Here is a 57,359-nt window from a genome sequence, read left to right as displayed (position 1 = left end):
TCGCCGTCCAGATGCACCGTGCTCCAGTGCGCTTTATTCAGCTGCGCGCTGGGGAAAACATCCTCATGCTCGTCGCGCAGCAGTTCCGCCAGCGCCGGGCTGGTTTTCAGCGATACCACCGGGCGACCATCCGCCTCGTGCACCATCGCGAACAGCACATCCGCCACTTTTATCTGCGTCGCATCGAGGCCGCTATGTATATCCTGGCTGGCGCCCGCTTTATTCATGCAGTATTGCAGGATCTCCGAATGGGTCATTTTTCATCTCCTTGTAGCGTGGCGATAATTTTTCGCGCACCGCCATGAATACGGTGTTCCCCCAGCCAGATGCCCTGCCAGGTGCCGAGCTGCAGCCGCCCGTGACTTACCGGCAGCATCAGCGATACCCCCAGCAACGACGATTTGATGTGCGCGGGCATATCGTCCGGGCCTTCATAATCGTGCTCGTACGGGGCATCCTCCGGCACCGCTTTCAGGAAATGGCGTTCCATATCCTGGCGTACCGTCGGGTCGCAGTTTTCATTGAGCGTAAGGGAAGCGGAAGTATGCTGGAGCAGCAGGTGAAGCAGGCCCGTTTTAACGCGTGAAAGATCCGCTAGCTGGTCGAGGATCTCATCGGTAACCAGATGAAAACCGCGTGACCTGGCATTCAGCGTCACGGTCTGTTGAACCCACATAATTCGCTCCTGTGAAAGAATGTCCCGTTAAGTGTGTAGGCTGCGCGCCAAAAGGCAAAATCTTCGCGGTAATTTAATGTAAATAGCGGCAACAACAATAAAAAAGCGAGGCCGGTTTCCCGCCTCGCTTCTGGTGTCAGAAGTAAGCAAGTGCTTACATCACAGCAGCAAATGCCTGCGCGACGCGATGCACATTGTGACTGTTGAGGCCGGCGACGCACATGCGTCCGCTGGCGATCAGGTAAACCCCAAACTCCTCGCGCAGCCGCTCGACCTGAGCGGCACTCAGGCCGGTGTAGCTGAACATGCCGCGCTGGCGCAGCAGATAGCCAAAATCGCGGCCCGGCATGGCGGTTTCCAGCACCTTAACCAGCTCTTCACGCATCGCCAGGATACGCAGGCGCATGGCCTCCACTTCCGCCAGCCAGCTGGCTTTCAGCGTGGCATCGTTCAGCACGGTAGCCACCACCTGCGCACCAAAGTTCGGCGGGCTGGAGTAGATGCGGCGCACCGTCGCTTTCAGCTGGCCCAGCACGCGGCTGGCGGCATCCGCATCATCGCACACCACGGACAGACCGCCGACGCGCTCACCGTAGAGCGAGAAGATTTTTGAGAACGAGTTGCTGACCAGCGCAGGCAATCCGGCGCGGGCGATGGCGCGAATAGCATAAGCGTCCTCTTCCATGCCTGCACCAAAGCCCTGGTAGGCGATATCGAGGAACGGGATCAGCTCGCGCGCTTTCAGCACTTCAGTGACGCGGTCCCACTCATCATTGGTCAGATCCGCACCGGTCGGGTTATGGCAGCACGGATGCAGTAGCACGATACTCTGCGCCGGCAGGGTATTCAGCGTTTCCAGCAGCGCATCGACGCGCACGCCGCCGGTGGCGTCGTCGAACCACGGGTAGGTGTGTACCTCAAAGCCCGCACCAGCAAAGATAGCGACATGGTTTTCCCACGTCGGATCGCTGACCCAGACCTGCGAACCGGGGAAGTAGCGTTTCAGGAAATCGGCACCCACCTTCAGCGCGCCAGAGCCGCCGAGCGTCTGAATAGTGGCAATACGTCCGTCGCGCAGCGCCGGGTGAGCGTCGCCGAACAGCAGCGGCGCGATGGCGTTACGGTAGGAGACCAGGCCTTCCATCGGCAGATAGAGCGACGCACCGTGCGGCTGAGCGTTGAGACGCGCTTCGGCCTGCGCTACGGCATCGAGCTGCGGAATGATGCCCGCTTCGTTGTAGTAGAGGCCGATGCTGAGGTTGACTTTGTCCGGGCTGGGGTCTTCTTTGAAACGCTCCATCAGGGAAAGAATCGGGTCGCCGGCGTAGGCGTCAACATTCTGGAACACGCGTGGTTCTCCTGCTTTACGGTGGGGTAAGCGGACACAATAAACCGGAAAGAGGATGAGATCGAGAGGTTACTGAGGCGTTTAGCCTGTGGCCGGAACCGGCGTTTGCAGCGGGCCTCAGGGCGAGACCCGCCAGACACAGCAGGATTACTCCACGTACTTCATCGCCACCCGCGAAGTCAGGCGCGTAATAAGTTCGTAAGCACTCACTTTTGTGATTTCCGCGATGCGCTCAACCGGCAGCGCGTCGCCCCAGAGCAGCACTTCATCCCCGGCACGCTCCTGCGCCTCAGGGCCAAGATCGACACAAATCATGTCCATCGCCACACGCCCCACAATCGGCACTTCCCGACCGTTAACGATGACTGGCGTGCCCGAGGGCGCACAACGCGGATAGCCGTCGCCGTACCCCATTGCCACCACGCCGAGCCGGGTATCGCGGGCGCTGACCCAGGTTCCGCCATAGCCTACCGGCTCGCCCGCTTTGTGGGAGCGCACGGCAATCAGGCTGGAGGTGAGCGACATCGCCGGCATAAACCCGGCATCGGCGGCGCGCGCCCCGCCTTCCAGCGGCGAGACGCCATAGAGGATGATCCCCGGACGTACCCAGTCAAAATGCGACTGCGGCCACAGCAGAATGCCGGCAGACGCCGCTATCGAGCGCAACCCCGGCTTCCCTTCGCTAAAGGTGGCAAAGATATCCAGCTGGCGCTCGGTTGCGCCACACGCTGGTTCATCGGCGCGGGCGAAGTGGCTGACAACGTTTACCGGCTGGCATACGTTCGGGCAGCGGACCAGACGCTGATAAAACGCCTCTGCCTCTTCCGGCTGCACGCCCAGGCGATGCATCCCGGTATCCAGCTTCATCCACACCGTGACCGGCTTATCAAGCTTCGCCTGTTCCAGCGCGACCAGCTGCTCATCGCTGTGCACCGCCGTATGCAGCCCCAGCGCGGAAATCATCGGCAGATCGTCGGCGTTAAAGAAGCCTTCCAGCAGCAGAATGGGTTGTGTGATACCGCCTTCGCGCAGGCGCAGCGCCTCTTCAAGACGGGCCACGCCGAACGCATCGGCATCGGGAAGTGAACGGGCGGTCTCCAGCAGACCGTGCCCATAGGCGTTTGCTTTCACCACCGCCACCAGCCGACTGGCAGGTGCCAGTTCGCGCAGGCGTTGCAGGTTGTGTCGCAGAGCGCGGCGATTTACGACTACGGTTGCCGCTTGCATTGTCTTTCCTTGCTGTTGTTAAGTCTCTGGTTTTTTTAATCAATAATTTGGCGTTATTGGCGCAGCGAGTTTGGGCGCGGCCAGCGCACAGCCACCGGAGCGTACTGAAGTACGTGAGGATGGCGAGCACTGCCCAAGCCCAAAATCGCAAGTAAAATAGCCAAATTAATTATTCGTCGTCGTACTGCGGGCCAGCATAGTTATCAAACCGCGACCACTGCCCGTTAAACGTCAGGCGCACCGTACCGATTGGGCCGTTACGCTGCTTGCCGAGGATGATCTCAGCAATGCCTTTCATGTCGCTGTTCTCGTGGTACACCTCATCACGGTAGATAAACATGATCAGGTCGGCATCCTGCTCGATGGAGCCGGATTCACGCAGGTCCGAGTTCACCGGGCGTTTGTCGGCGCGCTGCTCCAGTGAGCGGTTAAGCTGCGAGAGCGCCACCACCGGCACCTGCAGCTCTTTCGCCAGTGCTTTAAGCGAGCGCGAGATCTCAGCGATCTCCAGCGTACGGTTATCGGAAAGCGACGGCACGCGCATCAGCTGCAGGTAGTCGACCATGATCAGGCTCAGACCGCCGTGCTCGCGGAAGATGCGGCGGGCGCGGGAGCGAACTTCGGTCGGGGTCAGGCCGGAGGAGTCATCAATGTACATATTGCGCTTCTCCAGCAGAATACCCATGGTGCCGGAGATACGCGCCCAGTCTTCGTCGTCAAGCTGGCCGGTACGGATACGGGTCTGGTCGACGCGGGAAAGCGAGGCGAGCATACGCATCATGATCTGCTCTGCGGGCATCTCCAGACTGAAAATCAGCACCGGTTTGTCCTGCAACATTGCCGCGTTTTCGCACAGGTTCATGGCGAAGGTGGTTTTACCCATCGACGGACGCGCCGCCACGATAATCAGATCCGAGCGCTGCAGGCCGGCGGTCTTTTTGTTGAGATCCTGATAGCCGGTATCCACGCCGGTCACGCCGTCATGCGGCTGCTGGAACAGGGTCTCGATACGCGCAACCGTGGCTTCCAGAATCTGATCGACGCTTTTCGGGCCTTCGTCTTTATTGGCCCGGTTTTCCGCAATCTGGAACACGCGCGATTCCGCCAGGTCGAGCAGCTCATCGCTGTTACGCCCTTGCGGGTCAAACCCGGCATCGGCAATTTCGTTGGCGACGCTGATCATATCGCGCACCACCGCACGTTCGCGCACGATGTCGGCGTAAGCGCTGATGTTCGCCGCACTTGGCGTGTTGCGCGACAGGTCTGCCAGATAGGCAAAGCCGCCCACGCCCTCAAGCTGGCCCTGCTGCTCCAGCGATTCCGAAAGCGTAATCAGGTCGATGGGTTTACCCATCTCCTGCAGGCGCTGCATTTCGGTAAAAATATGACGATGGGGACGGGTATAAAAATCGTTGGGTACTACGCGCTCCGCGACGTCGTCCCAGCGCTCGTTGTCCAGCATCAACCCACCCAACACCGACTGCTCCGCCTCGATAGAGTGTGGCGGCACTTTCAGCCCGGCGACCTGTGGATCGCGCGTTTCAGAAGGTTTGTTGAAGGGTTTATTTCCTGCCATAGTGAATGGAGTTACCGAGTTAGATTAGGGAGACGGGGCATTATATACCCTTGTTGAATCAGGTTACATGCGGCATTGGCCGTGATGCGACCGGGTGACGGGTATCGCCGCCGCACAACGATATGACACCGGAGGAGACATGGCAACACGTATCGAATTTCACAAGCATGGTGGGCCTGAGGTACTTAACGCCGTGGAGTTTACCCCAGCCGACCCCGCTGCCCATGAGATTCAGGTAGAGAATAAAGCGATCGGTATTAACTATATCGATACCTATATCCGCAGCGGGCTTTATCCTCCTCCGGCCCTGCCGGCGGGTCTTGGCACCGAAGCCGCTGGTGTTGTCAGCAAGGTCGGTCGCGACGTAAAGCACCTTAAAGCGGGTGACCGCGTGGTGTACGCGCAGTCCGCGCTGGGCGCGTACAGTTCGGTGCATAACGTGCCGGCTGACAAAGCGGCGCTGCTGCCGGACGCGATCTCCTTCGAACAGGCGGCGGCCTCGTTCCTGAAAGGGCTGACGGTGTTTTATCTGCTGCGTAAAACCTACGAGATCCAGCCGGACGAGCCGTTTCTGTTCCATGCCGCCGCCGGGGGCGTGGGGCTTATCGCCTGCCAGTGGGCAAAAGCGCTGGGTGCGAAGCTTATCGGCACCGTCGGCTCCGCCGAGAAGGCGCAGCGGGCGAAGCAGGCCGGAGCCTGGGAGATCATCAACTATCGGGAAGAGAACGTCGGCGAACGGGTACGCGAACTGACCGGCGGTAAAAAGCTGCGCGTGGTGTATGACTCGGTAGGGGAAGATACCTGGGAGTCGTCCCTCGACTGCCTGCAGCGCCGCGGGCTGATGGTGAGCTTCGGCAACTCTTCCGGCGCGGTCACCGGCGTGAACCTCGGCATTCTCAATCAGAAAGGCTCGCTCTACGTCACCCGCCCTTCGCTTCAGGGCTACATTACCAACCGCGAGGAGCTGGACGAAGCCAGCGCCGAACTGTTCTCGCTGATTGCCAGTGGGGTTATCAAAGTTGAAGTGCCGGAGAGTCAGCGCTTTGCGCTCGCGGATGCGCAGCGCGCCCACGAAACGCTGGAGAGCCGTGCCACTCAGGGATCGAGCCTGCTGATCCCATAAATAATCAGGGCTTCCCGAAGGAAGCCCTTTTCTTTTTGTTCGTCTGTATGTAGGGTACAGAACGATGAATTTGCGTTACAGCCGGTGCATAGTGACAGATTGCCGCCGTAAATCCTATTCTGCACCCGCCAAACTGCACACCAGGTTACAAAGATGTGATCAAGCGCTCAGGAATCAGTAACGCCAGCGACGCTTTTTGTAATAACGCGTTGAATCGGGTCTTTTTATCGCTCGCACGATCCACACCACGATCACCGCCAGCAGCAGCCACGGCAGCATCTGAATAAACAGCGCGAACAGCCCGCCCAGCATCATCACCACGCTTGCCAGAATCAACGCCGCCAGAATGCCGAACAGCGAAACGCCGGTACCCAGCAGCACCAGAAAAAACGCCACCACAAACAGTAGCTCCAGCATGGTTCTTGTCCTCCTGAAAATGATACGGGGTTATTACAAGATCCGTGCCAGAAATAACGTGTTGATTAACAAACAAAACGCCCCGTGCAAAAGCACAGGGCGTGGTCAAATTCACTATCTTTTAGCGTGATTAACGCCGACCTGCAACCTGCTGCAGCGCGTTCTCCAGCACCTGAATATCAGCCCCTGGCTTATGGGCGTTCTCGCTGAGATAACGACGCCACTGGCGTGCGCCGGGAATGCCCTGGAACAGGCCGAGCATATGACGGGTGACGTGCCCGAGGTAAGTTCCCTGGCTTAATTCACGCTCGATATAGGGATACATAGCGCGTACGACGTCGAACGGGTCGCGGTCGCTGCCCGCCACGCCGAAGATCTCACGGTCAACCGTCGCCAGAATACCGGGGTTCTGATAGGCCTCACGCCCGACCATTACGCCATCGAGATGCTCAAGGTGCGATTTCGCATCGGCCAGGGTTTTAATACCGCCGTTAATCGACATCGTCAGATGCGGGAAGTCGCGCTTGAGCTGCCAGACGCGTGGGTAGTCCAGCGGCGGGATCTCGCGGTTCTCTTTCGGGCTTAAGCCGGAGAGCCAAGCCTTGCGGGCGTGGATGATAAACATCTCACACTCGCCGCGCCCGGAGACGGTGTCGATAAAGTCACAGAGAAATTCGTAGCTGTCCTGCTCATCAATGCCGATACGGGTTTTAACGGTAACCGGAATCGACACCACATCACGCATCGCTTTTACGCAGTCGGCCACCAGCTGGGCATCGCCCATCAGGCAGGCACCGAAACGACCATTCTGCACACGGTCAGAAGGGCATCCGACGTTAAGGTTGATCTCATCATAGCCACGCGCTTCGGCCAGCTTTGCGCAGTGCGCCAGCTGCGCCGGATCGCTGCCGCCAAGCTGCAGTGCGACCGGGTGTTCCTCTTCGCTGTACGCCAGGTAATCCCCTTTGCCGTGAATGATGGCCCCGGTGGTGACCATTTCGGTGTACAGCAGCGTATGCTGCGTCAGCAGACGCAGGAAATAGCGGCAGTGGCGATCGGTCCAGTCGAGCATCGGCGCGATGGAAAAGCGGTGTGCGGGAAAAGTCGAAACGGGGTTTTCAGGCAACATAGTGGCTACAGGTTCGGTTTACCGGTCAAAAACAGGGGCGGCACTATAGCATAAAAAAGAACCGGAGGCGTGAGCCTCCGGCATCGCATCAGAAGGTGAGGCTCAGCTGCGCCCCGGCCCCCCAGGTTTCGTCTTCACCCACCATCCCGGCGAGATCGACACGTACTTTTTCGAATGGTGCAAAGCCCACACCGGCGGTGACGACGTCAGCATCGTTATCTTTGACGTCCGCCCGGTAACCGGCACGCAGCGCCAGCCAGCTCAGCGGACGAATTTCGCCACCGACGCCAACGTACTGTGAGTCATCTTCACTCTTGAAGTGTTTGGTTGGCGTCAGATCGCCATCGGCGCTGAGCGTAACCAGATCGTTTTGCCAGGAAACGCCGGCGGTCACCAGCGGACGGATCTGATAGGTATCCTTGAAGCCGTTAACCTCTTTAGTGTCGAGGTCGCGCGACATCAGGTTTTGCCCACTTAACCCGACGCTCCAGTTCTCACTGAGATCGGCCGCGATACCAGCGTCAACGTTGAAGCCGGTGTCATCCTTACGATAGCGGCTGTTACGCAGATCGCTGCTGTCGTAGTTGTAGATGGACGCGGAATAGTTATACAGCCAGGTTTGCTGCAGTTTCGGCGTCACGCCCAGGGAGACCGGCACACCGCCGATATCAAACTTTTTCGCCACCGCCACGCCGTAATCGGTGACGATAGCTGCACGACCAAATGCCGACGAGCGCAGGTTGTCGGTGATGGCATCTCCGCCGTTAATCACCGCGTCGAGGATCTCGCCCCCGGCGAATAGATCGTTATTCTGGATATTACGCAGATAGGTGATGTCGTTCGGATCGACGTCCGAGCTGATGCGCGCGTGGGCATAAGCTTTGGTAACAAATGCCACTGACAAGACATCGTTCGGAATGCTCACCGCCACGCCTGCCGCAGCGCTGGCGCGAGCCGATTTACCATCAAGATATTCAAGCTTGTCTGCCAGCTCGCCCGCTGCGCCCTGGAACTGGCGGAAACGGGTGCCGATATTCAGCAGATCCTCTGGCCCCAGGCTGTCAACGATATCGTCGTAGTAATCAATACGATCGTTAATCTCATCGATTTCATCACGCAGATTATCCGGATCGGTAATTTGCGCCTGAACCGAAGGCAAGATCACCGTAATGTCATCCTCGGGGTTGGCTTTCGCCAGTAACGCCGGGTTGATTAACACACCACTGCCATAGCGGGCTGACGCAACGCCCGTTCCGCCCATCGCATCGTTACGTGCTTCCGCCCAGTTATTTGCTGCATTTGCCTGGTGCGCAAGTACCAATGAAAGTGCGATAGATATCACCGAAGGTTTGATTATTTTTTTCACAGTGTACCGTCTTATTATCAGATGAAGACTTATACCCCCGCCTTTTCAAGCGGCCAGAGGTTGGTGATTGCTGTGTTACCGAATCAAAACGGGTATGACCCAAAAAGTTCCCGACTTCCCTGTACTTTTTTTATGTTACTCAATGTATATAGACGAGGGTTTCATTTTCGTGAAGGTTTGCCGTTATGAGATGTAAAAATCTGGTGGGGAGGGTCAATCCAGCGATCGGGACGCGTGGCGGCATAGTCGGGGTTTAACGGGTAATAAATACGGTTGCTGGATTTATTGGCTTCGCCAATAACTAACAGGCGAACCTCGCTGTCGGTGTTATTGATAAAGGTATGGCAAATCCCTGTTCCGGCAGGAAAAGCGATGCTGTCGCCCGGCTCCAGCGGCCATAACTCGCCGTTGATCCATGCTTCAGGAAACCCTTCCAGCACAAACACGAACTCCTCTTCCGCACTTTCGGCATGAGGATAAGAAGTACGGCGGCCCGGTGGCAGGCGTTCGTGATGGATCCCGAGCCGCGAGAGACCGAGGCTTCGCGCCAGCGGTGCGCCGATGGAGAACAACTCCGGGCTATCCGGATAGGCCGAATCGTCTTTCCCTTCAAGTTCGCGCCAGTGGCGGATAAATTCAGGACGTTTCATCATTAACCTCGCGAATGGTTGAGCGGCACCGAACAGAAGTGCTGTCTCGGAGTTTTATCAGCTTTGTGATAAAGTAACACCCTACTTTTCCCGGAGGTTGCTGATGGATATGACCACATCTCAAAACGTGTTAACGCAGGCTGAAAAGCTCTGTCTGCAGCGTAATGTGCGCCTGACGCCACAGCGCCTTGAAGTGTTGCGTCTGATGACGCTGCAAAAAGGGGCAATCAGCGCTTACGATCTGCTGGATTTATTGCGCGAGAGCGAACCGCAGGCCAAGCCGCCCACCGTTTATCGCGCGCTGGATTTTCTGCTTGAGCAGGGGTTTGTGCATAAGGTGGAATCCACCAACAGCTATGTGCTGTGCCATCTGATCGATCAGCCGACCCATACCTCAGCGATGTACATTTGCGATCGCTGCGGGCAGGTGAAAGAGCAGAGTGCGGATGGGGTAGAAGATATTCTCCAGGCCGTCGCGGCGCGGATGGGCTTTGCCTTGCGCCACAATGTGATTGAAGCACACGGGTTGTGTTCTGGCTGTGTTGAAGTTGAAGCCTGCCGCCATCCGGGTGCATGCGATCATGACCATTCAGTGCAGGGAAAAAAGCGCGGGAAGTAATGAAGGGGTTAAGTGGTACATCCTTGTACCTGGGCTGGGTAGGCCCCGAGGGTCAGCACAATTGAGTTAGCGTGCGTTACCAGCGATAGTTATGACGGGTTTCCCAGTCAGTAACCTGCTTATCAGCCTCGTCTTTGCTGTTGCCGTAGCGCTCCTGGATCTTACCAACCAGCTGATCGCGCTTACCTTCAATGACAGTCATGTCATCGTCGGTTAATTTACCCCATTGTTCTTTCGCTTTACCTTTGAACTGTTTCCAGTTACCGCCGACTTCGTCTTTATTCATGATAATGTCCTCATCGTTCGGTTTATGAGATTGCGTTTATGAACCGTCCTGACATTCATCTCATTTCCTGCTGGACGTGATAATAATTGTAGACGAGCCTGCGGGAACGGGGCGGTGATTCGGAATATTTAACCATTTTCACCCCCTGACGCATGAAAAAAGACCATGAAAGGGCTGCAAAATCAGGAAGCTGGAGGCTGCTTAAAGCCCGGTAAAGGGATGTAACTGACTATGTAAACCAGCGGTCTTGTTGCCAGAAACGCCGCCACATCCAGCCCAGCGTCACACCTCGCAGCGCCAGGAAGACGCACAGCGCCAGCCACAAACCATGATTACCCAGCAGCGGAAGCGACAGCAGCGTCAGGGCAAACCCCAGCGCGGCCAGCGCCATGCTGTTACGCATCTCCCGGCCACGGGTGGCGCCAATAAACATACCGTCCAGCAGATAACACCAGACACCCACCAGCGGCAGCAGGATTTGCCACGGCAGATAGTGCCCGGCAAGCTGCCGCAGGCTGTCGATGGAGGTCAGCATGGCGACAATAGTCGAACCGAAACAGGCATAGACCAGGGCAAATGCCAGCGCGACAATCCCCGCCTGCCGACAGGCAGCGCGCCAGACATCAAGCAGCGAAGAGCGATCGCGCGCGCCAAACGCGTGGCCGGAATGCGCTTCCACCGCATAGGCAAAACCGTCGAGCGCATAGGCCGTGAAAGTGAGGAGCGTCATCAGCACAGCATTCACCGCCACCACCTCAGCCCCCAGCCGCGCCCCGAGGACGGTAATGGAACCGAAGCAGAGCTGGAGCAGCAGCGATCGCAGCATAATGTCGCGGTTAAGCGCCAGCAGCTTACGCATATTCCCGCGCCATGCCGCTTTCAGCATGGTTACGCTGACACCCCGCAGCCGCAGGACTTTCCACGCCATCAGCAGGCCGATAAGAAAGGTGACATATTCGGCGATAACCGTTGAGAGCGCCGCGCCCTGCACATTCATCTGCAGCCCCATTACCAGCCACAGGTCGAGCACGATGTTAAGCAGGTTACCCACCACCAGCAGGATCACCGGTGCACGGGCATACTGCACGCCCAGCAACCAGCCGAGCAGCACCAGATTTGCCAGCGAGGCGGGCGCGCTCAGCCAGCGGATCTCAAGAAAGCGGCGCGCCTGAAGCAGGACGTCGTCGCTACCACCGGTGATATGCAGCGCAAGATTGATAAGCGGAGTACGCAGAAGAAAAATGGCGAAGCCAGCAATAAGCGCCAGCATCAGCGGCTGTACCAGCGCCCGCGCCAGACCGGCGGGGTCTTTCGCACCAAAGGCCTGGGCCGTCAGCCCGGTGGTGCTCATACGCAGGAACAGCAGCAGCATAAACAGGAAGCTGGTGGCCATTGACCCTACCGCCACGCCGCCAAGATAGGCTGCGCTGTCGAGATGACCAATCACCGCCGTATCCACCAGGCCAAGCAGCGGCACGGTGATATTCGAGAAGATCATTGGCAGCGCAAGACGCCACAACGCTTTATCAGTGGAGGAGAAGAACGACATGCTGCCCCGAACTGGTAATGAGGTCAGAAGGCTAACCTCACGGCAACACGCAGCGCCATGAGGTTAAAATCAGAGGGAGGTTACAGCCACTCGCCGTTGCGGATCACACCCACCGCCAGGCCTTCGATTGTGAAGCTCTGTTCGCGCAGGTCAACCACGATAGGATCGAAGTCGCTGTTTTCAGGCAACAGCTGAACGATGTTGCCCTGTTTTTTGAGACGTTTTACGGTCACTTCATCTTCGATACGCGCCACCACAACCTGGCCGTTACGCGCTTCTTCGGTTTTATGCACCGCCAGCAGATCGCCATCCATAATGCCGATGTCTTTCATCGACATACCGCTGACACGCAGCAGAAAGTCTGCGCTCGGCTTGAACAGGGAAGGGTCAACCTGATAGTGACCTTCGATATGCTGGGAGGCCAGCAGCGGTTCACCCGCCGCAACGCGACCAATCAGCGGCAGCCCTTCAGCTTCTTCAATGAGCAGACGAATGCCGCGCGATGCGCCTGAAACGATCTCAATGACGCCTTTACGCGCCAGCGCTTTCAGGTGCTCTTCCGCCGCGTTCGGGGAACGGAACCCCAAACGCGCTGCAATTTCCGCACGAGTAGGCGGCATGCCGGTCTGGCCGATATGATCCCGAATGAGATCGAACACCTCTTGCTGCCTGGTCGTTAACGCTTTCATTCCGCCCCCTGGGTGTATATACAGTTATGCTGTGAGTATATACAGTCAAAGGCGACTTTGGAACCACAAAATGCGCAAAAAACCAGACACACGGCCCGTTCTGGAAAGGTTATCGCAAATGCTGCCAAAGTAGCGTGCCCCAGGTGATAAGAGCGGTGATGATAGACAGCAGTACCGCACCGGACCCCATATCTTTGGCACGCCCGGAAAGCTCGTGGAATTCCGGCCCGATTCGGTCCACTACCGCCTCAATGGCGCTATTAAGGATTTCGACAATCATGACCAGCAAAACGGAACCGATCAGCAAAACGCGCGTGATGGCATCAACATCCAGCCAGCATGCAATCGCAATTGCCACAACTGCCGCGACGGCCTCCTGGCGGAAGGCGGCTTCATTTTTCCATGCTGCGCGATATCCTTTCCAGGAGTAGCCTGCAGCTTTGATAATACGGGTTAACCCGGTGGTGTTATTCGCCATGAAAAGAAACCTTTTTGAATTCTGAGCGTCAATGCTTTTACGTCGCCTTCAGCGCAGCACAGAAATTCCCAACGGATTCTGATATTCTTGCGGCGCGATTGCATTATTAACCAGAGGCTTTACATCGTTTATGTCCGGTTGGCCACGAATTTACTACAAATTACTGAATTTACCATTAAGCGTCCTGGTAAAGACCAAGTCTATTCCGGCAGACCCCTGCGCCGAATTAGGGCTGGATACCTCTCGCCCTATTATGTATGTGCTGCCCTATAACTCTAAGGCAGATTTGCTGGCGCTGCGCGAACAATGCCTGGCGCATGATTTACCCGACCCGCTTGAACCGCTGGAAATCGACGGCGCTATTCTGCCGCGCTACGTGTTCATTCACAGCGGGCCGCGCGTATTCACCTATTACACGCCGAAAGAAGAGTCTATTAAGCTCTTCCACGACTATCTGGATTTACACCGCAGCAACCCGAATCTCGATGTGCAGATGGTGCCGGTTTCGGTGATGTTTGGCCGCTCTCCGGGCCGCGAAAAGGGCGAGGTTAACCCGCCGCTGCGCATGCTGAACGGCATTCAGAAGTTCGTCGCTATCTCCTGGCTGGGGCGCGATAGCTTTGTGCGCTTCTCGCCGCCGGTTTCGCTGCGCCGCATGGCCACCGAACACGGCACCGATAAAATTATCGCGCAAAAGCTGGCGCGCGTGGCGCGTATGCATTTTGCCCGCCAGCGTCTGGCCACCGTTGGCCCACGCCTGCCGGTGCGTCAGGATCTGTTCAATAAGCTGCTGGCGTCAAAAGCGATTGCCCGTGCGGTAGAGGACGAAGCGCGTACCAAAAAGATCTCCCATGAAAAGGCGCAGCAGAATGCCGTCGCGCTGATGGAAGAGATCGCGGCTGACTTCTCCTATGAAGCTATTCGCGTGAGCGATCGCGTGCTGGGCTTTACCTGGAACCGTCTCTATCAGGGCATCAACGTTCATAACGCTGAGCGCGTACGTCAGCTGGCCCACGACGGTCACGAGATCGTCTATGTGCCCTGCCACCGCAGCCATATGGACTATCTGCTGCTCTCTTACGTGCTCTATCACCAGGGGCTGGTACCGCCACACATTGCTGCGGGCATCAACCTGAATTTCTGGCCCGCTGGCCCGATTTTCCGCCGTCTGGGCGCGTTCTTTATCCGTCGTACTTTTAAAGGCAACAAGCTCTATTCCACGGTGTTCCGTGAGTACCTCGGCGAACTGTTCAGCCGCGGCTACTCGGTTGAATATTTCGTGGAAGGCGGACGCTCCCGTACCGGTCGCCTGCTGGATCCGAAAACCGGCACGCTTTCGATGACCATTCAGGCGATGCTGCGCGGCGGCACTCGTCCGATTACGCTGGTGCCGATTTACATCGGCTACGAGCACGTCATGGAAGTGGGCACCTATGCCAAAGAGCTGCGCGGCGCTACGAAAGAGAAAGAGAGCCTGCTGCAGATGGTGCGCGGGCTGAGCAAGCTGCGCAATCTCGGCCAGGGCTATGTCAACTTCGGCGAGCCGATGTCGCTGACCTCATGGCTGAATGATAACGTGCCGGAGTGGCGCGAATCGGTTGACCCGATCGAAGCGATACGTCCGGCGTGGCTGACGCCAACCGTCAACGGCATTGCCGGTGAACTGATGGTGCGCATCAACAACGCCGGTGCGGCTAACGCCATGAACCTCTGCTGCACAGCCCTGCTTGCGTCACGCCAGCGTTCGCTGACCCGCGAACAGCTTACCGAGCAGCTGAACTGCTATCTCAGCCTGCTGCGTAACGTGCCGTATGCCGCGGACGCGACCGTGCCTGCTGCCACCGCCGATGAGCTTATCGATCACGCGCTGCAGATGAACAAGTTCGAAGTTGAGAAAGATACCATCGGCGACATCATCATCCTGCCGCGCGAGCAGGCAGTGCTGATGACGTACTACCGTAATAACATTCTGCACATGCTGGTGCTGCCATCGCTGATTGCCGCGATTGTTACCCAGCACCGCAACATCAGCCGTGAAACGCTGCTGAGCCAGATTGAAGTTATCTATCCGATGCTGAAAACCGAGCTGTTCCTGCGCTGGGATAAATCAGAGCTGGGTGGCGTCATTGATGCCCTGCTGGAAGAGATGCTGCAGCAGGGGTTAATCGTCGCCAACGGCGAGCAGCTTCAGCTTAATCCGGCACGCTCACGCACGCTGCAGCTGCTGGCTGCCGGGGTGCGGGAAACGCTTCAGCGCTACGCCATTACCTTCTGGCTGCTGAGCGCTAACCCGGCGATCAACCGCGGTACGCTGGAAAAAGAGAGCCGTACCGTGGCTCAGCGCCTGTCGGTGCTGCACGGCATCAACGCGCCGGAGTTCTTCGACAAAGCGGTCTTCAGCACGCTGGTGCTGACGCTGCGCGACGAAGGTTACATCAGCGATACCGGAGATGCCGATCCGACCCGCACCATGGCGATTTACCAGCTGCTGGGCGAGCTGGTGACCTCTGACGTGCGTCTGACTATTGAAAGCGCCTCGGCGCAGACCAGCTGACAGCCGAACGTTAGCCAATAAAAAAGGCGGGGTTCTCCCGCCTTTTTCATCTCCGTAGCCCATGCTGGGTGGATTAACGCGTCAGGTAGCTGACCGCAATACCAATAAACAGCGCCATCCCTGCGTAATTATTGTTCAGAAACGCGCGGAAACAGGCCTCGCGCTCGCGTCCGGCGGTGATACGCTGCTGATAGATAAACAGCGCGCCCGCCACTGCCAGCGAAGCGTAGAACACCCAGCCCAGCCCGTTCAGCCAGCCTACCGTCGCCATCAGCGCCAGTACCATAATTTGCAGGATGCCGATAATCATATTGTCGAAACGTCCAAACAGGATTGCCGTGGATTTCACGCCGATTTTCAGGTCGTCGTCACGATCGACCATCGCATACTGGGTGTCATAGGCTACGGTCCAGCAGATGTTGGCGAAGAACATCAGCCAGCAGCTCAGCGGCAGCGTTTCGCTGACGGCGGAAAACGCCATCGGGATCGACCAGCCAAACGCAGCGCCCAGCACCACCTGCGGCAGATGGGTGTAGCGTTTCATGAATGGATACATCCATGCCAGCCCCAACGCAGCCACCGACAGCAGGATGGTCATCAGGTTCAGCGTCAACACCAGCGCAAAGGCGAGCAGCACCAGAATAATGAACAGGTTGCGCGCCTCTTTTTCCGTCACCGCCCCGCTCGGTAGCGGACGATGCGCGGTTCGCTTAACGTGCCCGTCGATTTTACGATCGGCGTAGTCGTTAACCACGCAGCCCGCGGCGCGCATCAGCCAGACGCCGGTGACAAACACCGCCAGGATCCACAGCGGCGGAACGCCGGGTGCAGCGACCCACAGCGCCCACAGCGTCGGCCACAGCAGCAGCAGCGCGCCGATAGGTTTGTCAGTACGCATCAGCCGATGGTAAGCCAGCAGCTTGCTTTGCGTCAGACTCCACTCCATTAGTTTTCCCCTTCATATAGTGGTGATGCTGTCAAAAACAGCTCGGTCAGCAGCAGCGGCTTGCCTGACAGGCGCAGGCGCGAACGTCGCCCCCAGAGCGCATCACGCTGGCCTACCTGAATAAAATCGCGTGTCAGGGTGGATGCGGTAAAAAGGTAGCGCCCGAGCGGCGTGGTACCAAGCTGCTGCAGCGCCAGTTCCGGGCCACTCAGGGTGGACTCGGGGACCAGCGTGCGCCCGGCAAGCCAGGGTTCGCCATCACCGCACAGCAGGATCTCCCGCAGCCAGTAACGCGGTTCTGCGGGCAGCAGCTCAAGGGCATCGCGCGCCATGTCCGGGCCGACAAAACCTTCGTTAACGACAATTACGCTCACCTTTTCGCAGTGCTGTTCGAAGCGTTTGGTCATGGAATCTTCCAGCAACAGCCAGTCGAGCAGTTCGCCGCTCAGGGAGGGGATCTCATCAAAAAAGGACAGTGCGCGAAGCTCCGCCAGCGCAGGGTGGGACATGCGTTTCACTCCGGAAGTCGTCATAACAAGCATTGTAACGCAGAACCGGAACAGGATGGGGAAAGGTGAGGGATAACGCAAGCGTTCGCCACAGGAAAAAGGGTGCGCCGAAGCGCACCAGGTATTGCAAGCATCAGCAATGTGGGGAAACGATCACCCCTTGCCTTTTACACTGCTGATAAAAACAGAACGGGCGGAGGTGGAACCCAGACGCTCGGCTTCATTCAGCAGTTTCAGGGCTTTATCGACATCCCCACTGGCAACGGCCTGCTTGATGGCCTGATTGAAGTAGGCTTCCGTATCGTTCAGTACCGGAGCCGCTTTCGGCGCTGGCGCCTGGGCTGGCACGCTGGCCGGGGCGGGTGCGGCATAAGCCTGGGCCGGTGCCGGGGCGCTGTAAGCCTGCGCGGGCGCAGCGGTATTGCCCACGGTCACCGATGCCTGGCCGGAGGAGCCAAACAGCGGGCCAACCAGAATACTGGAGGCTGAGTTAGTACTTACTTTCAATCTCAGCGTGCCGTCAGCGGTATGACGCGCTACCGGGTCAGCAATGTCAGGCACCGCATTCCCTACGCCCTTCGCATAGGCTTTCGCAGGGTTGGTCATGGTGGTGGTCTGCTGGAGATCCTGCGGTGTGGTAAAGGCCAGCACATAGATCTTCTGCTGCCCTAATGCCGGGGTCAGCTTGATGGTGCCTTCCAGGCGGTCTTCAGACACCACGCCCGGCTCTTTGTATTCGAAGTAGCTCGACGGGAAATAGGCCGCCGGAGAGAGATTCTCATCGAGCACCAGCACGTTCGGTGCGAACACGCTGCGCTGCTTATCGGCCACGCTGGTCAGGGTGATGGTGAGCTCGCCGACATTAGCCGGGACGCTCCAGGCGGCAACTTTCCCGCTGATACCAGGTGCGTTGAGCGACTGACCCGCGCTGGCAAGCACGGCGGTCTGGGTTTGCGACGGCGCAACCGGGGTCCAGACAATCTGTTGCAGCGCCGAGGCCGGGATGGCCGGTGCGGCGGCGGTATTCTGCGGCACGATGTTCACTTCCGCGAAGCCGGTTACGGGCAGCACGGCCAACAGGCTTGCGCTCAGGCAGAGTGCAATGACGCTTTTTTTCATTTTCATTGTGATGACCTCAGATGATGAAGTGAAGCGGTAGCCAGGCAATAGCGCGCTTCACTAAGGCTCTTACTTAATTGAGGGTTAACGAATGAGGGGCAGCGCCCCTCATGTGGTCATGACACAGAATTACCACCAGATTTCCATCTGGGCGCCGAAGGTGACTTCATCGCTGTCGCCACGGCTGGTGGTGCCAAACGGCGTAAAGGTGCCGTTGGTGGCCGCGAAGGAGGTTGCGCTGTCGTTGTCAGCTTTCACGTAGCCCCACTTCTCATCCCACTTGGCATAGGTCGCAAATACACGGATAGCCGGACGAGACCAGATGCTGTTGCCTGCCTGCCACTGCTGCGCGAGGGTGATTTTGTACTGGCTGTTACGCTCGCCCACTTCCTGGGATTTCACGTTGTCGTAGCCCACTTCCATCAGGGTGCTCATGATCGGCGTCCACTTGTACATTGGACGCACGCCGACGGTCCACCAGGTGTTGCCGCGATTGTTGTCACGGTCGGTGTCCTGATACATACCGACGTACATCATGTCCCAGTCATCGCCCAGGCTGATTGAACCGTGGTCGAGGAAGCGAATCATGCTGCCGTCGTTATCGACAGAACCACCGCGCGCCTGGCCTTTACCCTGAGAAATCATAGAGTCGGTAGCGTACTGCACCACGAACTTGTTGAAGCCAGTGCCGATAGTCTGTGTATGTTCAGCGGTGAACATCCAGCCATCTTTGGTCGCGCCCGGCTCAAGGTAGTAGTCGTCAGGAATGTTAGTGTGACCGTAGTCCACGCCCAGCTCTAATGCGCCGTTCGGGTTAGTTTCGATACCAGCTAAACGCACGTCAAAGACATCGTTCGGCACTTCGTTGTTATAGGTTCTGATACCGGTTTCTGGATCAACATCGCCGAATGCGGAAGATCCACCCTGCTCAGATGAACGGGTTGCCGCGAAGGAGAGCTTACCGATACCAACGTCGATGTTTTCCAGACCCGCACCCGGGCCGGAAATATCCCAGTAGTAGAAGTCGATCATGTGCACGTCATGACGCTGGTAGAAACGCTTACCGGCCCAGATATTGGCACCCGGCAGCGCATCGATCAGGTCCTTACCGACGACGTTAAATTCGCGAATGGCTGGGGTATTGCTGTCTTCCCAGTCGTTGATCTGATCGGATTTATAGGCAATGTTCGAGTCGAAGTAGAAGCTCTTATCGCCCTCTTTCCACACTTCCTGGCCCAGCTTAATTTCAGCGTAGGTTTCGCACTCGTTACCAAGACGATACTTGGCATCGGCACCGGTTGCCTGGAAACATTGTTGCGTACCGCCGCCGCCAGTCCAGCCAATACCGGAACGGGCGTAGCCTTTGAAATCAACAGCGGATGCCTGGGCGGCGAAAATGCCGGCCATTACAGCCACTGCCAGAGGGAGTTTGCGCAGAGTAATCATCGTTCTGTCTCCTGAGACCTTGCTTTTCTTTTGTTATGGAATGCTTAAACGCCTGGCTCTTTATGCAGCCGACGGCACGCGGTTCCATCTTCACGGAACAGATGGCAACGCTCTGGCGGCAAACCGATGGCGAATGTGGCACCCTCTTCTACCAGCACCACGTCATTCTGGCGGTAGACCAGGTTCTGACGAATGGCCGGAATTTGGATATGAATCTGCGTTTCGTGGCCGAGCTGTTCGACAACCTGCACCACGCCTTCCAGCGTGACGTCAGCGATATCGCTGGGCAGCAGATGTTCAGGACGAATGCCCAGCGACATGTTGGCACCCACCTGCACGTTTTCACTGTCAACCGGCAGCCAGACCTGCTGACGGTTCGGTAACTCAACCTGCACCTGATCGATAGCGGTGGCTGTCACTTTCACCGGCAGGAAGTTCATCTTCGGCGAGCCGATAAAGCCCGCGACAAAGCGATCTGCCGGATAGTGGTACAGCTCCAGCGGTTTGCCGACCTGCGCCACGCGCCCGGCATCCAGCACCACGATTTTGTCGGCCAGCGTCATCGCTTCGACCTGATCGTGGGTGACGTAAATCATGGTGCGCCCGAGTCGCTTATGCAGACGGGAAATCTCTATGCGCATCTGTACGCGCAGCGCTGCATCCAGGTTCGACAGCGGTTCATCCAGCAGGAACACCCGCGGCTGCGCCACCAGCGTACGGCCAATGGCGACGCGCTGGCGCTGCCCGCCGGAAAGCGCTTTCGGACGGCGATCCAGCAAATGTCCGAGCTGCAGCACGTCAGCGACCTGGGTGACCTGCTGATTAATCAAATCTTTTTTGGCACCGGCCAGCTTCAGGCCGAAAGACATGTTCTCCGCGACGGAAAGATGCGGGTAGAGCGCATAGGACTGGAACACCATGCCGACGCCGCGCTCGGCGGGCGGGACATCGTTCATGCGCGTAGCACCAATGTGCAAATCGCCGCTGGTGATGGTTTCAAGCCCGGCAATCATGCGCAGCAGCGTTGATTTGCCGCAGCCAGATGGCCCGACAAATACCACGAACTCCCCTTCCTGAATGTCGAGGTTGATATCTTTCGATACCACCACGTCACCCCAGGACTTCGTTACATTCCGCAACTGCACGCTCGCCATGCCTTTCTCCCTTCGTTACAACGGTCAGCCAAAAACAACAATGCCGTGACTATGCGAGCTGACCCGGTTCAGGTAATCCTCCACCCCCATGCTTTTTTATGGGGGAGGAGGCGGGAGGATGAGGGCCGGACGTCTGCCACCGGCCAGGCGCGGCGACAGCGATTTTCGTGACGAAGGTTTTAATTTTCCGCGCCTTTTTGTGTGCGCCTGGACACATAACTCCATTTTATGGAGCCGGGATCACACAACCAGACGGTGGGGCGTAGGCCACAGGAGGATGAGAAGCGCTTGCCAGATGCGCAGACTGTGCCCTGTAAAAGCCACCACCTGTATATCCATGTGCACTCAGCAAAAAGGATGGGATCTATGAAAATGAAAACCGGCGTGCGCATCCTCGCTTTGTCCGTTCTGACAACGATGATGTTCCCGGCCTCTGCCCTTGCCAAAATTGAAGAAGGGAAACTGGTTATCTGGATTAACGGCGATAAGGGTTATAACGGCCTGGCCGAGGTTGGTAAGAAATTCGAGAAAGACACCGGTATTAAGGTCAGCGTAGAGCATCCGGACAAACTGGAAGAGAAGTATCCGCAGGTGGCCGCGACCGGCGACGGCCCGGACATTATCTTCTGGGCGCATGACCGTTTCGGCGGCTACGCGCAGTCTGGCCTGCTGGCAGAAATTTCCCCCGATAAAGCGTTCCAGGACAAGCTCTACCCGTTCACCTGGGACGCCGTGCGCTATAACGGCAAGCTGATCGCCTATCCGATCTCCGTCGAAGCGCTGTCGCTCATCTATAACAAAGATCTGGTCGCCAACCCGCCGAAAACCTGGGAAGAGATCCCGGCGCTGGATAAAGAGCTGAAGGCGAAAGGTAAGAGCGCGCTGATGTTCAACCTGCAGGAACCGTACTTCACCTGGCCGCTGATTGCCGCAGACGGTGGCTACGCCTACAAGTTTGAGAACGGCAAATACGATGTGAAAGACGTGGGCGTGGACAGCGCTGGCGCGAAGGCGGGTCTTGGCTTCCTGGTTGAGCTGGTGAAAAACAAACACATCAACGCCGACACCGATTACTCCATCGCTGAAGCCGCCTTTAACAAGGGCGAAACCGCAATGACCATCAATGGTCCGTGGGCGTGGAGCAACATCGATAAGAGCAAGGTTAACTACGGCGTTGCGCTGCTGCCGAGCTTCAAAGGCAAGCCGTCGAAACCGTTCGTTGGGGTACTGAGCGCCGGTATCAACGCCGCCAGCCCGAACAAAGAGCTGGCGAAGGAGTTCCTCGAAAACTACCTGCTGACCGATGACGGCCTCGACATGGTGAACAAAGACAAACCGCTGGGTGCAGTCGCGCTGAAGTCCTTCCAGGAGACGCTGGCGAAAGATCCGCGCATTGCCGCCACCATGGATAACGCGCAGAAAGGCGAAATTATGCCGAACGTGCCGCAGATGTCTGCCTTCTGGTATGCGGTTCGCACCGCGGTGATCAACGCCGTGAGCGGTCGCCAGTCTGTAGATGAAGCGCTGAAAGACGCCCAGGGACGCGTAACGAAGTAAGCAACACGGCGGGTGGCGTTCCGCTCACCCGCCTGGTCCTGCGGCGTGGTCCGTAGGTCAGGTAAGCGCAGCGCACCTGACGTCAGTATTCACAGTTGTAGAGGAAGAACCCCATGGATGTTGTAAGAAAGACCCACTGGTGGCAAAGCGATACGCTCAAATGGTCGGTTATCGCGCTGCTCGGCCTGCTGGTGGGATATCTTGTCGTTCTGATGTACGCCCAGGGGGAGTACCTGTTTGCCATCATGACGCTGCTGCTCAGCGCCACGGGGCTCTATATTTTCGCCAGACGTAAAACCTACGCCTGGCGCTATGTCTATCCTGGCCTTGCCGGCATGGGGCTGTTCGTTCTGTTCCCGCTGGTCTGCACCATTGCCATTGCCTTCACCAACTACAGTAGCACCAACCAGCTCACCCAGGAGCGCGCGCAACAGGTGCTGCTGGATCGTCAGTATCAGGCCGGGAAAAGCTACAGCTTTGGCCTCTATCCGTCGGGCGATGCCTGGCAGCTGGCGCTGACCGATGGCGACAGCGGCAAATACTATCTTTCCGACGCCTTTACATTTGGCGGCGAGCAGACGTTAACCCTGAACGAGGCCGACGCCCTGCCCGCCGGCGAACGCGCTACGCTGCGCGCGATCACCCAGAACCGCCAGGCGCTGAGCCAGATCACCGCCCGGCTTCCGGACGAGAGCGAACTGGTGATGAGCTCCCTGCGTCAGTTCTCCGGTACGCGCCCGCTCTATACTCTGGCCGATAACGGCACGCTGACCAACAACCAGAGCGGCGTGAAGTATCAGCCCAATAATGACATTGGCTTCTACGAGTCGGTGAACGCCGATGGCGGCTGGGCGGGCGACAAGCTCAGTCCGGGTTATACGGTGACTATCGGCTGGGATAACTTCATGCGCGTCTTCGTTGACGAAGGCATCCAGAAACCGTTTATCGCGATCTTCGTCTGGACCGTGGTGTTCTCGCTGTTAACGGTGGTGCTGACCGTGGCGGTGGGGATGGTACTGGCGTGTCTGGTGCAGTGGGAATCCCTGAAGGGCAAAGCCATTTACCGCGTGCTGCTGATCCTGCCCTACGCGGTGCCGTCGTTTATCTCGATCCTAATTTTCAAAGGGTTGTTCAACCAGAGCTTCGGTGAGATCAACATGATGCTGAGCGGCCTGTTCGGCATCAAACCCGCCTGGTTCAGCGACCCGAACACCGCCCGCGCGATGGTGGTAATCGTTAACACCTGGCTTGGCTATCCGTACATGATGATCCTCTGCATGGGGCTGCTGAAAGCGATTCCGGACGATCTCTATGAAGCCTCGGCGATGGACGGCGCGGGTCCGTTCCAGAATTTTTTCAAAATTACGCTACCGCTGCTGATCAAGCCGCTGACGCCGCTGATGATCGCCAGCTTTGCCTTCAACTTTAATAACTTCGTGCTGATCCAGCTGCTGACCAACGGCGGGCCGGATCGCCTCGGCACCACCACGCCGGCGGGCTATACCGATCTGCTGGTGAGCTACACCTACCGTATCGCCTTCGAGGGCGGCGGCGGCCAGGACTTCGGGCTGGCGGCCGCGATCGCCACGCTGATCTTCCTGCTGGTGGGTGCGCTGGCGATTGTGAATCTCAAAGCCACACGCATGAAGTTTGATTGAGGAGAAATACGATGGCTATGGTTCAACCCAAATCTCAAAAGCTGCGCCTGCTGATAACGCATGCCGGACTGCTGCTGTTTATCGCGGCCATTATGTTTCCGCTGCTGATGGTCATTGCCATCTCGCTGCGCGCGGGCAACTTCGCCACGGGCAGCCTGATCCCGGAGCAGATCTCCTGGGAGCACTGGCGGCTGGCGCTGGGATTCAGCGTTGAGCACGCCGATGGCAGGGTCACCCCGCCGCCGTTCCCGGTGCTGCTGTGGCTGTGGAACTCGATTAAGGTCGCGGCGATCACCGCCATTGGCATTGTCGCGCTCTCGACCACCTGCGCCTATGCATTCGCCCGTATGCGTTTCCCCGGTAAAGCGACGCTGCTGAAAGGGATGCTGATTTTCCAGATGTTCCCCGCGGTGCTGTCGCTGGTGGCGCTCTACGCGCTGTTTGACCGTCTCGGCCAGTACATTCCGTTTATCGGGCTAAACACCCACGGCGGCGTGATCTTCGCCTATCTGGGCGGCATCGCGCTGCATGTCTGGACGATTAAGGGCTATTTCGAAACCATTGACGGGTCGCTAGAAGAGGCTGCTGCGCTGGATGGCGCGACGCCGTGGCAGGCGTTCCGTCTGGTGCTGCTGCCGCTGTCGGTGCCGATTCTGGCAGTGGTGTTTATTCTGTCATTTATTGCCGCGATTACCGAAGTGCCGGTTGCTTCGCTGCTGCTGCGTGACGTGAACAGCTACACGCTGGCGGTGGGGATGCAGCAGTATCTCAATCCGCAGAACTACCTGTGGGGCGACTTCGCAGCAGCGGCGGTGCTCTCTGCCATCCCGATTACCGTGGTGTTCCTGCTGGCCCAGCGCTGGCTGGTCAGCGGGCTGACGGCGGGCGGCGTTAAAGGTTGACCTTGTTATCGTTAAGCTGTGCCACTGCGCGTTCTGTTATCCCTTACTATGATGTTTGTTGCGGCCTGCGGGCCGCTTTTTTTTATTCTCGCTTCAGGCGTTTAGAGTTACACAGCCAGAGCGTGATCACCATCAGCAGGATGGCCCCGGAATAGATCAGCACATCCATCGGCGATTTATGGTCGATGATGATCAGCCGGATAATGGCCGTGATGCCGATATAGATGAAATAGCGCAGCGGAAAGTGGAACCCGGACTGGAAGTACTTCACGATCAGCGCGATAAATTCGAAATAGAGGAAATAGACCACCAGCCCTTCCACCAGCTCATACTTGGTGATTTTTTCCCCGTCGCTGAACAGCACGTCAGCGAGGTGCAGCGTCTCTTTACCCAGAAAGATAATCAGGATGATCCCGAGGCATAACAGCGCCAGGTTAAGCACCGTTTGCAGGATGGAAGAGACCCACTCAACGCGCGGGCGTGAAGACGGGAGCATTGAGGACATAGCGCACCTTTATTAACCGAATCGGGAAATCCGTTATACGGTAAAAGTGTGATCCAGATCCACATTATTTGCTTATCTTTAGTGTGCGTTTACCGCAGGAGCGTGGAGGGACAAACGCGGTTATTCGAAAAGAGATGAAAGCAGGTGAAGTTATTGAGATGGCTGACAAAGTAAGACATGAACAGCCCTCTCCGGAGAGAGGGCTGTTCACTGATTAACGGAAGTTAATGCTCTTGTCGCTGGTCATGCTGTAGAGATCGAACTTACGACCCAGCATCTGACCACCGTCACGCGTCAGCGGCGTCCAGCCAATAGCCGCGCGGCTACGGGTTGGCCCGGCGGTGAACAGATCCAGCGGCACAGAGACGTACACCCCTTTGGTGAACTCCCCTTCGCCGTAGGCTTCCGCCGACACGTTGGTGATAGTGGCATACGCCCCCACGACCACGCCGCTGTCGTAATGCTTCGCCACTTCCAGCGTGCCGCCCTTATCGCCTGCCAGATACTGGCCGACGCTGGCCTTGATCAGCACGTCCTGCGCAAACGGCGGCGTCCAGTAGGCGGTCAGGTGACCGGTTTTCACGCTGTAGTCGGTGAATTTCATCATGTCCTGCGCGCTACGCCAGTCACGCTGCTTCACGTAGTTGGCGTTGACGCCCAGCGCCCAGTTGCTGTCCACCGGACGCCACAGCACTTCGGCACCGGCACCGCCGTACATGGTTTCCAGGTAACCGCCGTACACCTGGCCGTAGAAATCATTTCCCAGATACTGGAAGTAGTTGGCCTGAAGGTTGTTGACGTAAACGTTGTTCTTCACGTACTCACGCACCATAGTACGCACGCGCGGCAGCGAGGAGTCGCCCGGCGAGTCGCTGTAGCTGAACTTGTCGTAGTTGTTGGCGATATTGCCAAACAGGCTACCGGTGGTCAGCAGGTGGTCGGTCAGCCACCAGTCAGCGGTGCCCATCAGGCCAACCTGGTACATGTAGAAGCTTTCCGGGCCGCCGAAGGACTGGTTCAGCACCGGGTCAAAGTGAATATCAAAGTCCTTCTTCTCAATGTACCAGCCCTGATCGGTCTGATCCGGCACGATCGGCGTGGTGCGATGCTGCACCAGTTCAGTTTCGTGACCCAGCGGCTCACCTTCCAGATGACGCTTCAGGCTGGCGACATCGGTCTCGGTCGTCACCTGCGGCATATTGAGACGGTTTTCCGTGATGCGGATAGTGCGCACCCCGTCCGGCAGATCGTTCATCACGATGCGGTTGGCACGTTCGATGCCTTCGCGCGAATCACGGTATTTCACCTGTTCGCCGGTGACATACAGCGTGTCGCCTTTCACCTGAATCCGCGGGTTGGTCAGCCCGGCATTGTATTTCAGCTGGGTAAGCTGGTTGGCAACCACCGAGTGCTGAAGGATCGCATCCTGCGGCTGCGGACGATATGCCGGACGCGCGTTGTCGCTATACGACGGACGCAGGTCATTGAAGTTATTGCGCAGCGTCACCCCGAACATCACGGTGTTTCCGCGCTCGTAGCTGACGTTAACGTCGGCCCAGTCGGTGACGCGATAGATGGCCCCGACGTTGAACTTGCGCTTCTGCTCAATCTTGCCAGCGAACTCTTCGCTGTAGTTGTTGCCTTCGTACTCGACCTTCAGGCGCAGCGGCTGCCACGGCGTCTGGTATTCAATCCCGCCGAACAGCGCCGCCGGGCCGTGGAACATGTCGCTGCTGTCTACGGAACCGGCGCGCTGATAGCTGCCGTCGCGATAGCAGAACTTATCGCTGTAGGAGCAGAACGGGTTACGGACGTTGGCATTGGTGCCGAGGTAGCCCCAGCCCATGCCGAGCGTAAAGTCGAATGGCCCCCAGGCCTTGCTGGCAACGAGGTATTCGGCATCAAACAGGCCGGTACCGCCGATATCGCGCGCGCCCACCGCCACCTGCGGCAGCCAGTAGCCCTCTTCCCACAGGCGCAGTTTGAGATCGAAGGCTTTATCTTTATAGGTCTGGTCGCCGGAGAAGGAGTCAACGTTACTGTAATCACGGGTACGCACATCGGTGTAGCGCAGCGTGGTTTCCAGCCACGGGAACAGCTGCACCGAGGCGGAGTAGTAGCGGTACTGATCGTTATCGCGGTAGTTAAGGCTGATTTCACCCTCGCGCGCCATACGCGCGGTGGGCGTCTGCATCAGGCCAACGCCGCCGAAGTCAGACTGCGACGGGCCAACCGGCGGCGGCAAGGTTTCAGCGTGGCAGGCTGCCGAAACGGCGAGCGCCAGCACGCTGTAGAGACAGGTCTTTTTCATCAATCCGGTATCCGATGGGTCAGAGAGCGAAGGATTTGCGCATTGAGGTCTTCCCAGGTGGAGCTAAACAGGGAATCCGCGAAGCCGACAAAAATGATGCTGCCGGGCATCGGCTCGACATGACGTCGGTTCCAGTACGCCACCGGCGTTTTCTCCGTCCGTCCATCCGGATAAATAATCCAGGCATAGCTGCGCTCTGCGCCGCTCAACAGGCTGACATCATCCAGATAGTCCACCACCGAGCGGCCCGCGGAGAAGGTGACGCGGCCAGGCTTATTGATCAGGCCAAACATCGTTACCGTGGAGGGCTGCGCCCCGACCCACAGCTGATACTGCCCCTCTACCGGTACGTTATCCTGCTGGCGCACGCGTACCCGATCGGGGTCGAGATTGACAATCTGCCGCCCGGTCACCTTGATCGCCTCAAGCTGGGCACGCAGGCTGTTGATTGCCGCGCCGTCATCCCCACCCTCTTCGGCGGCCACCTGGCGCAGCGTATTCAGTAGCTGCTTGTGCTGCTGCTCTGCCACGGCCGTCGCCTGGCGTTCGCTAATTACCGCTCCCGGCCACCAGGTGCGCGCCAGCGCCGGCTGGGAAACCACATCCGCCAGCCTTTTGGCACCGCTAATGGTCAGCGGCGCGACGCCCGGTCCCTGCATCACAGTGACCGTGGCATCGGCGAGAACCGCGGTGGAAGAGAGGCAGAAAATGAGCGAAGCGAGTGCTGTGTGTTTCATTCTTTCGCTGCCTTAATCAATGTCATGGTGACAGGAAAATAGTCTGCACCAAGGTACTGTTGCGACTGGCGGATAATGCCCTCGCTATCTATCCAGTAGCGATTGCGCCAGCTTTTATGATCGGTTTCGACCTCTTCAACGAGCACGCGCACCGGCGTCACGCTGCTGCCCACGGTCAGGGTGTCATTGCCATCCCAGCTAAAGGTGGAGCGGGCCGTGGCATAGCGCACGCGCTTGTGTTCGGTCCAGCCGATGGTGCGCGTCCAGCCTGTGCCGTCAATGATTTGATTCGGCTTTGCCAGCGGGTCAGCGGAAAGGTTAGAGACGTCAATCAGGTTGTCGCCGCCGAGCAGGGTTTTTACCAGTCGCCCTTTTTGCGTCACCAGCGTCGCCTGGTCCTGGGTTACCCATTTTTGCTGGCCGTTTTCGGCAAACGCCAGCACGACAAACAGCTGGGGTCCGTTGTTCAGCCGGACATACTGGCTGGCATAAGGCATGTTCTGGATGTCGTCATCCGTGAGCTGTACGCCATCTTCGCCAAGCACGCTATTCCAGAGGGTTGTGCCCAACCCTTTAGTGGTGGATGAGCACGCTTGTAGAAGCAGGCACACTAAAATTATCGCAACTCGCTGCACGATATTTCCCCGAGGTCAAAATAACCACACCGAAGTGTGGTTATGGTTAAAACACCCTGATTACTGGGTGGCGGTACTGGTTGTGGTAGTTGTGGTGGTCCCGGTGTTAGAACCATCGCCACCACCGGTAGCAGCAAGTGCCACACCGACTACCGACCCTACAGTACTGGCGCTGGTCGCAGTAGAACTACCTGCAGACACAGACGTTGCCGCGCTACCTGCTGCTTCACCGACCGCAACCGGATCCGCCCAGGCAGACGAAGCCGCCAGCGAGGATATGGCAAGAATGCCATAAATAATTTTCTTCATAACTATTTCCCTTCATTTAATGAATGGAGAGGTGCCCAAAAAGCTTTTCAGGCGCATTCGAGTATACACAACAACCCCTTCACGTTTACGTGCCGGGGAAATAGCGGAAGAGTTTTAGGACTAGCAGATAATATATATCACAATGACAATATAATTTAATATAAAAACGTTAAATTACAATTAGTTAAAATATAACCACCAGAGTATGAACGTCGGGGTTTTCTGAAAAGGATGGCATGTCATCTGCACAGCTATAGCGACTTTCAGATTAACCTGATCGGTGTGAAGGCAGGGAAATAAGCGACAAGAAGATTAGTCTGAGAATAAGCGCCAGCATTACGCTGGCGCTTTATAAGAAGAAACTATTGCTTAAGCGCGCCACGCTTTGTAGCGGTTGATCAGCCCGTTGGTGGAACTGTCGTGGCTGTTGATTGCCTGCTCATCGCCCAGCTCCGGCAGGATACGGTTCGCCAGCTGTTTACCCAGCTCTACGCCCCACTGGTCGAAGGTGAAGATATTCAGGATAGCGCCCTGGGTGAAGATTTTGTGCTCATACAGCGCAATCAGTGCGCCCAGGCTGAACGGGGTAATTTCACGCAGCAGGATGGAGTTGGTCGGGCGGTTGCCTTCAAACACCTTGAACGGCACCACGTGATCCAGCGTTTTCGGGTCTTTACCCTGATCGGCAAACTCTTTCTCCACCACATCGCGGGACTTACCAAACGCCAGCGCCTCGGTCTGAGCAAAGAAGTTAGACAGCAGCTTGGCGTGGTGATCCGAAAGCGGGTTATGGGTTTTCGCCGGGGCGATAAAGTCGCACGGTACCATTTTGGTGCCCTGATGAATCAGCTGGTAGAACGCGTGCTGGCCGTTCGTACCCGGTTCACCCCAGATGATTGGCCCGGTCTGGTAATCCACCGGATTGCCGTTGCGGTCAACGAACTTGCCGTTGGACTCCATGTTGCCCTGCTGGAAGTAGGCCGCAAAGCGATGCATGTACTGGTCGTAAGGCAGAATGGCTTCGGTTTCCGCGCCAAAGAAGTTGTTGTACCAGATACCGATCAGCGCCAGCAGCACCGGCAGGTTTTTCTCAAACGGGGTGCTGGAGAAGTGCTGGTCCATCGCGTGCGCGCCGGACAGCAGCTCGACGAAGTTGTCGTAGCCCACGGAAAGAATAATCGACAGACCAATCGCTGACCACAGAGAGTAGCGGCCGCCAACCCAGTCCCAGAATTCGAACATGTTGGCGGTATCAATGCCAAACTCGCCGACCGCTTTAGCGTTAGTGGAGAGCGCCGCAAAGTGTTTCGCTACGTGCTGCTGATCGCCCGCCGCCTTCAGGAACCAGTCACGCGCGCTGTGGGCGTTAGTCATGGTTTCCTGGGTGGTGAAGGTTTTGGACGCCACCAGGAACAGGGTGCTTTCCGGATTCACTTTTTTCAGCACTTCGGCGATGTGGGTGCCATCGACGTTAGACACAAAGTGCATATTAAGATGGTTTTTGTACGGGCGCAGCGCTTCGGTCACCATGAACGGACCGAGGTCGGAGCCGCCGATACCGATGTTCACCACGTCGGTAATCGGCTTACCGGTGTAGCCTTTCCAGCTACCGGAGATAATGGATTCAGAGAAGGCTTTCATCTTCTCCAGTACCGCATTTACTTCTGGCATCACATCTTTGCCATCAACCAGAATCGGCGTATTGCTGCGGTTGCGCAGCGCGACGTGCAGTACAGCGCGGTCTTCGGTGCGGTTAATTTTTTCACCGGAGAACATGGATTTGATAGCGCCTGCCAGATCGGTCTCTTTCGCCAGATCCAGCAGCTTGCTCAGGGTTTCGTCGGTAATGCGGTTTTTGGAGTAATCCACCAGCATCAGGTCGTCGAAGGTAGCGGAGAATTTGCTGAACCGGTCGCTCTCTTTGGCGAACAGATCCGCAATACTCACCGTTTCCATGTCAGCGTAATGTTTCTCTAATGCCTGCCAGGCTGAAGTCTGCTTCGGGTTGATGTTTTTCATAGCAATACTCTTGTGATTTGAGAACTGTGACTGCGGTCGATTGTAGCGCCTGTCACTGGAAGTGCGATGATTTTTATCATGCTGCCCCGCGGAGATCGCACGGTCGTTCAAAGCCCAAAGTATAGCCGTTATAAGATATTTTCCTGGCGCCCGGCATAACATGAAAAATCCACATAACCCCGGCGTTGACAATAACCCCGCCAACCCTTTATTTATGAATAAGAACTCGTTATGCGAGTCGACATACCCGGCCTTTCAGGCAAGGGGTATGGCCAGAAGAGGCGCGTTGCCCAGGTATCGTGTGTGAGGAGCCAGTCCGCAGACCGCACGAGAGGGGGAGCAACGCCGAGGTAGCGCAGCGTCTGGCAACGCGTGCTATCGACCGCAGGGGCTGAATCCCCTGGGTTGTCACCCGAAGCGCCCGCAGTCGGACGCTTCGCAAGGTGGAGCGCTTCTGGGTGAATGTGGTTGTGGTTTTTCCCGTCTGCGTCCGCCCCCTTACCGCTCTCTCCTTGTGCCATGGCTGAATAACGTTGTGCCATCCCGGATGGCTCCCTGACACGAGGTTGTTATGACAAATGCTTTTGTTGTCGCCAAATTTGGCGGCACCAGTGTGGCCGATTTCGACGCGATGAACCGCAGCGCCGACGTGGTCCTTTCCGATGATACCGTGCGTCTGGTGGTGCTTTCCGCCTCGGCGGGCATCACTAATTTGCTGGTGGCGCTGGCAGAAGGTCCGGAAGCGACCGAGCGCTTCGTCAAGCTCGATGCGATCCGCAAAATCCAGTATGACATCCTCGAACGCCTGCAAAACCCGACCGTTATCCGCGACGAAATCGATCGTCTGCTGGAGAACATCGCCACCCTGTCCGAAGCGGCGTCGCTCGCGACCTCCACTGCCCTCACTGACGAGCTGGTAAGCCACGGCGAACTGATGTCCACCCTGCTGTTTGTCGAAGTGCTGCGCGAACGCGCGGTGGAGGCGCAGTGGTTTGACGTGCGCAAGGTGATGCGCACCAGCGACCGCTTTGGCCGCGCCGAGCCGGACGTTACCGCCCTGGCCGAGCTCTGCGTTCAGCAGCTGCAGCCGCGCATTCGCGAAGGCCTGGTGATCACCCAGGGTTTTATCGGCAGCGAAGGTAAAGGCCGCACCACCACGCTGGGTCGTGGCGGCAGCGATTACACCGCAGCGCTGCTCGGTGAAGCGTTGAAGGCAGCGCGCGTGGATATCTGGACCGACGTACCAGGCATCTACACCACCGACCCGCGCGTAGTGCCGGCAGCGAAGCGCATCGATGAGATCGCCTTTGAAGAAGCGGCCGAGATGGCGACCTTCGGCGCGAAAGTGCTGCATCCGGCAACGCTGCTGCCTGCGGTGCGCAGCGATATTCCGGTGTTCGTCGGTTCCAGCAAAGATCCGGCGGCGGGCGGCACGCTGGTGTGTAACAAAACCACCAATCCGCCGCTGTTCCGCGCGCTGGCGATGCGCCGCAAGCAGACGCTGCTTACCCTGCACAGTCTCAACATGCTGCACTCGCGCGGTTTCCTCGCCGAAGTGTTCAGCATCCTGGCGCGCCACAATATCTCGGTGGATCTGATTACCACGTCGGAAGTGAGCGTTGCCCTGACCCTCGATACCACCGGCTCTACTTCCACCGGCGATACGTTGCTGACCCAGGGCTTACTGACTGAGCTTTCTTCCCTGTGCCGCGTGGAGGTGGAAGAGAATCTGGCGCTGGTGGCACTGATCGGTAACAACCTTTCCAAAGCCTGCGGCGTCGGCAAAGAGGTGTTTGGCGTGCTGGAGCCGTTCAACATTCGCATGATTTGCTACGGTGCTTCCAGCTACAACCTCTGCTTCCTGGTGCCGGGCAATGACGCCGAGCAGGTGGTGCAGAAGCTGCATCACAACCTGTTCGAGTGATAAAAAAATGGCCTGACAACGTCAGGCCATCACCGTGCGGAACAGTAAGTCGTCGAGCAGCGCCGGGTCGGCGTTATTGCTGCCGGGCAGTTCGGGCGGCGTTTCCCCTCGCGCCAGTTCCTGCAGGATAAACGCGTGGATGTGCGGGCGCATTGCCCCATATTCCGCTTCACCGGCCCGCTGTTTGATGGCGAGCAGCTCGTCGATCTCCCGGCGCAGCAGCGCATCCTCCACCGTCCCCTCCAGCAGCTGCGCAAAGCGCATCGGCGGCATTCCCTTCCCGGCTTCGATCCAGCGCACCGCCAGCAACGGACGCAGCACGTAGAAATACTTTTTCAGCCGCACTGTGTCGCCCTGCAAATAGCCGTGAAAGTTTTTGCGCGCCATTGAATAGTAGTGCCAGCGCGCCCGCTCGGCGGAGAACCACGCCGGCACCTGCGCCCGTAGCGCTGCCAGCGCGTGGTCATCCTGCTGATAGACCACCGGCGAATCCAGCCACTCGATGAGCGTCGGGTTGGCGCGCTTGAGCAGACCCAGCGCTTTGCGCCACTCCCAGCCCGACACGTCCAGCACCTCATCAATGGGCAGCTCGATCACATCCCGCGGCGGATCGACGCGCAGATACCATTCCGGGGGATGAACGTAGAGGAAACGCACATCATAATCGCTGTCCGGGGAAGCGAACCCCCAGCCCCGGCTGCCCGACTCGCAGGCATACAGCACACGCACGTTATCGCGCTGCTCCACTTCTTTCAGCACCTGCCGCACGCGCTCGCGCATGGCAGTGCTCACTCCGTTGTTGTTCATTGTCTTATCCTTTTACGCAGACCACCTGGCGCAGCGTATGCACCACTTCCACCAGCGAAGCCTGAGCGGTCATCACCGCATCAATATCTTTATACGCCATCGGGATCTCGTCGATCACCTCGCTGTCCTTACGGCACTCGACGTGCGCGGTGGCGCGGATCTGATCCTCAACGGTATAGCGCTTTTTCGCAGCGGTCCGGCTCATGGCGCGCCCGGCACCGTGGCTACAGGAGCAGAAGCTCTCTTCATTGCCCAGCCCGCGCACAATGAAACTTTTCGCTCCCATCGAACCGGGGATGATGCCCATCTGCCCTTTCTGCGCCGACACCGCGCCTTTACGCGTCACCAGCACCTCTTCACCAAAGTGCTGCTCTTTCTGCACATAGTTGTGATGGCAGTTAACCGCTTCCTGCTGAGTCATAAACGGCTTCGCGATCGCCGAGGAGAGCGCCGACAGCACGCGCGACATCATCACTTCCCGGTTATGGCGGGCATAATCCTGCGCCCACTCCACTGCCTCGATGTAATCCGCATAGTGTTTGCTGCCCTCTGCAAAATAAGCGAGGTCGCGGTCGGGCAGCGTTGCGATATGGCGTTGCATGTCCTTCTGCGCGAGGCTGATGAACAGCGTGCCGATGGCGTTGCCCACGCCGCGCGAGCCGCTGTGCAGCATCACCCATACCCGCTGCTGTTCGTCGAGACAGATCTCGATGAAGTGATTCCCGGTTCCCAGCGTACCCAGATGCTGATAGTTGTTGGTTTTCAGCAGCTGCGGGTATTTATCCGTCAGGCGCTTAAAGCGCGGAGCCAGCTGCGCCCAGTGGCTATCCACCTCCTGCGGCGGACGCGCCCATGCGCCTTTATCGCGCTGGGTGCGGGAGCCGGTGCGCCCGTGCGGCACGGCCTGCTCAATGGCGCTGCGCAGCCCGCTCAGGTTATCCGGCAGATCCCCTGCCGTCAGCGAGGTGCGCACCGCGATCATCCCGCAGCCGATATCCACACCCACTGCCGCCGGAATAATCGCCCCTTTGGTCGGGATCACGCTGCCAATGGTGGAGCCTTTCCCCAGGTGCACATCCGGCATCACGGCCAGGTGTCTGAAAATAAACGGCATCTGTGCGGTTTTCAGCAGCTGCTCGCGCGCTTCAGGCTCCACCGGCACGCCGTGCGTCCACATTTTTACCGGCGCGGTGTTCTCCCGCGCCATCAGTTGATAGTCGTTATGCTGCATGGATGTTTCCTTTAATGTTCACGAGGCCGTGCAGAACCTGGTCCAGGCCGCCGTAGACCGAAATTTTATCGATGCGCTCCGCAACGCGCTCCAGGGTTTCCATCTCCTTAAGACGCAACGCCACCGGGTTGTTCTCCATCACTTTTGCCGTGTTCAGCAGCGAGCGGGTCGCAGCGGTCTCTTCACGTCGGCGAATAACGTTAGCCTGGGCCAGTTTCTCCGCCTCAACCAGCCGCGAGAGGATGGTTTTCATCTCGCCCGGCAGCACAATATCCTTCACCCCAATGGAGGCAATCTCAATGCCAAACGGTGCCATGCGCGTTACTACCTGGGCGCTCACCACCTCGTCGATAACCTGCTTATTTTCCAGCAGCTCATCCAGCGTGCGGGTACCCACCGCTTCACGCAGGGCAAACTGCAGCTCGCGATAGAGGTGCTCAAGCGGCTTAGCCAGCTGGCTGTATGCCTGTAACACGTCGCCGTAGCGCCAGTTGGCACCGAGGTTAATACGCAGATTCACCTTATCTTTAGTCAGGATCTCCTGACCGGAAACCTCCAGCGCCTGCAGGCGGGTATCCACCGCTTCCGCTTCCACCAGATGATTGATTTTCCAGTACGCGCTTAACCCCGGCGACAGCAGCGGCTGCGTGACGCCATCAATTTTCAGCACCCCAACGTGCCACGCCGGTACGTTAACGATGAGGATCGCCTCGCGCCCCTTCACCGCCGCATCGCGGCCACGCGGTTGCAGAACGGCAGTCACGATCTCTGCCGGCACCTGCACCTCACGGGTATCCAGATGCACGGCCCGCAGGCTGTCGCCGTCGCGCCAGAACAGACGCCGTGCGCCAGGAGGGACGATCTCCACCAGCACGTTGTCGCGCCAGATCGCCGCCGTTTCGTTATCGGCGGTATCGACCACCAGGCAGTATTTCTCTACCCATGCAGGCTGAAACCGGCGCAGGTAGTCAGCCAGTTCGGGGGCTACGTCGCCGCTGTTTACGTCGATCACCACCACGTCCGGTTTGTTAAACCACGGCAGGCGATGCTCGCCCGCTTCCAGAATCTGATAAAAGTCGCCCTGTTTTGCCAGTAAACCCAGCTGGCCTTTACGAATCGTCAATGTGTTATTCATTTTGCTTTCCTTAATGTTGTGGCTGGCGCGAATGCAGGCGCGAAGCGGGAGGGGGAAGTGACCGCTGCTCTGGTCTTTTCTGCCTGCCGCCCGGCGCCGTTACCGGCGTCAGCTCTGGGCGGTCGTTACCAACCCAACCGCCGGGTACTGCTGTTTAAGTTCTCTGGAGGAGAATGCAAATTCAGGATTCGAACCTGATAAACCGATGTTTTGCCGGTGTCTCGCTGCTGGCGGAACGCCCCGTGGATAACCTGTTACTGTTCCCGGTGCGCCGGCGGGATGATGATTCCCTGCGATTCCAGCGTGCTGACGAGGTTATCTTTGCCAGAAGCGTGCCAGTTTCATTTAAGGCGAAAATAAATTCATAACCATATGAAATTTATCAATTTAATTTTTCTGTCTTTTCAGGACCCCCGGGCAGGAAAGCGCTACTATTTATCTTTTGGTATCGATTTTTATCTTTAAGGATAATCAATGAAAAAGCGTCGGGTGGTGATTGGCATGCTGGGTACCGTGCTGGACAAGCGCGGAAAACGCGCCAACCGCTGGAACAAGTGGCGACCGACGGTCGGGCTGTGCCTGCATCCCGATCTGCCTGTGGATCGGTTTGAGCTGCTGTGCCAGCCGCGTGACGCCGTGCTGGCGCAGCGGGTGGTGGAAGATATCGCCCTCGCCTCGCCGCATACCGAGGTTCGCCCGCACACCGTGACGCTCAACGATCCCTGGGATTTCGAGGAGGTGTACGCCGCGCTGCTCGACTTTGCCACCCGCTACCCGTTCGATACCGAACGCGAGGAGTATCTGGTCCACATCACTACCGGCACCCACGTCGCGCAGATCTGCTGGTTCCTGCTGACCGAAGCCCGCTACCTGCCCGCGGGCCTGGTGCAGACCAGCCCGGCGCATCGCGATGTCACCGATGCCGCCCTGACCGCAGCCGGAACCTACTCGGTTATCGATCTCGATCTGAGCCGCTACACCACGCTCACCAGCCGCTTCCAGCGCGAACAGCAGCAGTCGGTCTCTTTCCTCAAGGCCGGCATCGACACCCGCAATGCCACCTTTAACCGTCTGATTGACCAGATCGAACGCGTGGCCCTGCGTTCAACCGCCCCGATCCTGCTTACCGGGCCGACCGGGGCCGGAAAATCGTTCCTGGCGCAGCGCATCTTCCAGCTGCGGCAGTCGCGCCATCAAGTACAGGGCCGGCTGGTGGCAGTGAACTGCGCGACGCTGCGTGGGGATAACGCCATGTCGACCCTGTTCGGCCATGTCAAAGGTGCGTTTACCGGCGCGTTGCAGGCGCGGGCGGGTCTGCTGCGCGAAGCGGACGGTGGCGTGTTATTTCTTGATGAGATTGCAGAGCTGGGCCTCGACGAACAGGCGATGCTGCTCAAGGCCATCGAAGAGAAAACCTTCCTGCCGTTCGGCGCGGATAACGAGGTGCGCAGCGACTTCCAGCTGATCGCCGGCACCCACCGGGATATGCCGCAGTGGGTAGCGGAGGGCCGTTTTCGTGAAGATCTCTATGCCCGCATCAACATGTGGACCTTTGCCCTGCCAGGCCTCGCGCAGCGCCGGGAGGACATTCCCCCCAACGTGGAATATGAGCTGCAGCGCTTTGCCGGGCAGCAACAGACGCAGGTACGCTTCGATAAAGAGGCGAAGGCAGCGTATCTGGCCTTCGCCTGCTCGCCTCAGGCAGCCTGGCGCGGCAACTTTCGCGAGCTGAGCGCCTCGGTCGCGCGTATGGCAACGCTTGCCGAGCAGGGGCGCATTACGCTGGGTCTGGTGGAGGAGGAGACGGCACGCCTGCGGCAGAACTGGCGCAGCAGCAATCCCGCTCCGGCGTCGCTGCCGGTGCAGGACGAGATCGATCTTTTTGACCAGCGCCAGCTGGAAACGGTAATTGAGGTGTGTCGCCGCAGCGCCTCGCTGTCGGAAGCGGGTCGCACCCTGTTTGCGGTATCGCGTCAGAAGAAGCAGAACCCTAACGATGCCGATCGGCTGCGGAAATACCTTGCCCGCTTCGATCTCAGCTGGGAGCAGATCCGCGCCAACGATGAAGGCATTTCATCATAATTTATTTGAATAAAAATCCTTAGCACGATAAACAATACCTCTGGCCGGGCGTTCACCCGGCCTTTTTCATTCCCGGAGCGTAAACGCACGCCGCGGCTACAGCGGCACGGGAAAACACAACGACACTCTTCCGACCGCAAGGAAAATATCATGCTTGCCACTCTCACGCGGCTGTTCCCGCTCTGGGCGCTGCTGCTCTCGGTAATTGCGTATTATACGCCCGCCACCTTTACGCCCGTTGGCCCCTGGGTCACCACGCTGCTGATGCTGATTATGTTCGGCATGGGCGTGCATCTGAAACTCGACGACTTCAAGCGCGTGCTCTCGCGTCCGGCCCCGGTAGCAGCCGGCACGTTTTTACACTATCTGGTGATGCCGCTCGCCGCGTGGCTGCTGGCGATGCTGTTTGATATGCCGCCGGATCTCTCCGCTGGCATGGTGCTGGTGGGTAGCGTCGCCAGCGGCACCGCATCAAACGTTATGATCTATCTGGCAAAGGGCGACGTTGCGCTCTCGGTCACCATCTCGTCGGTCTCCACCCTGGTGGGCGTCATCGCCACACCGCTGCTGACCCGTCTGTATGTGGATGCGCATATCCAGGTGGACGTGATGGGGATGCTGCTCAGCATTCTGCAGATTGTGGTGATCCCGATTGCGCTGGGGCTGGTGATCCATCACCTGTTCCCGCGCGTGGTGAGAGCCGTGGAGCCGTACCTACCCGCGTTCTCGATGGTCTGTATCCTCGCCATCATCAGTGCGGTCGTGGCCGGCTCGGCAGCGCATATCGCCTCTGTAGGCCTGGTGGTGATCGTGGCGGTGATCCTGCACAACACCATCGGCCTGCTGGCCGGATACTGGGGCGGACGCCTGTTTGGTTTCGACGAGTCTACCTGCCGCACGCTGGCTATCGAAGTGGGAATGCAGAACTCCGGCCTCGCAGCGGCGCTCGGGAAAATCTACTTCTCCCCGCTCGCCGCCCTGCCCGGCGCGCTGTTCTCGGTCTGGCATAACCTCTCTGGTTCGCTGCTGGCGGGCTACTGGTCCGGCAAACCGATTAACGATAACCGCGCCCGCGCGCTTAAAAAGCGCCGCGCCTGAAAACAATAAAGCCCGCAGACGCGGGCTTTTTTTCGCAGGTTAAGGTGCAGATTTTACTGAGGCGCGCACCGCTTTGCTTTACACTGCAGACTCTTTCCTTCCGAGGTCGCAATAATGTCCACATCCCGACTGACGCAAAAAGAGATGACGGAAAGCGAACAGCGCGAACTGAAAACGCTGCTCGATAAAGCCCGTATCTCGCATGGCCGCCCTCTTACCAATTCCGAAACCAATCACGTAAAGAAAGAGTACATCGATAAGCTGATGGCCGAGCGCGCTACCGCTGCAAAGCAGGCCCGTGCGCAGAAAAAAAAGCAGGCGTTCAAGCCTGACACGGAAGCGACGTTCTCGTGGTCAGCCAGCAACCATACCCGTGGTAAGCGTTAGCTTAACGCCCTTTCTTCTTCCGTCCTGGCTGGTTGAAACGCTTGCGTGATGCCAGCTCGGCCGGGGTTTTCGCCATGCTTTTCGATCCGCTGGCAGCCGGGGTTTTCGCCACGGCGGCTTTGGGTTTCGCTTTTTTCACCGCTTTTGCCGGTTTGGCTTCCGAGGACGAGTTTTCAATCAGCTTAAACAGGTCGATCAGCTCATCGTCGGTTAAATCGCGCCACTCGCCCGGCGGCAGCCCGGTCAGACTGACGTTCATGATGCGGGTGCGTTCAAGCTTCGTCACCTCAAACCCGAAGTGCTCGCACATGCGGCGAATCTGACGGTTCAGCCCCTGCACCAGCACGATACGGAATGAGAACGGCCCTTCTTTTTTGACCTTACACTTTTTGGTCACGGTGCCGAGGATCGGTACGCCCGCGCCCATGCCACGAATAAAGTCGTCGGTGACGGGCTTGTTCACCGTTACCACATACTCTTTTTCGTGGTCGTTGCCGGCGCGCAGGATCTTATTCACCAGATCGCCGTGATTGGTCAGGAAAATCAGCCCCTGAGAATCTTTATCCAGGCGACCAATCGGGAAGATGCGCTTGCTGTGATTCACGTAATCAACGATGTTATCCCGCTCGCCCTCTTCGGTAGTGCTCACGATGCCGACCGGCTTGTTGAGCGCAATCAGCACCAGATCTTCTTCATCGCGCGGCTCAATCAGCTGGCCGTTGACCTTCACCACATCGCCAGCAACCACCTGATCGCCAATGCCGGCACGCTTGCCGTTGATGAACACATTCCCTTGCTCGATATAACGATCGGCATCGCGGCGTGAGCAAATCCCGCTCTCGCTAATGTATTTATTTAATCGGGTAGAGTGAGTTGGCAGCATAGTTTCTCCTGTAAAGGCGAAATATAACCTGCCTGCGGGACGATAAAAACCGTGCACGCGTAAGTTTATCGACCCGAGAAATCACCGCTTGAAAAATAACCACATCGTGAGCACAATGTACCCACAAAAAAAGCGAGGTGATGTTATGCAATCCAGCATCAAAATGCGTATTTCCGAAGAGCTGAAAAACGAAGCTACGCATATCCTGCGCGACTGTGGCCTCACCGTCAGTAGCGCAATACGCCTGTTTCTGGAACAGGTCGTGAGCCATCAGGGCATACCGTTCGAAGTCAAACGCCCCTCGATCAAAATGCAAGCCGCGCTGCAGGAAGCACGCGACATTGAAGCACATGCCAGCCACCGCTTCACGTCGTCAGACGACATGCTCAAGGAACTGAGCCATGATGAGAAACAAGAAAAGTAGCTTGCCTCGACGCGTGGACTACACGCGTACCTTTGCAAAATCCTGGGAGCGTTATAACAAAGCGGGGCGTCATGACATGCCTGCCCTGGTCGAGGTAATGACGCGCCTTTTCCACGGCAGTGTTTTGCCAGCCAGCTACTGCGATCATCAACTGAAGGGCGAACAGTGGGAAGGCGCAAGAGAGCTGCATATCGGCGGGGATTTCCTGCTGGTTTACCGCTTCAGTCCGGCGCAAAACCTGCTGACCTTTATCGATATTGGTACTCACAGCGAGCTTTTTGGATAAAAAACGCCTCCGCAGAGGCGCTTGCCGCTTTACTTCTCTTCCCGCGCATCATCCTCATCCGGCTGCTCCAGCACGCTGTACGCCACGGCACAGAACAACGAGTTCAGGCGCTTCATATCGCTCAGTAACCCCAGATGCAGCGAGCTGGTTTCGATGCTCTGCACGTTTTGCTGGTGCAGACGGTTAACGTGAGCGTGGGAGTAACGGCGGCTGAGAATGCGCAGGCGATGCTTGTTGCGGCGCAGACGCCGTGCACCCGCAACGTCGCCGGAGAAAAAGACCGTCAGCGCCAGCTTAAGGTTGTCGGAGAGCTGTTCCAGCAATGCGTCCAGCTCCTGAAGCCCCTCGGCGGAAAACGCGCGCCGCGCGGCGAAGGACTTACGCGCCACGTCGCTGGCCATACGTTCGATGATGTCCGCGGCCTGCTCCAGGTTGAGCGACATCTCAATAATCTCCGCCCAGCGGCGCGACTCGTCCCCGGTTAAATCCTCTTTTGGCATCTGCGCCAGATAGAGCTTGATGGCGGTGTAGAGCACGTCCACATCGTCGGCCAGCTTGCGCAACTCGCGCTCCTGACGCGGTTCGCCGCGGATCACGTTACCCCACATCGTCAGCATCTGCTCCAGCGCCTCGCCCATGCGCAGGGTTTCCCGCGCCGCGTTTGCCAGCCCCAGCGCCGGTGTGTCGAGCGCGGTGTTATCAAGATGCTTCGGCTTCAGGCGCGTATCTGCTTCCGGCGCATCGGCAATGACCCGCTGGCAGAAACGCGCCATCGGTTCGACAAAGGGCACCATCACCAGGCAGCGGATCAGGTTGTAGAAGACGTGGAAATAGATCACCAGTTCGGACTCGGGCAGGGAAATCTGACGCATCGCGTCGGCCAGCAGGTGCACAAACGGCAGTACCAGCAGGCTACCCACCAGCTTAAACAGCAGGCTACCGAGCGCCACGCGGCGTGCGGCGGGGGTCGCGGCGCTGTTGTTCAGCATCGCCAGCAGGCCTGAGCCGAGGTTGGCACCAATGACCAGGCAGAGCGCCACATCAAAGGAGATGACCCCGGTGGCGTTGAGCGTCGCGGTGAGCAGCACCGCTGCGAGGCTGGAGTAAGTGATCACGGCAAACACGGCGCCAATCAGCGCATCCAGCAGCATATCCCCGGTGAGGGAAGCAAAGATCACCTGTACGCCGGAGGCCTGGGTGATAGGCGTTACCGCCTGCACAATCAGCTCCAGCGCCAGCAGAATCAGGCCCAGGCCGATGCTGACGCGCCCGAGCTGTCCGGCACGGCTCTGTTTTTTGCTGAGGAAGAAAATGACGCCGATAAAAATCAGCAGCGGCGAAAGCCAGGAGAGATCGAAGGTCAGCACCCGGGCCATCAGCGCCGTGCCGACGTCGGCCCCGAGCACAATCACCAGCGCCGGTGCGAGCGCCACCAGGTCCTGGGCGACGAATGAGGTGACCAGCATAGTCGTGGCGTTACTGCTCTGCACCAGCGCCGTGACGCCAATCCCGGAACAAAACGCGAAGGGTTTCTTCTCTACGCTGCGGCTCAGCACTGTGCGCAGCCGCGCACCGTACACGCGCATCACGCCGGTGCGTACAATGTGGGTGCCCCATACCAGGAGCGCTACCGCAGAAAGCAGGTGCAGCAGAGTTAACACGGTTTCTCCTCTGTAATGATGGTTGAAGTTAGTATGTCCTTACTTCGCACAAAAGCGTTGAGCCAGCAAGGCGCGATAAGATGAGTATAAAGGGTTAATGCCAGACGGGGGCGGTTGCGCGTTGTGTGGGTGAAGGCTGTTACTGACGGGTGAGTACATCCACACCGTACCGCTTGTTATGGCGGGTGCGCAGGCTTACCCGCCCTACACGGCAATGAGTCGATAATCATGGCGGGGAGACGTAATTATCCACCGCCATGACGTTATGGCCTTTTATGCGCGTAGGATCAGATCAGTCCGCATCGTACCCCAAATTCGGGGCGAGCCACCGCTCCACCTCGCTGACGCTCATGCCTTTACGCTGGGCGTAATCCTCCACCTGATCGCGCTGGATTTGCGCCACGGCGAAGTACTTGCTGTCGGGATGGCTGAAATACCAGCCGGACACCGACGCGCCCGGCCACATGGCGTAAGACTCGGTGAGCTTCATCCCGATGCGGGTTTCCACATCCAGCAATTGCCAGATGGTGGCCTTCTCGGTGTGCTCCGGGCAGGCGGGATAGCCTGGTGCCGGGCGGATGCCCTGATAGTTCTCGCGGATCAGGTCCTCATTACTGAGGTTTTCATTCGGGGCGTAGCCCCAGATCACTTTGCGCACCCGCTCGTGCAGATACTCGGCAAAGGCTTCCGCCAGGCGGTCGGCCACCGCTTTAATCATGATCTTGTTGTAGTCGTCGTGCTGCGCGTCGAAGGCGTCGGCCAGCGCGTCCTCCTCCAGCCCGCCGGTGACGGCAAACGCGCCAAGATAATCCGCTTTACCGCTCAGTTTCGGTGCCACGAAGTCTGCCAGGCAGTAGTTAGCGAAGCCGACCTTCTCGGTTTGCTGGCGCAGATGGCGGCTGACCGCCAGCACGTGGGTGCGCGTCTCGTCGCGGTAGACTTCCACGTCGTCGCCCACCCGGTTCGCCGGGAAGATCCCCACTACGCCGCGCGGCGTGAGTGATTTTTCCGCCGCGAGCTGGTCAAGCATCTCGTTGGCATCCTTAAACAGGCGCTGCGCCTCCTCGCCCACGACGTCATCTTCAAGAATGCGCGGGTATTTCCCGGCCAGCGACCAGGTCATAAAGAACGGCGTCCAGTCGATGTAGTTGCGCAGCGTGTCGATGCTGGCAGTCACTTCTTCAACACCGAGGCGGTGCGCAGCGGGCGGAGTGTAACTCTCCCAGTCGAAGGCCAGATCGTTTTCCCGCGCCGCGTGCAGCGTGACCGGCGGGGTACGGGGTTTCTTACGCGCATGCTGAATACGCACGGTGTCGTACTCTTTACGGGTACGCGCCACGAACTCATCGCGCAGGGTATCGGAGAGCAGCGACGACACCACGCCCACGGTGCGCGAGGCGTTTTGCACGTAGACCGTCGGGCCGCTGTAATTTTGCTCAATCTTCACCGCGGTATGCGCTTTCGACGTGGTCGCTCCGCCAATCAGCAGCGGAATGGTAAAGCCCTGACGCTCCATCTCTTTCGCCACGTTCACCATCTCGTCCAGCGACGGGGTGATCAGCCCCGAGAGGCCAATCAGGTCCGCATTCACCTCGCGCGCGGTTTTGAGGATTTTCTCCGTCGGCACCATCACGCCAAGGTCAACAATTTCATAGTTATTGCACTGGAGCACCACGCCGACGATGTTTTTGCCGATGTCATGCACGTCACCCTTCACGGTGGCGATCACCATCTTGCCGTTCGTTTTGCCCTTCTCTTTGCTGGCTTCGATAAAGGGCTCCAGGTACGCCACCGCCTGTTTCATCACGCGGGCGGATTTCACTACCTGCGGCAGGAACATTTTGCCTTCGCCGAACAGGTCGCCGACCACGTTCATGCCGTCCATCAGCGGCCCTTCAATCACCTGAATCGGGCGCTCCGCCTGCTGGCGTGCCTCTTCGGTATCCTGCTCGATAAACTCGGTAATGCCCTTCACCAGCGAGTACTCAAGCCGTTTTTTCACCTCCCAGCTGCGCCACTCCGCCTGCTGGGCATTGGCGGCCTCGTCGCTTTTGCTGCCGCGATACTTTTCGGCCAGATCGAGCATCCGCTCGGTGCTGTCGTCCCGGCGATTGAGGATCACATCCTCGACCGCATCACGCAGCTCTGCCGGCAGATCGTCGTAGATTGCCAGCTGACCGGCGTTCACGATCCCCATGTCCATGCCGTTGCGGATCGCGTAGTAGAGGAACACCGCGTGAATGGCTTCGCGCACCGGGTCATTACCGCGGAACGAGAAAGAGACGTTGGACACGCCACCGGAGATCAGCGCATGCGGCAATTCACGCTTGATGTCTTCGCAGGCGCCAATGAAGTCCTGGGCGTAGTTGTTATGCTCTTCGATGCCGGTCGCCACGGCAAAGATGTTCGGGTCGAAGATGATATCTTCCGGCGGGAAGCCCACCTCTTCGGTGAGAATTTTATAGGCCCGGCGGCAGATCTCGATTTTGCGCGCGCGGGTATCGGCCTGGCCCACTTCATCGAAGGCCATCACCACCACTGCGGCACCGTAGCGGCGCACCAGCTTCGCGTGATGAATAAAGGTGTCGACGCCTTCTTTCATCGAGATGGAGTTAACGATGCCTTTGCCCTGAATGCACTTCAGCCCTTTTTCAATCACCTCCCACTTTGAGGAGTCGATCATGATCGGCACGCGGGCGATGTCAGGCTCGCCAGCAATCAGGTTGAGAAAACGCACCATCGCCGCTTCGGCGTCGAGCATCCCCTCATCCATGTTGATATCGATAATCTGCGCGCCGCTTTCCACCTGCTGACGCGCCACGTCCAGCGCTTCGCTGTACTTCTCTTCTTTAATCAGGCGCTTGAATTTTGCCGAGCCGGTGACGTTGGTGCGCTCGCCGACGTTCACGAACAGCGAATCGTCGCCAATCGTGAGCGGCTCCAGCCCTGCCAGACGGCAGGCGACCGGGATTTCCGGCAGTGGGCGTGGGGCAACGCCTTCTACCGCGCGGCTCATGGCCGCGATATGTTCCGGCGTGGTGCCGCAGCAGCCGCCGACAATGTTCAGAAAACCGGCCTGCGCCCATTCACCGATTTGCGCCGCCATTGGTGCCGGGTCGAGGTCATATTCCCCGAAGGCGTTTGGCAAGCCGGCGTTTGGGTGGGCGGTGACGTAGCATTCGGCGATGCGCGACAGCTCCTGCACGTACTGGCGCAGTTCGTCCGGCCCCAGTGCGCAGTTCAGGCCGAAGGAGAGCGCATCGGCATGGCGCAGGGAGTTGTAGAACGCCTCGGTGGTCTGGCCGGAGAGCGTGCGCCCGGATGCATCGGTAATGGTGCCGGAAATCATGATCGGCAGGTCAACGCCCAGCGCCTCAAATTCCGCTTTCACCGCGTAGATCGCGGCTTTCGCATTCAGGGTGTCGAACACCGTCTCGATCAGGATCAGGTCCGACCCGCCTTCCACCAGCGCGCGGGTTGATTCCCGGTAGGCCACCACCAGCTCATCAAAGGTGACGTTACGGTAGGCCGGGTCATTCACGTCGGGCGAAATGGAGGCCGTGCGGTTCGTCGGGCCAAGCACGCCCGCGACATAGCGCGGTTTATCCGGCGTGCGCGCCGTCCACTCGTCCGCACAGGCGCGGGCCAGCTTCGCGGCCTCAAAATTGATTTCCGCCGACAGCGCTTCCATCTGGTAGTCGGCCATCGCGATAGTGGTGGAGTTGAAGGTGTTGGTTTCCACAATGTCAGCGCCCGCTTCGAAGTAGGCGGAGTGGATCGCGGCAATGATCTCCGGTTTGCTGAGCACCAGCAGATCGTTATTGCCTTTCAGGTCGCAGGGCCAGTCGGCGAAACGTGCGCCGCGAAAATCCGCTTCCTCCAGGCGATAGCTCTGGATCATGGTCCCCATGCCGCCATCCAGCACCAGAATTCGTCTGGCTAGCTGCGCGTGCAGTTGTTCAACAGTGCTACTCACATTCACTCCCGGCGTTATAGTCAGGCCAACAGGCCAGCGAACCATACTGGCATAAAGCACCAGGGTGGAAAAGTCACACTGCAGTAACATGAGACATGTTCATAATTGACTCATCCGATCAGTCAGACGCCGGTTGCATTATCGCCAGATGAAACGAAAATGATTTCCACGATACAGAAAAGGAGTCCGTTATGGTCGCGCCCGTCCCCGCCAAACGCGGTAAAAAACCCCGCACTGCCGTCGCTGCCGCGCCAGCGCCCGCTACCGGGCAGGTACAGTCTCTGACCCGTGGCCTGAAGCTGCTGGAGTGGATCGCGGAATCCCAGGGCAGCGTCGCCCTGACCGAGCTGGCGCAGCAGGCTGGCCTGCCGAACTCCACCACGCACCGCCTGCTCACCACCATGCAACAGCTCGGCTTTGTGCATCAGGTTGGCGATCTCGGCCACTGGTCCATCGGCGCGCACGCGTTCATCATTGGCAGCAGCTTCCTGCAGAGCCGCAATCTGCTGGCGATTGTCCACCCGGTGCTGCGTAAGCTGATGGAAGAGTCAGGGGAGACGGTAAACCTGGCGGTGCTCGACCAGAACGATCATCAGGCGATTATCATTGACCAGGTGCAGTGCACCCAGCTGATGCGCATGTCCGCGCCAATCGGCGGCAAGCTGCCCATGCATGCTTCCGGGGCGGGAAAAGCCTTTCTGTCGCAGCTCAGCGAGGAGCAGGTCACCGGTCTGCTGCACCGTAAAGGGCTGCACGCTTATACCCCGGCGACGCTGGTTTCCCCGCTGCACCTGAAAGACGATCTCGCCCAGACCCGCAAACGCGGCTATTCGTTTGATGACGAGGAGCACGCCCTCGGCCTGCGCTGCGTGGCGGCCTGCATCTACGACGAACATCACGAGCCGTTTGCCGCCATCTCCATCTCCGGCCCGATTTCACGCATTACCGACGATCGCGTGACCGAGCTGGGGGCGCTGGTAATCAAAGCGGCGAAAGAGGTCACACTAAAATATGGTGGAGTGCGTTAATTCCTGATTGGTTTTATACTGGGTGCCCAAATTTTACCAACCTGGTTAATGACTTAAATGGAAAAGGATATTCACGATCGCCGTCCGGTAAAGACGCGCGATGCGCAGTGGGCGGTGTCTGCCGCTGCGTTTTTACGGCATAAGGGATGCACGCCGAACGGCATCTCTCTCTTCAGCATCGTCTGCGCTGCACTTTCTGCACTCTGTTTTCTCTGCGTCTGGCATCTCGACAACAGCCTGCTGCAACGCGGCGCGCTGCTGGTCGCGGCGGTGGGCATTCAGGGGCGCCTGATCTGCAATCTGCTCGACGGCATGGTCGCCGTGGAAGGCGGCATGCGCAGCCCGGCGGGTGCCGTATTTAACGAGCTGCCCGACCGCCTCTCCGATACGCTGCTGTTTCTCGGCGCGGGCTATGGCCTGACGCAGGTTGCGTATGGCGTGGAGCTGGCCTGGGCCGCCGCGTTCTTTGCTATCTTTACCGCCTATGTTCGCCTGCTGGGCGGCACCTGCGGGCTGGCGCAGCGTTTCACCGGCCCGATGGCGAAGCAGCACCGTATGGCGCTGTTGACCGGGGCCGCGGTACTTGCTGCCGTTGTGCCGCAGTGGGGCGAGCCGATCCTGCTGGCAACGCTCGCCATTATTGCCGCAGGCTCTGCGCTGACCGCGCTGCTCCGCACCCGGGATGTGTTAGCCCGCTTGCGTCAGGGAGAAGCCGGATGAGCCGTTTCTCGCTGGATAAAACCCTTGTGCAATCCTTTCTGGTCACCCTGTGCCGCCTGTTGACTGGCGTAAAGTCGTTCTGGCATCAGGTGCCGCAAAAAGACCGCCCCACTATCTACTACGCCAACCACAGCAGCCATCTGGACGGGCTGGTGATCTGGGCCAGCTTGCCGCGCGCGCTGCGTAACCAGGTTCATCCGGTGGCGGCGGCAGACTACTGGCAAAAAACGCCGCTGCGCCGCTACCTCGCTTCGCGCGTGTTTAATGCCGTGCTGGTTGAACGCCGTCGCCAGGCCGCAGATACGCCGGAAGCGAGCGAGTCTGCCGCGCCGCGCGATCCGCTGGCCTCGCTGGCAGACGCGCTGGAGAAAGGCGAGTCGCTGATCATCTTCCCGGAAGGTACTCGCGGTGACGGGAATGGGGTAGCCACGTTCAAAAGCGGGCTGTACCACCTGGCACGCCGTATGCCGGAGGCGCAGCTGGTCCCTGTGTGGCTGGAAAATATGAACCGGGTGCTGCCGAAAGGCTCGCGTCTGGTGGTGCCGATTATCTGTACCGCCACTTTTGGCGCGCCGATTGACGCGCCTGCCGGGGATGAATCAAAACAGGACTTTTTAGCACGGGCAAAAACGGCGCTGGGGGCGCTTGCGAATGATTAATATGGATCCCGCTCTCAGTCTGCTGCTGATGGGCCTGTTTGGCGTGTTAGCCGTGGCGAGCATCATTGGTTTCGCCCTGTCGCGCCGCTACAAGAACGCCACTATCGCCAACCTCAACGCCCGCATCCGCGCCTGGTGGCTGATGTGTACCGTGTCGGTCATCGCCATGCTGATCGGCCCTATAGGTTCCGTGGTGCTGTTTGCCCTGATGTCGTTTTTCGCGCTGCGGGAGTGCATAACCCTGATGCCGACCCGGCGCGGGGACCACGAGGCGCTGTTCTGGTGCTTCTTCGCCATTCTGCCGGTGCAGTATTTCCTCGTCGGTTTCGACTGGTACGGGGTATTCGTGATCTTCATTCCGGTGTACGCGTTCCTGTTTATCCCGGTACGCGTCGCGCTGGCGGGCGATACACAGCATTTCCTGGAACGCAGCGCCAAAATCCAGTGGAGCCTGATGATGGCGATCTACTGCGTCAGTCATGCGCCCGCCCTGCTGATGCTCGACATCCCCGGTTACGCAGGCCAGAACATCAAACTCATTCTGTTCATGATGATTGTGGTGCAGATCTCCGACGTGCTGCAGTATGTGTTCGGCAAGCTGTGGGGTAAGCGCGCCATCGTGCCAAAGCTCAGCCCGAACAAGACGGTAGAGGGGTTCATCGGCGGCATTTTCACTGCCAGCCTGGTAGGCGCCGGGCTGTGGTGGATCACGCCCTTTAACCCGCTCCAGGCGTTCTTTATCTCGCTGCTGATTACGCTGCTGGGCTTTGCCGGCGGGCTGTGCATGTCTGCCATCAAACGCGATCGCGGCGTAAAAGATTTTGGCGCGATGCTGGAAGGCCACGGCGGCATGATGGATCGTATTGATTCCCTGTGCTTTGCCGCGCCGGTCTTTTTCCACGTCGTTCGCTACTACTTTACCTGAGGCTACCCCGCCTGCCGGCGCTGACCGTAGCGCACGCTGAACCGCTGGCGTCTACGGTACGCATAGACGTCCTCCACGTGGCCGCTGCGAATGCGCGCCTGCAGCTCGCGCCACCAGGCGGCGCGGAACAGGTCGGCGTGCATCTCTTCAAACAGCGGCCCGATACGTGGATCGGCACACAGCCAGTGGCGGAACTCCTCAGGAAACACATCGCCGGGCGCCACGCTGTACCAGGGCTCGGCGCTCAGTTCGTCTTCCGGGTAGCGCGCGGGCGGAATATCGCGGAAGTTCACTTCCGTCATGTAGCAGATCTCATCGTAGTCGTAGAACACCACCCGGCCGTGGCGCGTGACGCCGAAGTTTTTAAACAGCATATCGCCGGGAAAGATATTGGCCGCCGCCAGCTGACGGATGGCATTTCCGTACTCCTCCACCGCGTTGCGTAGCTGAGCGCCGCTGACCTGTTCAAACCAGATATTCAACGGCACCATGCGGCGTTCAATATAGAGATGGCTGAGGCTGATGCGATCTCCCAGATCGGTGATCTTCTCCGCCACTTCAGCCTGCAACAACGCCATCAGCGACGGGCTGATGTGCCGCTTCTCCAGCACGAAATTTTCAAACTCCTGGGTGTCCGCCATACGGCCAACGCGGTCGTGCTCCTTTACCAGCTGATAGCAGGCCCGGACGTGGGCCGCGCTCATCTCTTTTTGCGGTGCGAAGCGGTCTTTGATCACCTTAAATACCCGGTCAAAGCCGGGCAGCGTGAACACCAGCATCACCATGCCGCGAATGCCGGGCGCTTCGACAAACTGCTCATCGGTGGCGGTGATGTAGTGCAGATATTCGCGATAGCTTTCGGTTTTGCCGTGTTTCTGGCAGCCAATTGCCATATAGAGTTCCGCCGTGGTTTTCCCCGGAAGGATTTCCCGCAGCCACTCCACCAGCGCGCCCGGCAGCGGGGCGTACACCATGAAATAGCTGCGCGCGAAACCAAAAACGATGCTCGCCTCGGCGTGGCGCGTGAGGCAGGTATCGATAAACAGCGTGCCGTCATCGCTTCGGTGGATCGGCAGCAGAAACGGTAGCGTACCGCCCGGCAGGATCAGCTTCGCCACCAGCCAGGCGGCTTTGTTGCGCCAGAACAGCTCGTTTACCATCTCCAGCGAGGCCTTACGCATCATCTCCGGGCCGAGGCTCTCCGCCAGGTGCGCGGTAATGTAGCCCACGTCGCGCGCCAGATCCTGCCACGGCAGGCGCAGCGGCAGATCCCGCAGTAAGGTAGTAAGCAGCTTCTCCCAACCCCGGTCCGGTTGAAAGGTTTTGCTCAACGGACGCGGCGGATTGCGAAAGCGCTGCGGGGACTGCGAGCTGAAAATAAACAGGCGCTCGGGGGAGAGCGCGCGGTGATCGAACAGCCGACAGTAGACAGAGTTAAAAAAGCTTTCGGCAATTTCAAAACGCGGATAGCCCGGCAGCAGATCGGTGTACTGCGCTTTTACCCGCAGTAAAAAAGTGGCGTCGGTGCGTTTGCCTGCCATGATGCACCTGACCTGCTCCACCACCAGACCTACGTGGTGATCGTAGAGATGGATGCGGCTTTTCATCGCCTGCTGCACAGCGTGCCAGTCCGCCTGTTCGAAGCGCTGCTGCGCCCCGGCAGTCACTTCGAGAAAACGGCCATACTGGGCGTCGAAGCCCTGCAGTATGGTCTGCGCAATCAACAGTTCCAGTCCGCGTGTCACAGGCAGGCTCCTGAGGGAAAGGTGATGCAACCGAGAGATAACCGAAAACACGGCGGGTAACGCTGACGCTTGCCCGCCGTGCGCGCCGCTAGAACTGCTGCTCTTCGGTCGAACCGGTGAGCGCAGTCACCGACGATGCGCCGCCCTGAATGATGGTGGTGACATGGTCAAAGTAGCCCGTCCCCACCTCCTGCTGGTGCGACACGAAGGTGTAGCCATCCTTCCCGGCGGCAAATTCAGGCTGCTGCACTTTCTCCACATAGTGCTTCATGCCCTCGCCCTGCGCGTAGGCGTGCGCCAGGTCGAACATGTTGAACCACATGCTGTGAATACCGGCGAGGGTAATGAACTGGTACTTGTAACCCATCGCCGACAGCGCATCCTGGAAACGCGCGATGGTGTCGTCGTCGAGCTTTTTCTTCCAGTTGAACGACGGCGAACAGTTGTAGGCCAGCAGTTTACCGGGGAAGCGGGCATGAATAGCCTCGGCAAAACGGCGCGCCTGGTCGAGGTCCGGGGTGGAAGTTTCGCACCACACCAGGTCGGCATAGGGCGCGTAAGCCAGTCCGCGGCTGATGGCCTGCTCAATGCCGGCATGAGTACGATAGAAGCCTTCAGAGGTACGCTCGCCGACAATAAATTCGCGGTCGTAGTCGTCGCAATCGGAAGTAATGAGATCCGCAGCATCGGCGTCGGTGCGGGCAATCAGCAGCGTCGGTACGCCCATCACGTCGGCTGCCAGCCGGGCGGCGACCAGCTTCTGGATCGCTTCCTGGGTAGGCACCAGCACTTTGCCGCCCATATGGCCGCACTTTTTCACCGAGGCCAGCTGATCCTCAAAGTGGACCCCCGCCGCCCCGGCTTCGATCATCGATTTCATCAGCTCGAACGCGTTAAGCACACCGCCGAATCCGGCTTCGGCATCGGCGACGATCGGCAGAAAATAATCGGTATAGCCCCGATCGCCCGGCTCGATCCCGGACGCCCACTGGATCTGATCCGCCCGTCGGAAAGTGTTGTTGATCCGATCGACCACCGCAGGCACTGAGTTCGCCGGATAGAGCGACTGATCCGGATACATGCTGGCGGCGAGGTTAGCGTCTGCGGCCACCTGCCAGCCGGAGAGATAGATGGCTTCAATCCCCGCCTTCGCCTGCTGCAGCGCCTGCCCGCCGGTGAGCGCGCCCAGGCTATTGATATAGCCCTTCTTCGACTCGCCGTTCAGCAAGCGCCAGAGTTTCTCCGCGCCACGCTGGGCCAGAGTGCAGGCCGGATTGACCGAGCCGCGCAGCTTTATCACCTCTTCTGCGCTGTAGGGACGAACAATCCCCTGCCAGCGCGCCTGCTTCCATTCATGTTCCAGCTGTTCGATTTGTTGGGTACGTGAAAGTGTCATGGCAGATGCTCCGTTCTTATCGTGCCTGTGTCAGGCGTTAAGGATGCAAACCGTCAGACCGCAGACGACATCAGTTTTCACTCTGACCGCGGGCGTCTTTACCGGGTAATTCAGGCCAGCCAGCGGTAGCCCGGCAGGGTGAGGAAGTCGATCAGCGTATCGGAGGTGGTGATCTGCTCCATCAGCCTGGCCGCTTCACTGAAGCGACCGTTGCTGAAACGGTGCTCGCCCAGCTCTTCGCGGATCACCATCATCTCTTCATCCAGCCACTGGCGGAACAGCGCGTTGGTGACCGGCGTGCCGTCGTTCAGGGTTTTGTGGTGATGGATCCACTGCCAGATCGAGGTACGCGAAATTTCCGCCGTGGCCGCGTCCTCCATCAGGCCATAGATAGGTACGCAGCCGTTGCCCGAGATCCAGGCTTCGATGTACTGCACCGCGACGCGGATATTGGCGCGCATCCCCTCTTCGCTGCGCTCGCCGTCGCACGGTGCCAGCAATTCGGCTGCGGTAATCGGGGCGTCTTCTTCACGGGTGACGTGCAGCTGATTTTTATGTTCGCCCAGCGCCTGGTCGAATATCGCCATCGCGGTGTCGGCGAGCCCCGGATGCGCAATCCAGGTACCGTCGTGGCCGTTCTGCGCTTCCAGCGATTTATCCGCTTTTACCTTGTTCAGCACCCAGCTGTTACGCTCCGCGTCTTTGCTCGGGATGAACGCCGCCATACCGCCCATCGCAAACGCCCCACGGCGGTGACAGGTTTTGATGAGCAGCCGGGAATAGGCGCTCAGGAAAGGTTTATCCATGGTAACGACCTGACGGTCTGGTAAAACCCGATCGCCGTGATTTTTCAGCGTTTTGATATAGCTGAAGATGTAATCCCAGCGCCCGCAGTTGAGGCCGACGATGTGGTCGCGCAGCGCATGCAGAATTTCGTCCATCTGGAACACCGCTGGCAGGGTTTCAATCAACAGCGTGGCTTTAATTGTGCCGCGCGTCAGGCCAAAGCGATCTTCGGTAAAGCTGAATACTTCGCTCCACCAGGCGGCCTCCTGCCAGGACTGGGTTTTCGGCAGATAAAAATAGGGGCCGCTGCCTTTGGCGAGCAGCTGCTGATGGTTGTGGAAAAAGTAGAGCGCAAAATCGAACAGGCTGCCCGGGATTGGTTCCTCACGCCAGGTGACGTGCTTTTCCGGCAGATGCAGACCGCGCACGCGGCACACCAGCACCGCAGGGGTGGGTTTGAGCTGATAGATTTTACCGGCTTCATTGGTCCAGGTGATGGTGCCATTCACGGCATCGCGCAGGTTGATCTGGCCCTCGATCAGTTTGCTCCACGCCGGCGACAGCGAGTCTTCGAAGTCGGCCATAAATACTTTCACGTTCGCGTTCAGCGCATTGATCACCATCTTGCGCTCTACCGGACCGGTGATCTCAACGCGGCGATCGAGCAGGTCGTCCGGTATGCCCCGAATTTTCCATGCGCTTTCTCTTATGGAAGCGGTTTCCGAAATAAAATCAGGCAGCGTGCCGGCATCAATCTGTGCCTGCTGGTGTACGCGCGCAGCCAGAAGCGTATTGCGCTGCGGCGTAAAGCGTGACACCAGTTCAGTGAGAAACGCGATAGCGTCTGGCGTCAGGATCTGCTGCTCCTGCTTGCCAAAACGCTGGGTGAAGCTTAACTCAGTGGTTGTAGCCTGTTGCGACATAATGCTCCTCCTCCCGATTGATCCTGTTTTACGCGGCTAATCATGGGCACGATCCTTTGCGTAATATTCGTTCAGCACCATTAAATCTACTTAATCTATTTCTAAAATCAAAAACAATTTCCATTTTATGTATTGCATTGAGGTAAACCGTTATTTAATAAACGATTAAAGTTGTGACAACATTGAGAGGAGATTTTGAAAATAAAAAAGGCACCCGAAGGTGCCTGATTCGTAAGGAGAGGATCAATCCAGCGTGGGATTCATGTGGCGCAGATCGAACGGCGTGATCTGGTAAACATAGTAATTTAGCCAGTTAGTAAACAACAGGTTACCGTGGCTGCGCCACGTTGCGCGCGGCTTCTGCTGTGGATCGTCGCCCGGGAAGTAGTTGTACGGCACAGAGGGATCGATGCCGGCTTCTACGTCGCGGAAATACTCTCCAGCGAGGGTATTGGCATCATATTCCGGATGCCCGGTGACAAAGGCGATACGTTTATCTTTGCTGGCAAACAGGTAGGCGTCGCCATCCTGTGATTCAGCCAGAATCTCAAGATCGGTGTAATCGCGGATCAGCGCCGCCGGGAAATCAGCATAGCGCGAATGCGGAGCCAGGAAGGAATCATCAAAACCACGGGTCAGCAGCGCGTGTGGATGGGTGATGAAATGCTCATAGACACCGGAAAGCTTCTCGCTGCGGGTCTGCTTCGGGATACCGTAAAGGATATTTAACGCGGCCTGTACGGCCCAGCAGACGAATAGCGTGGAGGTAACGTGATCTTTTGCCCACTCCAGCACCTGTTTGATCTGCGGCCAGTAAGCAACGTCATTAAATTCAACCAGACCAAGCGGCGCACCGGTAACGATCAGCCCATCGAAATTGTCGTTCTGAATATCTTCAAAATTACAGTAGAAGTTATTGAGATGTTCCGCCGGCGTATTACGTGATTCACGGCTATCGATACGCAGCAGCTGAATATCGAGCTGCAGAGCGGAGTTCGACAGCAGGCGCAGGAACTGATTTTCCGTCTCGATTTTCTTTGGCATCAGATTGAGGATGAGCACCTTAAGCGGTCGGATCTCCTGATTACTGGCGCGGGAATGCGTCATAACAAAGACATTTTCCTCACGCAGGAAATTTACGGCAGGTAACTCATCAGGCACCCTTATTGGCATAACCTTTTTCCTCAAATCATACGTTTAAACGTTTAGACATCCAGATGCCCAACATTAACCAGAAATGGCCTGAATGTCGAGTCTGCAAGCGGAAGGTGAGAAAGTTTCAAGGTACAGGGTGCGGCAGGCTTCCGGGAGGCGTAAAGCCTGTTAACCGTTAACGTGTGCTGGGGGAGTTTCAGTCTGCTACCGGGTCGTTTACGGGTGGTGTGCCGCTTCCCTGCAGAGTGGCGCAACGCTCACATCCGCGCCCGGCGGCGCGGCCCTGCGCAGGGATGTGGTGGCAGCCGGTGTTGTGATGGTATGGACTGATACCCAACAGGGTTGATCCTGCAGCTGCCGGCGGTGGCAGAAGCCTGGATGACAGCCAGGGATGGTACGGGCAGATGACCTGCCGGGACGTTTTCAGGAATACAAAAGCAAAAAACCCTCAGCTTTCGCTGAGGGTTCTTTAATTTGATGCCTGGCAGTTCCCTACTCTCGCATGGGGAGACCCCACACTACCATCGGCGCTACGGCGTTTCACTTCTGAGTTCGGCATGGGGTCAGGTGGGACCACCGCGCTACAGCCGCCAGGCAAATTCTGTTCGCTTACCGCCTCGCGGCCATAAGCTTT

The 57,359-nt window shown here is 58.2% G+C and carries 51 protein-coding genes, 1 rRNA gene and 1 riboswitch (1 of these 53 running past the window's edge); of the genes, 17 read left to right on the top strand and 35 right to left on the bottom strand.

The window, feature by feature from the left end; translation table 11 throughout:
* The 5 genes from ET34_RS0109195 to dnaB form a co-directional block, all read right to left on the bottom strand.
* Positions 1-257 carry the 5' portion of an MmcQ/YjbR family DNA-binding protein gene (locus ET34_RS0109195; protein WP_031521409.1) on the bottom strand. 97 nt of this gene lie to the left of the window's left edge, so the window shows 257 of its 354 coding nt (coding positions 1-257); its start codon is at positions 255-257; the stop codon falls past the left edge of the window.
* Complete coding sequence (locus ET34_RS0109190; RefSeq protein WP_031521407.1) at positions 254-676, bottom strand: secondary thiamine-phosphate synthase enzyme YjbQ; 423 nt, start codon at positions 674-676, stop codon at positions 254-256. The genes ET34_RS0109195 and ET34_RS0109190 overlap by 4 nt, the downstream gene beginning before the upstream one ends.
* Positions 677-830: 154 nt before the next feature.
* Positions 831-2,024, bottom strand: coding sequence for an aromatic amino acid transaminase (gene tyrB / locus ET34_RS0109185; RefSeq protein ID WP_031521406.1), 1,194 nt, complete (start codon positions 2,022-2,024; stop codon positions 831-833).
* A gap of 147 nt (positions 2,025-2,171) precedes the next feature.
* On the bottom strand, positions 2,172-3,251 hold the full coding sequence (gene alr / locus ET34_RS0109180; protein ID WP_031521405.1) for an alanine racemase: 1,080 nt from the start codon (positions 3,249-3,251) through the stop codon (positions 2,172-2,174).
* 169 nt (positions 3,252-3,420) lie between these two features.
* Positions 3,421-4,827, bottom strand: coding sequence for a replicative DNA helicase (gene dnaB, locus ET34_RS0109175; RefSeq protein ID WP_031521403.1), 1,407 nt, complete (start codon positions 4,825-4,827; stop codon positions 3,421-3,423).
* A 139-nt stretch (positions 4,828-4,966) separates the two neighbouring features.
* On the opposite strand from dnaB, the gene ET34_RS0109170 reads away from it, so the two are divergent.
* Positions 4,967-5,950, top strand: a complete 984-nt coding sequence (locus ET34_RS0109170) for a quinone oxidoreductase (RefSeq protein WP_031521402.1) — start codon at positions 4,967-4,969, stop codon at positions 5,948-5,950.
* 174 nt (positions 5,951-6,124) lie between these two features.
* Here ET34_RS0109170 and pspG read toward each other — a convergent pair whose 3' ends face one another.
* The 4 genes from pspG to ET34_RS0109145 form a co-directional block, all read right to left on the bottom strand.
* Positions 6,125-6,367, bottom strand: coding sequence for an envelope stress response protein PspG (gene pspG / locus ET34_RS0109165; protein ID WP_031521400.1), 243 nt, complete (start codon positions 6,365-6,367; stop codon positions 6,125-6,127).
* A 130-nt stretch (positions 6,368-6,497) separates the two neighbouring features.
* Complete coding sequence (gene dusA / locus ET34_RS0109155) at positions 6,498-7,496, bottom strand: tRNA dihydrouridine(20/20a) synthase DusA (RefSeq protein ID WP_031521399.1); 999 nt, start codon at positions 7,494-7,496, stop codon at positions 6,498-6,500.
* 88 nt (positions 7,497-7,584) lie between these two features.
* Positions 7,585-8,862: a conjugal transfer protein TraF gene (locus ET34_RS0109150; protein ID WP_031521397.1), complete on the bottom strand. Its 1,278-nt coding sequence runs from the start codon at positions 8,860-8,862 to the stop codon at positions 7,585-7,587.
* 161 nt (positions 8,863-9,023) lie between these two features.
* Entirely contained in the window at positions 9,024-9,512 is a 489-nt protein-coding gene (locus ET34_RS0109145; protein WP_031521395.1) for a cupin domain-containing protein, read from the bottom strand.
* A gap of 103 nt (positions 9,513-9,615) precedes the next feature.
* On the opposite strand from ET34_RS0109145, the gene zur reads away from it, so the two are divergent.
* On the top strand, positions 9,616-10,131 hold the full coding sequence (gene zur, locus ET34_RS0109140; RefSeq protein ID WP_031521394.1) for a zinc uptake transcriptional repressor Zur: 516 nt from the start codon (positions 9,616-9,618) through the stop codon (positions 10,129-10,131).
* A 76-nt stretch (positions 10,132-10,207) separates the two neighbouring features.
* Here zur and ET34_RS0109135 read toward each other — a convergent pair whose 3' ends face one another.
* The 4 genes from ET34_RS0109135 to ET34_RS0109120 all read right to left on the bottom strand — a co-directional run bounded on the left by ET34_RS0109135 (position 10,208) and on the right by ET34_RS0109120 (position 13,133).
* On the bottom strand, positions 10,208-10,417 hold the full coding sequence (locus ET34_RS0109135) for a CsbD family protein (protein ID WP_031521392.1): 210 nt from the start codon (positions 10,415-10,417) through the stop codon (positions 10,208-10,210).
* A 229-nt stretch (positions 10,418-10,646) separates the two neighbouring features.
* Positions 10,647-11,966: an MATE family efflux transporter DinF gene (dinF, locus tag ET34_RS0109130; RefSeq protein ID WP_031521390.1), complete on the bottom strand. Its 1,320-nt coding sequence runs from the start codon at positions 11,964-11,966 to the stop codon at positions 10,647-10,649.
* Between the two features lie 80 nt (positions 11,967-12,046).
* On the bottom strand, positions 12,047-12,655 hold the full coding sequence (lexA, locus tag ET34_RS0109125) for a transcriptional repressor LexA (RefSeq protein WP_031521388.1): 609 nt from the start codon (positions 12,653-12,655) through the stop codon (positions 12,047-12,049).
* 109 nt (positions 12,656-12,764) lie between these two features.
* Positions 12,765-13,133 carry a diacylglycerol kinase gene (locus tag ET34_RS0109120; RefSeq protein WP_031521386.1) on the bottom strand — a complete coding sequence of 123 codons (369 nt, stop codon included), beginning with the start codon at positions 13,131-13,133 and terminating at the stop codon, positions 12,765-12,767.
* Positions 13,134-13,263: 130 nt separating this feature from the next.
* On the opposite strand from ET34_RS0109120, the gene plsB reads away from it, so the two are divergent.
* Complete coding sequence (gene plsB, locus ET34_RS0109115) at positions 13,264-15,687, top strand: glycerol-3-phosphate 1-O-acyltransferase PlsB (RefSeq protein ID WP_035891079.1); 2,424 nt, start codon at positions 13,264-13,266, stop codon at positions 15,685-15,687.
* Positions 15,688-15,760: 73 nt separating this feature from the next.
* On the opposite strand, the gene ubiA is transcribed toward plsB, so the two are convergent.
* From ubiA to malK, 5 genes are all read right to left on the bottom strand, one after another.
* Positions 15,761-16,633, bottom strand: coding sequence for a 4-hydroxybenzoate octaprenyltransferase (ubiA, locus tag ET34_RS0109110; protein ID WP_031521383.1), 873 nt, complete (start codon positions 16,631-16,633; stop codon positions 15,761-15,763).
* Complete coding sequence (gene ubiC / locus ET34_RS0109105; RefSeq protein ID WP_031521381.1) at positions 16,633-17,142, bottom strand: chorismate lyase; 510 nt, start codon at positions 17,140-17,142, stop codon at positions 16,633-16,635. The genes ubiA and ubiC overlap by 1 nt, the downstream gene beginning before the upstream one ends.
* A gap of 153 nt (positions 17,143-17,295) precedes the next feature.
* Positions 17,296-18,267 carry a maltose operon protein MalM gene (gene malM / locus ET34_RS0109100; RefSeq protein ID WP_031521379.1) on the bottom strand — a complete coding sequence of 324 codons (972 nt, stop codon included), beginning with the start codon at positions 18,265-18,267 and terminating at the stop codon, positions 17,296-17,298.
* 123 nt (positions 18,268-18,390) lie between these two features.
* Positions 18,391-19,707, bottom strand: coding sequence for a maltoporin (locus ET34_RS0109095; RefSeq protein WP_031521378.1), 1,317 nt, complete (start codon positions 19,705-19,707; stop codon positions 18,391-18,393).
* A gap of 44 nt (positions 19,708-19,751) precedes the next feature.
* Positions 19,752-20,861, bottom strand: a complete 1,110-nt coding sequence (gene malK, locus ET34_RS0109090) for a maltose/maltodextrin ABC transporter ATP-binding protein MalK (RefSeq protein ID WP_031521376.1) — start codon at positions 20,859-20,861, stop codon at positions 19,752-19,754.
* A gap of 366 nt (positions 20,862-21,227) precedes the next feature.
* Between malK and malE the strand changes: the two genes are divergently transcribed.
* From malE to malG, 3 genes are all read left to right on the top strand, one after another.
* Positions 21,228-22,418: a maltose/maltodextrin ABC transporter substrate-binding protein MalE gene (malE, locus tag ET34_RS0109085; RefSeq protein ID WP_031521374.1), complete on the top strand. Its 1,191-nt coding sequence runs from the start codon at positions 21,228-21,230 to the stop codon at positions 22,416-22,418.
* Positions 22,419-22,531: 113 nt separating this feature from the next.
* Entirely contained in the window at positions 22,532-24,076 is a 1,545-nt protein-coding gene (malF, locus tag ET34_RS0109080; protein WP_031521372.1) for a maltose ABC transporter permease MalF, read from the top strand.
* Positions 24,077-24,087: 11 nt separating this feature from the next.
* Positions 24,088-24,978: a maltose ABC transporter permease MalG gene (gene malG, locus ET34_RS0109075; protein ID WP_031521371.1), complete on the top strand. Its 891-nt coding sequence runs from the start codon at positions 24,088-24,090 to the stop codon at positions 24,976-24,978.
* 82 nt (positions 24,979-25,060) lie between these two features.
* Here the strand turns inward: malG and psiE are convergent, their stop codons facing one another.
* The 6 genes from psiE to pgi all read right to left on the bottom strand — a co-directional run bounded on the left by psiE (position 25,061) and on the right by pgi (position 31,494).
* Positions 25,061-25,474 (bottom strand): phosphate-starvation-inducible protein PsiE, encoded by a 414-nt coding sequence (gene psiE, locus ET34_RS0109070; RefSeq protein ID WP_031521369.1) that lies wholly within the window; start codon positions 25,472-25,474, stop codon positions 25,061-25,063.
* Positions 25,475-25,697: 223 nt separating this feature from the next.
* Positions 25,698-27,794 carry a YjbH domain-containing protein gene (locus ET34_RS0109065; RefSeq protein WP_031521367.1) on the bottom strand — a complete coding sequence of 699 codons (2,097 nt, stop codon included), beginning with the start codon at positions 27,792-27,794 and terminating at the stop codon, positions 25,698-25,700.
* Complete coding sequence (locus ET34_RS0109060) at positions 27,794-28,531, bottom strand: capsule biosynthesis GfcC family protein (protein ID WP_031521365.1); 738 nt, start codon at positions 28,529-28,531, stop codon at positions 27,794-27,796. Before ET34_RS0109060 ends, ET34_RS0109065 begins: the two co-directional genes overlap by 1 nt.
* Complete coding sequence (locus ET34_RS0109055; protein WP_031521364.1) at positions 28,528-29,166, bottom strand: YjbF family lipoprotein; 639 nt, start codon at positions 29,164-29,166, stop codon at positions 28,528-28,530. Before ET34_RS0109055 ends, ET34_RS0109060 begins: the two co-directional genes overlap by 4 nt.
* A gap of 60 nt (positions 29,167-29,226) precedes the next feature.
* Positions 29,227-29,475 carry an exopolysaccharide production protein YjbE gene (yjbE, locus tag ET34_RS21720; RefSeq protein WP_072001997.1) on the bottom strand — a complete coding sequence of 83 codons (249 nt, stop codon included), beginning with the start codon at positions 29,473-29,475 and terminating at the stop codon, positions 29,227-29,229.
* Positions 29,476-29,844: 369 nt separating this feature from the next.
* Positions 29,845-31,494 carry a glucose-6-phosphate isomerase gene (gene pgi, locus ET34_RS0109050; protein ID WP_031521362.1) on the bottom strand — a complete coding sequence of 550 codons (1,650 nt, stop codon included), beginning with the start codon at positions 31,492-31,494 and terminating at the stop codon, positions 29,845-29,847.
* 268 nt (positions 31,495-31,762) lie between these two features.
* A riboswitch (Lysine riboswitch) is annotated at positions 31,763-31,956 on the top strand.
* A gap of 109 nt (positions 31,957-32,065) precedes the next feature.
* Between pgi and lysC the strand changes: the two genes are divergently transcribed.
* On the top strand, positions 32,066-33,418 hold the full coding sequence (gene lysC / locus ET34_RS0109045) for a lysine-sensitive aspartokinase 3 (protein ID WP_031521360.1): 1,353 nt from the start codon (positions 32,066-32,068) through the stop codon (positions 33,416-33,418).
* A gap of 21 nt (positions 33,419-33,439) precedes the next feature.
* Here lysC and ET34_RS0109040 read toward each other — a convergent pair whose 3' ends face one another.
* From ET34_RS0109040 to ET34_RS0109030, 3 genes are read right to left on the bottom strand one after another with little or no spacing between them, the layout of a single operon-like run.
* Entirely contained in the window at positions 33,440-34,225 is a 786-nt protein-coding gene (locus ET34_RS0109040; protein WP_031521359.1) for a nucleotidyltransferase domain-containing protein, read from the bottom strand.
* A gap of 4 nt (positions 34,226-34,229) precedes the next feature.
* On the bottom strand, positions 34,230-35,456 hold the full coding sequence (locus ET34_RS0109035) for an RtcB family protein (RefSeq protein ID WP_031521357.1): 1,227 nt from the start codon (positions 35,454-35,456) through the stop codon (positions 34,230-34,232).
* Complete coding sequence (locus tag ET34_RS0109030; protein ID WP_031521355.1) at positions 35,446-36,591, bottom strand: slipin family protein; 1,146 nt, start codon at positions 36,589-36,591, stop codon at positions 35,446-35,448. The genes ET34_RS0109035 and ET34_RS0109030 overlap by 11 nt, the downstream gene beginning before the upstream one ends.
* Before the next feature lie 173 nt (positions 36,592-36,764).
* Here ET34_RS0109030 and ET34_RS20920 point away from each other — a divergent pair, with 173 nt between their 5' ends.
* From ET34_RS20920 to ET34_RS0109010, 4 genes are all read left to right on the top strand, one after another.
* Positions 36,765-36,959 carry a hypothetical protein gene (locus ET34_RS20920; RefSeq protein WP_152548376.1) on the top strand — a complete coding sequence of 65 codons (195 nt, stop codon included), beginning with the start codon at positions 36,765-36,767 and terminating at the stop codon, positions 36,957-36,959.
* A gap of 106 nt (positions 36,960-37,065) precedes the next feature.
* On the top strand, positions 37,066-38,673 hold the full coding sequence (gene rtcR, locus ET34_RS0109020; protein WP_031521354.1) for an RNA repair transcriptional activator RtcR: 1,608 nt from the start codon (positions 37,066-37,068) through the stop codon (positions 38,671-38,673).
* Between the two features lie 150 nt (positions 38,674-38,823).
* Positions 38,824-39,771: a ketopantoate/pantoate/pantothenate transporter PanS gene (gene panS / locus ET34_RS0109015; protein ID WP_031521352.1), complete on the top strand. Its 948-nt coding sequence runs from the start codon at positions 38,824-38,826 to the stop codon at positions 39,769-39,771.
* Between the two features lie 114 nt (positions 39,772-39,885).
* Positions 39,886-40,158, top strand: a complete 273-nt coding sequence (locus ET34_RS0109010; protein ID WP_031521350.1) for a YjbD family protein — start codon at positions 39,886-39,888, stop codon at positions 40,156-40,158.
* Position 40,159: 1 nt separating this feature from the next.
* Here the strand turns inward: ET34_RS0109010 and rluF are convergent, their stop codons facing one another.
* Positions 40,160-41,041, bottom strand: coding sequence for a 23S rRNA pseudouridine(2604) synthase RluF (gene rluF, locus ET34_RS0109005; RefSeq protein ID WP_031521348.1), 882 nt, complete (start codon positions 41,039-41,041; stop codon positions 40,160-40,162).
* A gap of 145 nt (positions 41,042-41,186) precedes the next feature.
* Between rluF and ET34_RS0109000 the strand changes: the two genes are divergently transcribed.
* Both ET34_RS0109000 and ET34_RS0108995 read left to right on the top strand, forming a co-directional pair.
* On the top strand, positions 41,187-41,465 hold the full coding sequence (locus ET34_RS0109000; protein ID WP_031521346.1) for a type II toxin-antitoxin system RelB/DinJ family antitoxin: 279 nt from the start codon (positions 41,187-41,189) through the stop codon (positions 41,463-41,465).
* On the top strand, positions 41,443-41,751 hold the full coding sequence (locus tag ET34_RS0108995; protein WP_031521345.1) for a type II toxin-antitoxin system YafQ family toxin: 309 nt from the start codon (positions 41,443-41,445) through the stop codon (positions 41,749-41,751). The genes ET34_RS0109000 and ET34_RS0108995 overlap by 23 nt, the downstream gene beginning before the upstream one ends.
* A gap of 29 nt (positions 41,752-41,780) precedes the next feature.
* Here ET34_RS0108995 and ET34_RS0108990 read toward each other — a convergent pair whose 3' ends face one another.
* The gene (locus ET34_RS0108990; protein ID WP_031521343.1) at positions 41,781-43,412 is read right to left on the bottom strand and encodes a Na/Pi cotransporter family protein; all 1,632 of its coding nucleotides are present in this window, start codon (positions 43,410-43,412) and stop codon (positions 41,781-41,783) included.
* Between the two features lie 292 nt (positions 43,413-43,704).
* Positions 43,705-47,388: a methionine synthase gene (gene metH, locus ET34_RS0108985; protein ID WP_031521341.1), complete on the bottom strand. Its 3,684-nt coding sequence runs from the start codon at positions 47,386-47,388 to the stop codon at positions 43,705-43,707.
* A 191-nt stretch (positions 47,389-47,579) separates the two neighbouring features.
* Between metH and iclR the strand changes: the two genes are divergently transcribed.
* From iclR to ET34_RS0108965, 4 genes are read left to right on the top strand one after another with little or no spacing between them, the layout of a single operon-like run.
* Complete coding sequence (iclR, locus tag ET34_RS0108980; protein WP_031521339.1) at positions 47,580-48,416, top strand: glyoxylate bypass operon transcriptional repressor IclR; 837 nt, start codon at positions 47,580-47,582, stop codon at positions 48,414-48,416.
* 57 nt (positions 48,417-48,473) lie between these two features.
* Positions 48,474-49,136, top strand: a complete 663-nt coding sequence (locus ET34_RS0108975) for a CDP-alcohol phosphatidyltransferase family protein (protein ID WP_031521337.1) — start codon at positions 48,474-48,476, stop codon at positions 49,134-49,136.
* Positions 49,133-49,795: a lysophospholipid acyltransferase family protein gene (locus tag ET34_RS0108970; RefSeq protein ID WP_031521336.1), complete on the top strand. Its 663-nt coding sequence runs from the start codon at positions 49,133-49,135 to the stop codon at positions 49,793-49,795. The genes ET34_RS0108975 and ET34_RS0108970 overlap by 4 nt, the downstream gene beginning before the upstream one ends.
* A complete protein-coding gene (locus ET34_RS0108965; protein WP_031521334.1) occupies positions 49,788-50,720 on the top strand; it encodes a phosphatidate cytidylyltransferase in 933 nt (310 codons plus the stop codon). The genes ET34_RS0108970 and ET34_RS0108965 overlap by 8 nt, the downstream gene beginning before the upstream one ends.
* A 2-nt stretch (positions 50,721-50,722) precedes the next feature.
* On the opposite strand, the gene aceK is transcribed toward ET34_RS0108965, so the two are convergent.
* From aceK to rrf, 5 genes are all read right to left on the bottom strand, one after another.
* Positions 50,723-52,465 carry a bifunctional isocitrate dehydrogenase kinase/phosphatase gene (gene aceK, locus ET34_RS0108960; protein ID WP_031521332.1) on the bottom strand — a complete coding sequence of 581 codons (1,743 nt, stop codon included), beginning with the start codon at positions 52,463-52,465 and terminating at the stop codon, positions 50,723-50,725.
* An 88-nt stretch (positions 52,466-52,553) separates the two neighbouring features.
* A complete protein-coding gene (gene aceA / locus ET34_RS0108955; protein WP_031521330.1) occupies positions 52,554-53,861 on the bottom strand; it encodes an isocitrate lyase in 1,308 nt (435 codons plus the stop codon).
* Positions 53,862-53,971: 110 nt separating this feature from the next.
* Entirely contained in the window at positions 53,972-55,570 is a 1,599-nt protein-coding gene (aceB, locus tag ET34_RS0108950) for a malate synthase A (protein WP_031521328.1), read from the bottom strand.
* A gap of 243 nt (positions 55,571-55,813) precedes the next feature.
* Complete coding sequence (gene metA / locus ET34_RS0108945) at positions 55,814-56,743, bottom strand: homoserine O-acetyltransferase MetA (protein ID WP_031521326.1); 930 nt, start codon at positions 56,741-56,743, stop codon at positions 55,814-55,816.
* Between the two features lie 461 nt (positions 56,744-57,204).
* Positions 57,205-57,320 (bottom strand): 5S ribosomal RNA (gene rrf / locus ET34_RS0108940).
* Between the last annotated feature and the right edge of the window lie 39 nt (positions 57,321-57,359).

Origin of the sequence: Siccibacter colletis (assembly GCF_000696575.1) — a bacterium.
GTDB classification, from domain to species: Bacteria; Pseudomonadota; Gammaproteobacteria; order Enterobacterales; family Enterobacteriaceae; genus Siccibacter; species Siccibacter colletis.
The sequence above is the reverse complement of the archived record's forward strand: the minus strand, read 5'-3'. Positions and strand labels throughout refer to the sequence as shown.

Excerpts from the sequence above, each read along its gene's own strand:
- ET34_RS0109190 (WP_031521407.1), bottom strand. The coding sequence starts at position 676 with ATGTGGGTTCAACAGACCGTGACGCTGAATGCCAGGTCACGCGGTTTT.
- alr (WP_031521405.1), bottom strand. The coding sequence starts at position 3,251 with ATGCAAGCGGCAACCGTAGTCGTAAATCGCCGCGCTCTGCGACACAAC.
- dnaB (WP_031521403.1), bottom strand. The coding sequence starts at position 4,827 with ATGGCAGGAAATAAACCCTTCAACAAACCTTCTGAAACGCGCGATCCA.
- ET34_RS0109170 (WP_031521402.1), top strand. The coding sequence starts at position 4,967 with ATGGCAACACGTATCGAATTTCACAAGCATGGTGGGCCTGAGGTACTT.
- pspG (WP_031521400.1), bottom strand. The coding sequence starts at position 6,367 with ATGCTGGAGCTACTGTTTGTGGTGGCGTTTTTTCTGGTGCTGCTGGGT.
- dusA (WP_031521399.1), bottom strand. The coding sequence starts at position 7,496 with ATGTTGCCTGAAAACCCCGTTTCGACTTTTCCCGCACACCGCTTTTCC.
- ET34_RS0109145 (WP_031521395.1), bottom strand. The coding sequence starts at position 9,512 with ATGAAACGTCCTGAATTTATCCGCCACTGGCGCGAACTTGAAGGGAAA.
- zur (WP_031521394.1), top strand. The coding sequence starts at position 9,616 with ATGGATATGACCACATCTCAAAACGTGTTAACGCAGGCTGAAAAGCTC.
- ET34_RS0109135 (WP_031521392.1), bottom strand. The coding sequence starts at position 10,417 with ATGAATAAAGACGAAGTCGGCGGTAACTGGAAACAGTTCAAAGGTAAA.
- dinF (WP_031521390.1), bottom strand. The coding sequence starts at position 11,966 with ATGTCGTTCTTCTCCTCCACTGATAAAGCGTTGTGGCGTCTTGCGCTG.
- lexA (WP_031521388.1), bottom strand. The coding sequence starts at position 12,655 with ATGAAAGCGTTAACGACCAGGCAGCAAGAGGTGTTCGATCTCATTCGG.
- ET34_RS0109120 (WP_031521386.1), bottom strand. The coding sequence starts at position 13,133 with ATGGCGAATAACACCACCGGGTTAACCCGTATTATCAAAGCTGCAGGC.
- plsB (WP_035891079.1), top strand. The coding sequence starts at position 13,264 with ATGTCCGGTTGGCCACGAATTTACTACAAATTACTGAATTTACCATTA.
- ubiA (WP_031521383.1), bottom strand. The coding sequence starts at position 16,633 with ATGGAGTGGAGTCTGACGCAAAGCAAGCTGCTGGCTTACCATCGGCTG.
- ubiC (WP_031521381.1), bottom strand. The coding sequence starts at position 17,142 with ATGTCCCACCCTGCGCTGGCGGAGCTTCGCGCACTGTCCTTTTTTGAT.
- malM (WP_031521379.1), bottom strand. The coding sequence starts at position 18,267 with ATGAAAATGAAAAAAAGCGTCATTGCACTCTGCCTGAGCGCAAGCCTG.
- ET34_RS0109095 (WP_031521378.1), bottom strand. The coding sequence starts at position 19,707 with ATGATTACTCTGCGCAAACTCCCTCTGGCAGTGGCTGTAATGGCCGGC.
- malK (WP_031521376.1), bottom strand. The coding sequence starts at position 20,861 with ATGGCGAGCGTGCAGTTGCGGAATGTAACGAAGTCCTGGGGTGACGTG.
- malE (WP_031521374.1), top strand. The coding sequence starts at position 21,228 with ATGAAAATGAAAACCGGCGTGCGCATCCTCGCTTTGTCCGTTCTGACA.
- malF (WP_031521372.1), top strand. The coding sequence starts at position 22,532 with ATGGATGTTGTAAGAAAGACCCACTGGTGGCAAAGCGATACGCTCAAA.
- malG (WP_031521371.1), top strand. The coding sequence starts at position 24,088 with ATGGCTATGGTTCAACCCAAATCTCAAAAGCTGCGCCTGCTGATAACG.
- psiE (WP_031521369.1), bottom strand. The coding sequence starts at position 25,474 with ATGCTCCCGTCTTCACGCCCGCGCGTTGAGTGGGTCTCTTCCATCCTG.
- ET34_RS0109065 (WP_031521367.1), bottom strand. The coding sequence starts at position 27,794 with ATGAAAAAGACCTGTCTCTACAGCGTGCTGGCGCTCGCCGTTTCGGCA.
- ET34_RS0109060 (WP_031521365.1), bottom strand. The coding sequence starts at position 28,531 with ATGAAACACACAGCACTCGCTTCGCTCATTTTCTGCCTCTCTTCCACC.
- yjbE (WP_072001997.1), bottom strand. The coding sequence starts at position 29,475 with ATGAAGAAAATTATTTATGGCATTCTTGCCATATCCTCGCTGGCGGCT.
- pgi (WP_031521362.1), bottom strand. The coding sequence starts at position 31,494 with ATGAAAAACATCAACCCGAAGCAGACTTCAGCCTGGCAGGCATTAGAG.
- lysC (WP_031521360.1), top strand. The coding sequence starts at position 32,066 with ATGACAAATGCTTTTGTTGTCGCCAAATTTGGCGGCACCAGTGTGGCC.
- ET34_RS0109040 (WP_031521359.1), bottom strand. The coding sequence starts at position 34,225 with ATGAACAACAACGGAGTGAGCACTGCCATGCGCGAGCGCGTGCGGCAG.
- ET34_RS0109035 (WP_031521357.1), bottom strand. The coding sequence starts at position 35,456 with ATGCAGCATAACGACTATCAACTGATGGCGCGGGAGAACACCGCGCCG.
- ET34_RS0109030 (WP_031521355.1), bottom strand. The coding sequence starts at position 36,591 with ATGAATAACACATTGACGATTCGTAAAGGCCAGCTGGGTTTACTGGCA.
- ET34_RS20920 (WP_152548376.1), top strand. The coding sequence starts at position 36,765 with ATGCAAATTCAGGATTCGAACCTGATAAACCGATGTTTTGCCGGTGTC.
- rtcR (WP_031521354.1), top strand. The coding sequence starts at position 37,066 with ATGAAAAAGCGTCGGGTGGTGATTGGCATGCTGGGTACCGTGCTGGAC.
- panS (WP_031521352.1), top strand. The coding sequence starts at position 38,824 with ATGCTTGCCACTCTCACGCGGCTGTTCCCGCTCTGGGCGCTGCTGCTC.
- ET34_RS0109010 (WP_031521350.1), top strand. The coding sequence starts at position 39,886 with ATGTCCACATCCCGACTGACGCAAAAAGAGATGACGGAAAGCGAACAG.
- rluF (WP_031521348.1), bottom strand. The coding sequence starts at position 41,041 with ATGCTGCCAACTCACTCTACCCGATTAAATAAATACATTAGCGAGAGC.
- ET34_RS0109000 (WP_031521346.1), top strand. The coding sequence starts at position 41,187 with ATGCAATCCAGCATCAAAATGCGTATTTCCGAAGAGCTGAAAAACGAA.
- ET34_RS0108995 (WP_031521345.1), top strand. The coding sequence starts at position 41,443 with ATGATGAGAAACAAGAAAAGTAGCTTGCCTCGACGCGTGGACTACACG.
- iclR (WP_031521339.1), top strand. The coding sequence starts at position 47,580 with ATGGTCGCGCCCGTCCCCGCCAAACGCGGTAAAAAACCCCGCACTGCC.
- ET34_RS0108975 (WP_031521337.1), top strand. The coding sequence starts at position 48,474 with ATGGAAAAGGATATTCACGATCGCCGTCCGGTAAAGACGCGCGATGCG.
- ET34_RS0108970 (WP_031521336.1), top strand. The coding sequence starts at position 49,133 with ATGAGCCGTTTCTCGCTGGATAAAACCCTTGTGCAATCCTTTCTGGTC.
- ET34_RS0108965 (WP_031521334.1), top strand. The coding sequence starts at position 49,788 with ATGATTAATATGGATCCCGCTCTCAGTCTGCTGCTGATGGGCCTGTTT.
- aceA (WP_031521330.1), bottom strand. The coding sequence starts at position 53,861 with ATGACACTTTCACGTACCCAACAAATCGAACAGCTGGAACATGAATGG.
- aceB (WP_031521328.1), bottom strand. The coding sequence starts at position 55,570 with ATGTCGCAACAGGCTACAACCACTGAGTTAAGCTTCACCCAGCGTTTT.
- metA (WP_031521326.1), bottom strand. The coding sequence starts at position 56,743 with ATGCCAATAAGGGTGCCTGATGAGTTACCTGCCGTAAATTTCCTGCGT.